We start from the raw sequence: 57,294 nt of genomic DNA on the forward strand, positions 1-57,294 counted from the left end.
GCTCGCCGCGGCCTGTTCATCTGGGCGGGTGTGATGGTGGGGATGGTCGGGGTGTACCTGGGGTTGTTCCCGTACGTCCAGGATCCCGTCATGGTGGAGGCCCTGAAGGCCGTTCCCGAGGCACTCTTGAGGGCCCTTAGCTTTACTCCCTCCGCCATCGCCGACGTCAACAGCTACCACGGCATCTCCACCATGGGCTACGTGGTGCTCCTGGCCACGATCTACGGCCTGATGCAAGCGGGTGGCAGCGTGGCCCGCGAGCCGGATTTGGGAGCGGTGGAGTTCCTTTACACGCGACCGGTGACCCGCAGGGCGATCATGGCGGCCAAGGTGGCGGCCTTCGCCGTACTGGCGGTCGTCCTGTGGCTCTTCATCTTTGCCGCGAGCATGGCGGTCGGCCTCGCCGTCGCCAAGGACGACTTCGACCTCTCCCGGCAGGCGACGACGCACCTGGCCGGGTTTGTTGCAACCCTGGCCGCGGGCGGCGTGGCCTTCGCCATCGCCCCCTTCTTCCAGCGCACCCAAACCGCCACGTCCGTCGCCGTTGGCATCGGCCTCGGGTCCTTCGTCGTGCACGCCCTCGCCCAGTTGTCGGACCGGTTGAACTTTCTCCGCTATTTCACCCTGCAGTACTACACCCGCCCTGGACCGGGCGGCGGCCGGGGACCCCTTCGTGCCGGGCATGCTGGTGCTCCTGGGCGTCTTCCTAGCCGGATCCGCCCTGGGTACCCTCCTCCTTCACCGGAAGGACTTCGCGTGACCGCGGGTGTCCGAAATGCCCGGTAGCGACCAGACCGCGACGAAAACCCGGCGCCAGCGCATCCTGGAAGCGGCACTGGAGGAATTCGCCGAGCAGGGTTATGTCGGGGCCTCCCTCAGTCGCATCGCAAAGCGCGCGGGTGTGGCCAAGGGCCTCGTCCTTTACCACTTCGGGAGCAAGGACGGGTTGTTCCGGGCGGTGGCCGACTACGCGATCCAGGCGGTGGAAGGTGCCCTTGATGAAGCTCGAAAGGACTGCCCCGCGACCTGTTCGACCGCATGTCGAGGCTAGCCCTGATCAAGCTCCAGGTGTACCGGGAACGGCCTCAACTCTACCGTTTCCTCGTCCGCTGCCTGAGCGACCCGGCGGTGTCGGCGGAGTGGCGCCGTCGGCAGCAGCAGGCGGCCGATCGGGCCATGGAGGTCTTCTTCAAGGACGTCGACACGAGCCGCCTGCGGCCGGGGGTCTCCCTGGAGCAGGCACTGGCGCTGATCACCCTGCTCAATGAAGGACTCTTCCCCCGGCTCAGACTGCCTAAAGTTTCGGTAGGTGATGGTGAGGCAAAAACGAAGGAGGAGGGCTCTGAAAAACTCCTTTGCTTTTTCGGCAAGGACGGGCAGGACGCAAAGCGAAAAACCCCTTATGGAGACGATACCGAAACCGGGGCCGGTGCACCATGTTGGGACGGTTGGATCAGCAGCGGAACTTCTTCGATGAGATCCTCTTCAACCACATGCTGCCGCGGACCATCCCCTCCTGGACATCGACCGGGCTGTCGATTTCTCGTTCGTGGAGGAAGAGACGGCCGATCTGTACAGCGCCGATCAAGGCCGGCCTTCGTATCCGCCGGAGCAGCTGGTGCGCATCCTCTTTCCTGGCGGTGTGGGCCAACCTGTCGGACGTGCAGGTCTGCCAGCAGCTGCGCTACAACGTCCTCTATCGCTACTTCTGCCGCCTTGGCTGGGAGGACGCGATTCCCGACGACACGACGCTGGTGCGGTTTCGGCAGCGGTTGGGGGAGGAGCGGTGGCAGCGGCTGCTGCAGCGGCTAGTGGAGCAGGCGCGGGCGAAGGGATGCCTGAAAGGCCGCTGGTTGGTGATGGACTCCAGCCCGGTGGTGGCCCATGCGGCCGCCCGCACGCGGGTGCAGCTTTTGCGGGAGGGGCGGCAGCGGCTGCTGCAAGCCGTCCGGCAGGCGGCGCCGCCGGTGGCGAAGGAACTGGAGGCGCTGGCCGAGCCGGTGCCGGACGCGACCTATGAAGATCAGGATCAGCTGCTGCAGGCGGAACAGGAACGGACGGAAGCCTTGCTGGCGGCGATCACGTCGCGGCAAGCCGCGAAGGCACCGGCGGTGCGACGCGTACGGAAGCAAGTGGAGCGGGTGCTGAAGGACGAACGGGTGGCGAGCTACGCGGACCCGGAGGCGCGTTGGGGACACCAGCGCCGGGAGAAGCCTTTTTTCGGCTACAAGATGCATCTGGCGACGGATGAGACCGGCTTTGTGCTGGCGGCGACGGTGACGGCGGGGAACGCGAGCGACCTCGAAGGGGCGCCGGCGCTGGTGGACAAGCGCGCGTCCAGGGGCTCCGGCCACGGCGGCTGGTGGCGGACAAGGCGTATGACGCCACGAGGTTGAGGGAGGATCTCGTTCGGCAAGGCATCCGTCCGTACATCCCCCAGCGGACGCAAAGGCAAAGGCTGCCCAAGCAAGGGTTCACGTACGACAAGCGCCGCCGGCAGTGGATCTGTCCCGAGGGCCACCGCTCCATCGGCCAGAGCCCGCACCAGCGCGGGGGGTGGCTGGTGTACTTTTCCGAGCGAGCCTGCCGCGGCTGCCCCCGGGCGGGGAGCTGTCTGAGCCGGAGCCAGACGCGGAAGGTGTTGTACTGGCATCCGGGCACGGAAGCGAACCGGCCGCGGGGGCTGAAACGGGCCTTGCGCGTCCGGAAGGTCGTCGAGCGCACCTTTGGGGAGGCCAAGCAGTGGCACGGCCTCGGGCGGAGCCGTTACCGGGGCCGGGAACGGACGGCGATTCAGGTGCTGCTGACCTGCCTGGTGCTCAACGCCAAGAAGATGGCCCGTCGATTCAAAGACGCGCCTGGACGCGGGAAGAGGACTCGGGCCGCGGAGCAGGCGGCCGCCTGAGAGGGCGGGTACCCGGAGGAAGCCGGGCAACCTTGCAGAGCCGCTCTCCCGTAGTGCCACGTATCCCATCCAATCGATGGCAACTCCCTTCGACCCCATGGGTTCAGCTTTCCGCCGCTTTTTCAGAGACCTCGCCCGCGCTCCGGTCTCGAGTCGCGATCGCAACTTTTCGGTCGCCATTAGGAGGACACGGGTACTCAATGGCGAACACTACCGAGCCTGTTTCACGAACCCAGGTATTTCCGCAGGACTGCAGCCCCGGGAGGTTAAGTGAAAGCATCGGTTGGAATTCGCCATTGCCTGAGTTTCCTATGGCCTACAACTTCCGCCCGGTGAACCGCGGCCAACTGTACCTGCTCCCACCGAGCCTTCGCGACGGGCTGCCTGAGGATCACCTGGCCTGGTTTTCTGATCGACGCCGTCGAGCAGATGGACCTGCGGCCTTTTACGAGAAGTACCGCGCCGACGGTTGGGGCGGAAGAGTTACGACCCCACCATGATGGTGACGCTCCTGCTGTACGCCTACTGCGTCGGCGAACGGTCGAGCCGGCGGATCGAGCGGTTGTGCCTCGAGGACGTGCCTTCCGGGTGATCACCGCCAACCAGAAGCCGGATCACGTGACCATCGCCCGCTTCCGCCAGCGCCATGCACGGGAGCTGGCCGCGCTGTTCACCCAGGTGCTGCGGCTGTGCCGTGAGGCGGGGCTGGGGAAGGTCGGCGTGGTGGCACTGACGGGACGAAAGTCAAGGCCAACGCCTCGCTGGCGCCAACCGAACCTACGATGCGATTCGCCAGGAAGTGGAGAAGATGCTCCGGGAGGCGGAGGCCACGGACCGGGAAGAAGATGAGCGGTACGGCCCCGGGCGTCGTGGGGACGAGTTGCCGGAGGAGCTGCGCCACCGTGCGAGCCGGCTGGAGCGGCTGAAGGCATGCAAGCGGCGGCTGGAGGACGAGGCGGCCCGGGAAGCCGCCCGGCAGCAGGCCCGCATCGAGGAGCGGAAGGCGCAGGAGCAGGCGACCGGCAAGAAGCGGCGGGGGCGCAAGCCGAAGGCGCCGGATCCCTCGGTGGATCCGGCGGCGAAGGCGAACGTCACGGACCCGGACAGCCGGATCATGAAGACCCGGCAGGGCTTTGTGCAAGGGTACAACGCCCAGGCGGTGGTGACCGAAGACCAGCTCATCGTGGCGGCGGCGGTGACGCAGGACGCCAACGACGTGGGCCAACTGCACCCGATGCTCCAACAAGCGCAAGCCAACCTCCAGGCAGCAGGTGTGGACAAACCCATCCGGGCCGTGGTGGCCGACGCGGGGTACTGGAGCGAGGCGAACGTGAAGCAGGCGCCGGCGGATGGGCCGGAACTGTTCCTGGCGACGAGCAAGGAGTGGAAGCAGCGCCAAGCCTGGAAGGATGCACCCCCTCCGCGAGGCCGGATCCCGAAGGGGCTGAGCCTGCGGGAGCGGATGGAACGCAAGCTGCGGACCCGGCGAGGGCAGGCGATCTACGCCAAGCGCAGCCAGACCGTGGAGCCCGTGTTCGGGCAGATCAAGACCGTGCGAGGGGCCGACCGGTTCCTCCGTCGGGGTCTGGCGGCGTGTGACAGCGAGTGGAAGCTGCTTTGCTTGACCCACAACTTGCTGAAGCTCTGGCGGAGGGTCAGGGAGCGATCCGCCACCTTGCCCTTTGAATGTACGGTGGCGGGCTTGGCGTAGAAGGGTCACGATCGGGCCGCCGGCCTACACAGTCCTGACCGTCAGCCCATGTGACATGAGCGAATCGACCCGGTACGTTCCCACTAGGTCCGATCTCTCAGGGTCGGTGCAACAGGCTCTTGGGTAACATTTTTAGCTGAATTGACGAGGTACCCTCAAAAGGTGTGTAAATGGCGAAGGCGGTGTACCCTCCTCTTGGTGAACAACGAGGGCTTGGAAGCCCGGAGGGAGGAGAGCCACCGCCATGCACCAGCGGACCACGTCGGGGAACCTGACGTCAAGCCCCACCTGGGAAGGACTGCACGAGTGGCTGCGGAACGCGATCCAGGCGCTGATCCAGGAGGCGCTGGAGGCCGAGGTGACCGAGCTTTTGGGCCGGGTCCGCTACCCGCGGCGTGCCGCCGTCGATGCACCGGCCGGGTACCGGAACGGGTACGGCAAGCCGCGGAAGCTGACCACCCCCATGGGCACCCTGACCCTGCGGCGTCCCCGGGTGCGGGGCCTCGAGGAGCGGTTCGAGAGCCGGATTCTGCCTCTTAAAGGTGCCCCGATCAGGATCTTGGGTTTCTTACGGGGACGGTATGCCATTGATTGACACACCTTGATGTACTACGGCACCCTGGTGTAGGTGGGGACCAAGGGGTTGGGACTGGCGAGGGCCCGTGTGTCCGGCCAGAGGAGGCGCTGTCGTTTTACATGAGGTGGCCCCTTGACACCAAGAGGCCGAGCTTCTCGAAGCGCCACGCCTTCCTAGGGTCAGTATGCACCGAGGGTCCCCCGCACCTCTGGGTGCATGCCGAACGAAAATCGGCCAGGAAGTATGCCAGGAAAGGCAGAGCGATCTTGAGTTATGGAAGCGGAAATTGCAAGGAAGCGAGAAATCTGCCCAACCTACCTACTCGCAGACGATCCGAGCGCCGAGGACGCTTTGGGCGGGGGTCACGAGTTAACAGCGCGGGCGTTGGTGGATCTCGTCCTGAACTCAAGTGGCGGAAAGGCGGTGGCCCTACTCGGGGGCTGGGGCAGCGGGAAGTCCACCGTGGTCAGGCTCTTCCAGCAGGCAGTAGAACGGAACTCGGATAAGCGGGTGCGGGTTTTTGTCTTCGACGCGTGGAGCCACGAGGGCGACCCGCTCCGGCGGTCGTTTCTCGAGCGGCTCGCAGCCTTCCTCGCGGAGACTGGCTGGCTTGAGGGAAAGGCCCTGGAGCAGATCAACAACCAAATGGACGAGCTGGCTTGCCGGAAGGAGAGCGTTTATTCTCAGACCTCTCCGGTCATGACCCGTGAGGGCTATTGGATCGGGCTCTTTCTCACCCTGGGGATCCCCCTGGGTACGGCCCTACTGAGCAGCCAGCCGATATACCAAGCCCCTCTCTGGTTTTCCGTCCTTGGCGTCGCGGCCCTTCTTTCACCGTTCTTCGTTGCCTTATACTTCATGATCCGTGGTCTCAGGGCTGAGGGGAGATTTGAGTTCCCAAGCCTGGTTGGTCAGAACCGTACCGAAACCAGGACTTCCACCCTTCGCACCCCCGAGCCTACCTCCGTGGAGTTCGAGGCAAGGTTCAAGGACATTCTGGACAGAGCCGTGACCGATGACCGACGCCTAGTCATCGTCGTGGATAACCTGGACCGCCTCCCCGCGGAACAGGCCCGTTCCGTCTGGGCCACGATGCGCACCTTCTTTGATGTTCGTGGGGCTGCCTGGAGCGAAAAGCTCTGGCTCATCGTGCCCTTCGACCCCTCGGCCATTTGCCACCTCTGGGGAAATGTGCAGAGCGACGGAGAAAATCTCACGGAGGTCTTTATATCCAAGTTCTTTCAGACCAGGCTTCATGTTCCCCCGCCGGTACTCTCGGACTGGAAATCCTTCCTCTTCAAGCTCCTCCGCGAGGCCTTTCCCCGACACCACCAGGAGGAGTTGTATGCGGTCTACAGGGTCTACAGGAACCTTGTCCTTAGGGGCGATGGCCAGCCGGCTCCCCGAGAGCTTAAGCAGTTCGTGAACCTGGTGGGAAGTCAGCACCGCATCTGGCAGGACGCGATTCCCCTGCCCATGCAGGCTCTGTATGTGGCTCTTAGGGAGGAGCTCGCCAAAAACCCACGCGTGGCCCTCTCCAAGAGGGAGGCGGAGGTTAAAAAGCTCTTCCCCGAAGAGGAGAAGTGGAAGGATTATCTGCTGGCCCAGCACTTTAACGTCGAGCTGGACAAGGCCCTCCAGGTTCTCTTCTTAGAGGAGATCCGGAAGGGCCTCGAAGCCCCGGGGAGCCCCGTCCTCAGGGAGACTGCCCGGCAGGTCCGGCCGGAGGCCTTGGGTACCTTGGTCCTCGAGGCCTTGGAGGAGGCGGGGGAGTGGGCAGAGAAGGCCCCCGAGCTTCTTGCTAAGGCGGCGCTTGCCATCAAGGAGGTAGGGGGCCTTCTGCCGGAGGAGGATCAGAGACAGGCCCTGGGCCTCCTCCGCTCAAGGGCCACCTCGGCCGGGGGGTGGAAGATGGGGGACGATGAGGTGGTCCAGGGTCTAATGGTGCTCGTTGCCTCGGCCCCGGGCGCGGAAGAGCGGTGCAGGCTTATCGGGGTCATCCTGCGAGGGGTGGAGGCTCCTTCCGGAAACGAGGTTATCAAGGATGCTGCCAAGGGCTTGGCGGATTTCCTAGACCGGGTCAAACGGGAACTCAACCTGGGTGTACCCGAAGATTTCCGGTTCCCGGTCCAGGAACCCGCCGACTGGATCCTCGCCCTCAGCGCCCTGGACTTCTGGAAGCTCGAGGACGAGGTTCAGAAGGCCTTTACACCCCGCAAGCCGCCGGAAGTGCTCGGCGAGCTCGTCGCGCGCGTTGGGCGAGGGGAGTTTAGGATGACCGAGGCGCTGGCTACCCGGGCCCTGTCCTACATCGATCAGGGGTGGAACTGGAAGGGTCTGGTCAACAGCCTCCGGGGCCGCCTGGCCACAGGCAACCGCTACACCGATGAGGAGGTCCGGGCTGCGATCTACGCCCTGCTCCAATTGGAGCCCATCAGCGAGGAGGCCAGGAATGCCCTGAACGACCTGGCCACCAGTTGGTTTCTTTTGCACCACCTGGCCCATGCGAATGACGGGAAGACCCTAGGGACTCTTCTCTTGCCCCTCCTGATCTATAATCCAACCGGCCAGCTGCAGTCCCTAGGAGGGGGAGCGAGCCAGGGAGCCCAGAGATACGCCGGCTTTCTCCGGAACCCCCAAGGGGTCGATCTCCGGGACATGGCCGAACTTTTGGCAGAGCTCTCGGGATGTAGGGAAACCAACTTCTCCGTTCAGAGCGTCATTGAGGCTATCAACAGGAATCCCCAAGCAAAAGAACTTGTGGCGACTCTCCTCGACCACCTCAAGGAGGCATACCCTGAGGCGTTCTCCCCGGAGATCCTTCTGGAATGTGGCAAGAGCCTTTTCGATCTCCTGGGGAAGGAGACCTTCGAAGCCATGTACCGGAGGCAGCAAGACGAAATAGTCAGAGCGGCCCAGTCAAGGGGGTTTGCCCTACATCTCCTCCCTGCTTACCGTAGGATCCTCTGGGCGGCCGGGGGCGGCCCGCCGGGAGCGTTTCTGCAATTCTTAGGCGAAGGCCTGAAGGGACTGCAAAAGAGTGACTGGTTACACCTGCTGAAAGAGGGTTGCGGCTCGGACGCGTTGGGCCTCCTCCGGGACCTTCGGGGGCAGGGTTTCCCGGTTGAACTGGACCACAGGCTCGCTGACGCCCTTGAGGAGGCTGCGACGGCCCTCCTCGACGATGAAGAGGCGTACGACCCGGCGACCATTCGGGCCTATCTAGATTTCCTAACCGGAGACGCGCGGAAAAACCTCTCAGCGCGGATGGCCCGGGGCCTCTCGAAGCTCCTCGGGGAGTACGGGGGCTGGGGCGCGGAGAAGTTCCTGGGAGCCGTGGGAGAGGTGGTCCTGGAGGGCGCTGAGGAAGTGGGTGTCGAGGACCTGAATGATCTGCTGCTGACCTGGCTTCCGAACGCCCTTACGCGGCTTTCCCAGACGGAGCTTGAGTGGTTCGCCGAGCTGCTCAAAAAGCGCCGAACCCTTGTTCCGGATCTGGATGAAGCGATCCGGGGAGAAGCCCTCAAGCGGGTGGAGGAGGTGCGAACGGCCGTCGAGGACGAGAGGATCCGGGGGGCGCTCGAGGGGATAGCCGGCTTTCTCCAGGGAGAAGAGGCGGGCCAGGAGGATTGATGCGAGCTCCTGGGTTGTCACTGACTTGGGTAAGCCGGTGACGAGGTTCCGGGAGTTCATCGGGTATCCGGAGAAGCCATCCGAGTGGAAGTACCCGTACAACCCGCGCGAGGAGTAGCCCGACCAGTACCCTCACGTCCCCGATGCGGTGCCGGTCTGAGTACCGACCGGTTGCTCCGGGCAGCACAACAACCTACCAGGGCAAGGGGGGAGATGATCGGCCCGAAGGAAAGGAGCCCGTAGCGCCAAATAAGTGTTTCACAAAATGAATATTTTGTTGAATGAAAGGCCCGGTCGAACCGTCCCCGAGCCCTTTGGCGGTGGAGGTCCTCGCGGGCCTGTCGCCGGGGCCCGGCGCGGCCCTTCCCCCCCCGCCAAGCTGCCGCCGTCACCCCCTCGGTGCAACGGAACGTCCAGCAATCCGGTCGGACGTCAGGCTTTGCGACACCGGCGGGACGGGTTGCGAAGGCCGCGCGAGGATGCGGGCAAGGCAGCTTTCGGCGTCTTGTCTCCTCCCACCTGGCGATGGAAGCACCGCAAGGCCCGGTGCCTGCCTACCAGCCTCAGTCGTAAATCCGATACAAGAACCACTGCCGGGCCGGGATCCGGTAGTCGATCTCGTATACCCCGCCGTCCTGGGTTTGCACACGGTAGACGAATCGCTCTTCGGGCGGATCCTGTTCCCACCACGGCCCGATCTCGCGCCACTCCTCCAGCACCTCCGCAACGACACGGCGGATGCCCCGCCACACGAACGCCACCGGGCGGTTCCGACGGTCAGCCTCAACGCGAATCGGGCGGTCGATCAGGCTCATGACCTTGCCCCACGGAACACCGATACAGGCGTCCCGACATCGCTGTTCAGCAAGACCTCGATGCGGAAGAGGCGGTCCAGCATGCTCTGGGCGCTGCTGCGTCATGCACGGTTGATGAAAAGATCCAGTACCACTGCAGTAGCCAAAGCGAGCAGATAGCCACCAAGGTTCGGCACGAGCCGCCCGTCGGCTGCAAGGAGCAAGCCAATCCCCACCATGAATCCCGTCGCGGCGAAACGCGGCATTCGGGCGCGGCGCCTGCGCCGCACCCGGCGAGCCGATCCCCGCTTCGGCGCGGTTCGGCCCCTGCGAGCCCGGGCCGGCGCGGTTGCAGCCAACGGCCCCCCCTCCCCCATCGGCATCCGGCGTCGATCGCTCACGTAGCGGCGACTCGTTCCTCACCCGGTCTGCGTCGGCTTCCCGGCCTGCGGCCGCCGAGGCCGGGGTCTGGCTGCCTGCCCTTTCGGCCGGCCGAAATCGCCCTTCGGTGCTTGCGAGGCGACGCAGGCCCGCCGGCTACGCCCGAAACGGAAAGGTATTCGGGATCCCACGAAAGTGTTTTCTGTTCGCCGTGCAGACGGGGAGCCCCGTCGCCTCGGCCAGGGCCCGCAGGCGTGCGTCCCCGAACGAGTCGCAGGTTGGATCGGCGGCCCAGTAGTACAGTGCCTTGAGGACGGCCGGCTTGTTCTCGACCTGGACCGTTTCCAGGCCGATGAAGGTGCTCAGGTAGTCCGCCACGGCCTTGCGGTCCTGGCGGAAGACGTGGCGGTACAAGGCGTACGTAAGCTCGTGAATCGTGATGAGATCGAGGAAACCCTCGGCCCTGCCCTGCTGAAGATCCGCGAGGAGCGCCTTGCACGTCTCCGCGAGCGGATCCCGAAAGAACGGATGGATGAAGAGGTTCGCGTCAAGCCACCCGAGCTGCCTGCGCTCAGCGTTCACCGGCCGCGGCCGCCTCCCGCTCGGACCGATCCAGCACCGCAAACGGCAGGGCGTCCCGGGCGACATCCTCGGCGACCGTCTCCCAGAGATCGGCGGGCACGGGCCCGTCGACGCGCCACCGGTCGAAGTATTCATCGAGCGAACGGGTCGTTCGCACGACACGGAACCGCCCTTCGTCCGGCCCCGTGGCCTCGAACAGGAGCACGTCACCAGGCCGGATCCGTAGGGCTCCGCGAACCTCCGCGGGAATCGTGACTTGGCCTCGGGCCTGCACACGTCCGAGCCCCATGGCCATCCCTCCCCTCTCCCCCACCATCCTAGCATACACCCCCCGGTGCTGCATGGCATAATGGAGTATGGCGTACTCTCGGACGTTTGTATGCAAGTCGCGGAACGAAGTTGCCACCCAGGGGGATGGAGCGTGCGCAGCGAGCTGCCCGTACGGGCCGAGCAGTACCTCGAAACGAAGCGGGTCGAGCGGGGCCTGCAAACCGCAAGCCTCGTCGAGTACCGCCGCGACCTGGCCGACTTTTGCCGCTGGCTGGCCGGCCGGCTGCGGAAGGACCCCGAGGATCTGACCGACGCAGACCTGGCCGGCTTCGACCGGGACGGGGCCCGGCGGTGGCTCGCCCACCTGGCCGACCGGGAACTCGCGCCGTCGACCCGCGACCGGCGCTGGAGCACCATAAGCGGCTGGTTCCGGTGGATGGTGGCCGAAGGCGTCCTTGCCCGCGATCCCTTCGCCGGCCTGGAGCGGCCCGTGCGGGGCGAACGGCACAAGCGCCTGCCAGTCTACCTTTCCGAGGCGGAGGCCGAGCGGCTTTTGCGGGTCGTTCTCTCGGACGAGGGCCTCACGCCCCGGCAGAAGGCCCACCATGCTCGCTTGAAAGAGCGCGACCACGCCCTGGTGACGACGTTGCTGTATCAGGGCCTGCGGATCAGCGAGGCGGTGGGGCTTCGGTACGGCGACGTGGACTTTGAAGAGGAGACCCTGCGGGTCATCGGCAAGGGGGACAAAGAGCGCCTCCTCCCCCTTCACCGCCGGACGAAGGAGGCCCTGCTGCGCTACCTTGCGACCTGGCCGGGCCCGAAGAAGCCGAAGGCGCCGCAGGATCCGCTCTGGTGGACGCTGGCCGGCCGGCCTCTGACCAAGAATGCGGCCCAGGTGGCGGTGAAGCGCCACCTCACCCGGGCCGGGCTCTGGCGGGCGAGCGCCCACAAGCTGCGGCACACCTTCGGGACACGGCTCGCAGAGGCGGGGGTGGACCTGTTGGTCATCAAGGACCTGCTGGGCCACGCGACGGTGGCGACGACCCAGATCTACGCGCATGTGGCCCAGCGGCGGCTAAGGGAGGCCGTGGAAAAGATCCGGTGATATGGGTACCGTGCGGCGTCTTGCGTTTCGTAGGAAGAAGGGGCGATTATGCGGTGCTCAATGGGTCCTCGATATGAAGTGCGGCTACCTCCGCAACTGCGCGATAGTCCTTCACGTTGTGCGTAACGAGGACGGCTCCTTCGGTCAAGGCGGTCGCCGCGATAAGGGCATCAGGCAAGCGCAGTTTGCGTCCCCGTTGTGCGACGCGTCGGCGAAGTTCACCAGCCTTTTCCGCGATGACCTCGTCCACGTCAACGATGATGCCGTTAGCGAGAAAGTTGTTGATCCGGGTTCGGTCGTCTTCGGTAAGCCGGGGGTGGGACAGGAGTTCTGCCTTGGTTACGACAGAAAAAAGCAATGTGCTCTTCGCACACCGCTCCCAGAATGCGACCGCGTCGGGTAAACCCTGCATGATGTAAATGCTGATATCCGTGTCAAGCACATAGCTTACCATGCCGGCAGCTCCCGGTCTTCATCGTTCCGCGACGCAAGGATCGCCTGGGCGATTTCCGGCCGGTCCTTGAGGAGGCCCGCAATCGTCGCAAGAGCCCCCACGGGCCGCCGGCCCGGCCGCGGGACATGCGTCGCCTCCAGCAGGGCGGTGAGCGGAATCGCCCATCCGCCGCCGGGGCGTTTATAGGCTCCAGGCAACTTTCCGTCCGCACACCAGCGCCGCACCATTTGGGCGGAAACACCATAAATCCGGGCGACTTCCGCGGGGGTCAGCACGGGCCACTCTCCGCCGCGCTCGGGATGGGCCAGAATCCGAACGCCCGCCCCCTGCTGGGCCGCTTGCCTCAAGGTATCCACCAGCTCTTGAAGCATCGCCGCCTGTTCCCGGTTGGCGGCAACGAGTTCCGCGAGCCGCTCGACTTGGTCCCGGCTAAGGGTGACCATCCGAATCACCACCCCCACCTCCCCACGGTAGTCTAATTCCGAAACTTCCGCAATATGCGAAATTCTTGTTGGATGGCCCCGGAACCTCAGGACCAGACGGGATCCGGTAACCTGAAGGCATTGGAGGATTCGCTCTGACGGACGCTCACCGGCCAGGCCCCGACGAAGCACACCGTGTGAACGCAGCACGATGCGTTCGGAATGAACGCACACCAAATGGGGCACGCCGCCGCATGGGATGCGCCACATGCGCCGGCCATACAGGAATTGCCGCGGCCGCGTCGTATCCTAAAAAGAGGGAAACCGGCGGCGTGAACCTTGTTGGCACCGCCGTGTTGGCCCCGGCGGCGGGCCTGCCCGATAGAAGCCGTAGTCGCTGGGCGCCGCGAACGTTCCTGGCGCCCAGTGCGGAGCCGCCGCCGTGGAGGCGCGTTTCCTGCTGGAAGGAAGCCGGGCCCCTGCCCAGGCCCCGACAGCGGTCGGCGAAGCCCCGGCCCCACCGGCCCCGAGCTCCGGGAGTGCCGCAGGACCCGGACGTGAAGGAGGGCACCCATGCTGGGACTGTTCCTCGTCGCCATCGGCCTCGTCGCCGGGATCCGGCCAGGATGGTTAGCCAGCCTGACGAACCGGCCCGTACGAGAGGTGCGGCTGGTGGGCTTCGGCCTCGCCCTGCTGGGCCTGGTCAAGATGGGCTCGGGGGCCGGGTATCTGCTTTTCGGGGCGGGATTCGTGGCGGCGGCGCTGGGCCTGGTTGGCCTGGTCCGGCCCCTGCACCGCCTCCGGATCCCCTCGCGCAAGGTGGCCGCGGCGGTGCTCGGCGCGGCCCTCGCCCTGATGGTCACGGGGGCGGGCATCGCCGGACCCGGCACCCCACCCGAACCAGCACCCTCGGAGCAGACGACCGCTGAAGCCCCTTCGCCAGCCGATCCCTCACCCCAACCCGCGAAGGATCCGGCGGCGTCGGGCGCAGCCGTAGCGACGCCGACGGTCGACGCATCCGCGTCCGCACCGGCCACGCCGCCTGCCCCGCCACCGTCGGGCTCGGCCAAGGATGCGGGCCCGTCGTCCTCCGCGCCCTCCACCAAGCCTGCCGCTTCGAGCCAACTTTCGAAGGCGACCGAGCCGGGCCGGGCCGCGTTGCCAGCCGGCGTGACCGTTGCGGTCGTCACCCGCGTCGTCGACGGGGACACGATCGACGTCAAGTACCTTGAGGGCGCGAAGCTTCCGGCCACCCGCGTGCGGATGATCGGGGTCGATACGCCGGAGGTCTACGGCAAAAAGGAGCCCTACGGACCCGAGGCCTCGGCGTTCACGAAAAAGCAGCTCGCCGGCAAGAAGGTCTGGCTCGAGAAGGACGTGTCGGAGACGGACCGCTACGGCCGGGCGCTTCGGTACGTCTGGGTGAAACAGCCGCCCGCCGATCCATCGGAAAAGCAGGTTCGCGAGGGCATGTTCAATGCGATGCTGGTCCTGCAAGGCTATGCCCAGGTGAGCACCTACCCGCCCGACGTCAAGTATGCGGATCTCTTCGTGAAGTTCCAGCGCGAGGCCCGGGCCGGAAACCGGGGCCTGTGGGGTTTGAGCGCATCGTCCGGATCGGCGTCGGGCGGGACGAAGAGCGGTTCGGGGAGCTCGAAGCGCGCAAAGACGTCAAACGAGTCGGGCGGGGCGAGCCGTTCCGGCAAATGCGACCCCGCGTACCGTTACCTGAAACATCGTCATCTGTTTCAGGCAGCCGATCCTCACGGATCGACGGTGCCGGTCTTACCCGGCAATGAGCCGGTGCCGGCTTCCCGCTTCTTCCGGGACTGCCTGCTGGACAGCAGGTCTTACATCCCGTCCACGGGCGTTTAACGTCTCCGGGCCACTCCCGGCGACGCCGGCCACCAAGGCCGCGAGATTCCGGGCCGCGTTTTCGTCCCGGTCCAGCACGAGCCCACATTCCTCACAGCGGAAAACACGCTGCGAAAGCGGCAGCGACGGCTTGATCGCGCCGCACCGGGAACAACGTTTGCTGCTGGGATAGAATGGCGGCGCTTCGACCAGGACCGCCCCGTGCCAGGCACACTTATACCTGAGCTGGCGGCGGATCTCCGCCAGGGCCGCATCGGCCAGCGCCCGGGCGAGCCGGCGGTTCTTCCTCATGCCCACCACGTGCAGCTGTTCGACGACCACCACGCCATAGGTGGTCGCCAGATGGTGCGTCAGCTTGTGAAGGGCATCCTGGCGGATGTTCCGGGCCCGCGCATGAAGCCGGGCCAGCCGGCGGCGGGCCTTTTGCCACCCCCGGCTGCCCTTCTGGCGGCGAGCCAGGGCGCGGCTGGACCGGGCGATCTTTCGGAGCGCTTTTTCCAGGGGCCGCGGGTTCGGCCACACCTCGCCCGTCGAAAGGACTGCCAGGTGCCGCACCCCCGCGTCCACGCCCACCACCCGCCAGGGGAACCGGGGCCGGCCCGGCTGCCGCTCCACCTCGCAGGTGAAGCTGACGAACCACCGGCCGCCTTCCCGCGACACCGTGGCTGAGAGGATGCGAGCCGCCCCCGCTTCGATGCGCCGGAGCAGGGCCGTGGTCGGCTCGTGGGTCTTCACCCGCCCGATCCGGGGCAGGACAACGTGGCTTTGGTCGTCCACCCGGATCGCGCCGGTGGTGAACCGCACGGACTCACGACCCCGCCCCTTCTTCCGAAAGCGGGGAAAGCCAACCCGGCGGCCCTTGCGTTCACCCTTGCGGCTCTTCGACCAGTTCTGCAGCGCCCGGGCCAGCCCGTCAAGGCCCGAGGAATAGGCTTCCTTGGAGTTCTCCCGCCACCAGGGGGCGACGAGGTGCTTTTGCCGGTTCCACTCCCGCCGCAAGGCGGGCAGGGTCCAGGGCACCTCCACATCCTCGCCCCGGGCACGGGCTTCCAGGCGCTCTTTCACCAGGGCCAGGCCCCAGTTGAAGGCGAAGCGGCGGGCGCCCACATGGGAGGCCAGCACCCGTTCCTGGCGGGGTGTGGGGTCCAGGGCGAAGCGGTACGCTTGAAGAACCTTCATTCGGCATCGCCCCTACGGGCTGCCGCCAAGGCTCGCAGGGCCCGATTGCGCGCCCCCCTCCGGCCGTACAATCGAGCGCAGAAGGAGGTCAACACTTCAATCATGTCGCGCACAAGGTCATCCGTTGATTCGCTTGGATCCACGACCACGATCCGCCGTCCCTGTGCTGCGAGAGCGGCTTCCAGGTACTCCACCCCAAAGCGGGCCAACCGATCACGGTGTTCCACCACAATGGTGGCAACCGATGCGTCGGCCAGAAGTCGGCGAAACTTCGCCCGTTTCCCATTCAGCCCGGACCCGATTTCCGTGACTACCTGGTCCACATGAAATCCATGCTCCGTCGCCCATGCCGTGACCCGGGCCACTTGACGGTCGAGATCGCTCTTCTGGTCGTGAGAGGAAACGCGGGCGTACACCACCGTCTTCCCTTTCGCCGGAGCAGGCAGGTCCACGAGGATGGTCCCGGATGGGGTCTGCCGGGCAGGGACGGGCAGCCGACCCGCCTTCCACCAACGCCAGGCGGTGATGTAACTGATTCCTTCACGCTTGGCCCACTCGGAGAGCTTCATACCTGAAATATAGCACATATGTTTGCCTATGTCTGACTATGTTTCGGCAAGCTGTTCAGGTGACGTCCTAAACTGTCTGTAAACGCGAAGCGGTCTGGGCTACCATCGGTGGCGTCGGAAAACTCGCCCCAGCTGGGGCACACCGAGGAGGACCCAGACCTATGTCCAGGATACCACCCAGCCAGCAGTTGGCGGAGCTGGCCCGGCAGCTGGCCGCGCAGGCCCGGGAGGGTACTGAGGTCGAGGACCTGACCCATGCCCTCGTCCGCCTGGGCGCCCGCAAGCTCATCCAGGAGCTGCTGGAGGCAGAGGTCACGGAGCTTTTGGGGCGCGGACGCTACGAGCGGCGCGAGCCTGGCCAGGAAGGCGCCCGCAACGGCTACAAGCCGCGGACGCTGCGTTGCGCCGAGGGGCGGCTCGAGATCGACGTCCCCCAGGTGCGGGGCATGGAGGGACTGTGCCAGCCCACGCTGTGGAGGGCCCTCAAGCGGCGGACGGACGTGCTGGAGCGCCTGGTGGTGGAGATGTACGCCCGGGGCCTCTCTACCCGGGACATCGAGGATGCGCTGGCGGAGCTGGCGGGCAGCGAAGCGCCGCTTTTGAGCCGGTCCACCGTGAGCCGGATCACCGAGGCGCTCCACGAGGAGTTCGAGGCCTTTGCCCAGCGGGACCTGTCAGGCCTCGACGTGGTGTACCTGTTCGCCGACGCCATCGACGAGTCGCTGCGCCGGCAGGCGGGCTGCCGTGAGGGCATCCTGGTCACCTGGGCCATCTTGAGCGACGGCAGCAAGGTGCTGGTGCACCTGAGCCTGGGCAACAAGGAGCGCTACGAGGACTGGCTGGAGCACTTCCGGGATCTGGTGCGCCGGGGGCTGAAGACGCCGCTGACGGTGACGACGGACGGGGCGCCGGGGCTGATCCAGGCGGTGGAAGCCATGTGGCCGGAGGCGGAGCGCATCCGCTGCTGGGTGCACAAGATGCGGAACGTGCTGGACAAGGTGCCGGAGGAGGCGCGGCCCGTGCTCAAGCCCTACCTGGAGGCGATCCGGGACGCACCGGATATCGAGCAGGGCCGGCGGCTGGTGGCCGAGGTGGTGGAGCGGTTCGGGCGGGAGTATCCCTCGGCCATGCGGAGCCTGCAGGAGGACCTGGAAGCGAGCCTGGCGCACCTGCGGCTACCCGCCGCCCACCGCAAGCATGTCCGGACCACCAACCTGGTGGAGCGCAGCTTCGAGGAGGAGCGGCGGCGCGCCAAGGTGATCCCGCGGTTTCGGAGCGAGCGGGAGTGCCTGAAGCTAGTCTTCGCCGTGCTGTGGCGGGCGAGTGAGCGCTGGCGGCGGGTGCAGTTCAGCGAGCACGAACGAAAGCAGCTGGAGCGCTACATCGAGGAGCGGCAACGGCAAAGAGCGGCGCAGAAAGAGGTTTCACCCGCTGCCACCGTGGCATGACCCAGACCGCTTTTACAGACAGTTCGGGACTTGACCAGCTGTTCACGACCCCGACGTGTGCATCCCGCCTCCGCCGCCTGATCTGGACTGCAAAGACATCAAGTACCGAAACTTTCGCGTCCTGCCGCCCGATCCGCACCGGCTCGATGGCCGGGACGGTGACGGAATCGGCTGTGAGTCCTAAGCCAGAACGACCCGCGAAAGGGTGTGTCGATGGCGGGGGCGGTATGCCGACCGCGTGGTGAGCAAATCGGGCTTTCGAACCCGGAAAAAGGCACTCCCCTACCCCCGCGGTCCGCAAAGGAACCTGGCGTCAACGCCCTCCTCGAGAGGCACCGCGTTCAAGCTTCCGGGACCGGCAAGGTGCTGCAACGCCCGGACTTCCTGGCTGCATACGGGCCGGAGGATCCTTGCTGGCACGCGGTCGGCCGGTCGCTCGGGCAGTGATCGTCGTTGCGGAGGCAGCACGCTCGACGCGGTGCTGACCGTCCGAGGTTTGTTCGGTGGTCCGCTGCTCCTGGACGCAATCGCCTTCGCCATAGCCTTGGAGCCCGTACCGCGACCGTAGCGGGTGCCAATCTCAGGTGGCACGCCTCCTTTCCCTTGCCAGCGTCGCCAGCAGGCGCTCGTTCTCTTCCTCGCGTCGGGTCGCAAGCCGGATGTACTGGGGAAGTCCGAAGGACGCGCAGTCCCGTACGACGAGACCGTACCGGAGCAAGCGACGCCGCCAGGCAGCCCCATCACCGACATCGAGCAGGAAGAAGTGCGTCGCTGAGGGAAGGGGAGCGAGGCCCAGCGTTTCGAGCCCCCGGCGGAACTTATCACAGGCGTCCCACACCCTGGCGAGAGACCGCCCCACGTGCGCCTCATCCGTCAAGGCGGCCACGCCTGCCGCCTGGGCGACGGCGTTCACATGCCAGGGCGGCGCCACGCGATGCAAAACGGCTACCACCTGCGGGGGCGCGACGGCATAACCCAACCGTAGCCCCGCCAAGCCGTAGAGCTTCGTCAGGGACCGGATGACGAGGATATTGTCGAGATCCAACTCGATGGCGGAGCGGAGGCCGGCGAGACGGTAGGCGGCGAATTCGAAATACGACTCGTCCACCACGAAAAGGCAAGCTGGGTGCGCCCGGGCCCAGCGAGCGATCACGTCGGTCGGAACCAGCGTTCCCGTCGGGTTGTTGGGGGTGCATAGGAACACGACGGCGGGGCGGACCGTGTCGAGCACGGCCGCGACCCCGTCCGGGTCCACAGCGAACCCCGTTTCCGCCCGCGCCCGCCAGAACTGCACCCGGGCCCCCATCAGCCGGGCCACCCGTTCGTACTCGCCAAAGGTGGGCCCCACGATCATCACGGTGTCTCTGGAGCGGATGTACCCCAGAGCAACCAGCCAGAGCAGCTCGCTGGCCCCGTTGCCGGCGACGATGCGCTCGGGTCCCACCCCGAGGCGGGCAGACAGGGCGCGCCGCAGAGCCCGCGCCTCTCGGTCCGGGTAGCGATGCGCCGGCACCGAGGCCAGCGCCCGTGTCACAGCAGGCGACGGGCCATAAGGGTTGTCGTTGACACTAAAGTCGACGACCTCCTCTGGGTCGAGGCCCCAGGCTTCCAACTCGGCCGGATCGGCTGCGCCGTGCGTGACAAAAGGGACGTTGGCAATCGCCGACTTCGGTTGCGGCAGCACCGTCGTCCCTCCTATTCCCACCGTCCCACCGTGGGTCTCCGCCATGAATGGAAAGGGAAAGCGCCGCACCGGGCCTGCGGGGGAAGCATCACGCCCGCAACGCGATGACGGCGCACGCCAGGACGATGGCCATCGCCACGGTGCCGTAGAAGAGCCGGACGGCCCGCTCGATGTCGCTCGGTCCGGGCAGGGCCAGCCCCGCGCCCAACTTGTAGTGCCCGGCCTTCTCCAGTTCCACCCCCAGCGCACCGGCCATGGCGCTCATGGGATGACCGGCGTTGGGACTTGCCGTCTTGCCGGCGTCTTGCCGCCAGATGCTGAGAGCTCCCCGTGCATCCTCGCGGAGGCAGGCGGCCGCGAGTACCAGCAGGGCCGCGGTCAGCCGTGCGGGGATCAGGTTGGCCGCGTCGTCGGCTCGGGCCGCCGCCTTGCCCAGCCACTCGCGGGACGGATCACGGTAGCCCAGCATGGCGTCCGCGGTGTTGAGGAACCGGTACGCCAGCGCCCCGGGTAGGCCCGCGAGGACGTAGTAGAAGAGCGGCGCGACCACGCTGTCCGACGCGTTCTCGGCTACGGACTCGATCGTCGCTGCCGCCAGCCGGGGAGCATCCAGGCCGCGGGTGTCGCGGCTCACGAGGTGGTACCCCACCAGGCACCGGGCCTGGCACACATCGCCCGCGGCCAGGACCGCGTGCACCTGGCGGGCAATTTCCGCGAGCCGGCGTGCGGAGAACGTTGTCTTCAGCACCACTGCCGCGGCGACCCAGGCCAAGGCCCGAGGCATCGTGGCCAGGAGGCGCTCAGCCACCAGCCCGGCACCGGCTGCCGCCACGGCGCCCGCCACCACCACGGCGGCCCCGTACGCCAGCCGTCCGGGTGCCGAGGAAGGTGCGCGGCAGGATGCAGCCCCGATCCCCGTCCCCATCCAGGCGACGGGATGCCACCGGTTGGGGGGCTCCCCCCACAGCGCGTCGAGGAGCAGAGCCAGCAGGAGGGGGACCACCCGGTCGGTAGCCGTCATCGGCTTCACGCGCTCCCGGTTTCCAGCACGGATCGCAACGAGGCCATCTCCGTCATCACCCGCACCGCCGCCTCCACGAGGTGGAACGCGAGCACCGCGCCCGTCCCCTCGCCGAGACGGAGGCCGAGGTCGAGGCAGGGGCGGAGGCCCAGCCGTTCCAGGGCGACGCGGTGGGCCGGTTCGGCCGACAGGTGTCCGGCAATCAGATAGTGCCGGGTACCGGGTGCCAGGGCCTCGGCGACCAGGGCCGCGGCCCCCGCCACCACGCCGTCCAGGACCACCGGCAGCCGCAACGCGGCCGCACCCACGATCAGGCCGGCCAGGGCCGCGATTTCAAACCCGCCCACCTTGGCCAGTACGTCCAGGGCATCGGACGGGTCGGGGCCGTTCGTTTCCAAGGCCCGCCGCACGGCGTCCCGCTTCCGGGCCATTCCGGCCGCGTCGAGCCCCGTCCCCGGTCCGACGACCCGTTCCGGCGGGAGGCCGATCAAGGTGCTGACGACGGCGGCGCTCGCCGTGGTGTTGCCGATGCCGATCTCGCCCGTGGCCAGCAGCCCGAACCCCTCTGCGGCCAGATCCGCGGCGAGGCGGGCTCCGGCGGCCAGCGCCTGCCGGGCATCCTGGCGCGTCATGGCCGGTCCTCGCGTCATATTGGACGTTCCCGGGCGCACCCGGGCCCGTACGAAGCGGACCCCCGCGGGTAGGAAATCAAACCGGCCAGGCTCGCCATCGGCCCCGCCACCTGCCCTACCGGCGGCAGAAGCGCCGTCGACGCCCGGGATCGGGCCCCGCACCCCCACGTCGACGCACACCACCGTCGCGCCGGCCTGGCGAGCCAGGACGTTGATGGCGGCCCTGCCCTCCAGGATTGTGCGGACCATCAAGGCGGTGACCTTCTGCGGATAGGCGCTGACCCCATCCTCGACGACGCCGTGATCAGCCGCCATCACGACCACCGCCTTGCGACCCAGGGTTGGCGGGACCCGCCCCGTCACCGCGGCAAGGCGAGCTCCCAGGTTTTCCAGCTCAGCCAGGCTGCCCGGCGGCTTGGCCAGCTCATCGAGCCGTGCCCGCGCCCGGGCTCCGGCCTCCTCGTCCGGCGGTGGGACGGTTACCGGCCGGCCGTCGCGCAACAACCCGGCCACGGTGTGCCCGGTCTCGGTCTCCCCGGTTAGGGGCTCGTAGCTGCGAACCTTTCGCATAACGGTTCCCCCACTTCCGACCCGCCCCCGACTGTCTAAAGTTTCGGTAGGTGCTGGTGGGGGAAAAGCGAAGGAGAGACCTCACCAGGTTGTCCCAAACGGGACAGCCGATCCTTCTGGCCAAGGATGGAGGTGAGGCCTCTCCATGAAGGACGTGATTCGCCGCATCGGGGAGATCACCCTGCAGCTTGCTCGGGTTGTGGAAAAGGCCCTGTGGGAGGCTCCGGACTTTCGAGCGCTGGAGGTGGCCGTGGTCCGAGGGGCGCAGGAGGCCGCGCGGCAACTGTTGGTCACGGCTTTGGAGGCGCTGGACCGGCAGCTGATGGAGCAGCGGGACCGGCGGCAACTGAAGTGCGTCAATCAGCAACCGCGGAGCCTGATCACGTGGGTGGGTGAGATCCAGTGGGAACGACGGTATTACCAGGAGCGGCCGAGCGGCGCACGGCGGTTCTTGCTGGATGAAGTGCTCGGGCTGGCGCCGCGGCAGCGATACTCGCCGCTGGTGCAGGAGTTCGGGATTCAGCTGTGCACCCAAGTGCCGTTTGCGGCGGCAGCGGACTGGCTGGAGCGGGTGAGCTGCGGGGCCGTGCGGCTGAGCGCCATGGCCTTGTGGGCGGATGTGCAGGCGGCCGGGGCCCGAGCGGACGAAGCGGCGAAGGCGCAGCGGGAGGCGGTGTTTGAGCGGGGCGAGATCCCGCCCGGGAGCCGGCCGGCGGCCGCCGTCGACTTGGAGTTTGACGAGCTGTTGGTGCGGGGCCGGCGGCGCGGGCCGGATGGGCAGAAAGAGCGGATTGCGCTGATGCATGCGCTGGCGTATGAGGGCAAGGCGACGGACGCGCGGGGGCGGACGGTGCTGAAGAACCGGCGGGTGCACGTGGCCGTGGGCGAAGGGACGGCGTCCATCGAGGAGGCGCTGGCGGCCTTTGCGGCGGAGTGGGACTGGGCCCGGGTGGAACAGTGCACGGTGGGTGGGGACGGGGCGCCGTGGATCCGCAAGGCCCTTGAGTACCTCCCACAGGCTTCGTATCGCCTCGATCCGTTCCACCTGAAACGGGCCATGCGGCGGGGACTGCAGCACGACGCGGAAGCCCACCGGCAGCTGGCGGCGGCCCTGGCCGAGGGGAAGCCGTGGCGCGAGGTGGAGACGATCCTGGATGCGGCTCGCCGGCGGGCGCGGGGTGAAGCGCGCGACCGCGTCCAAGAACTGAAGCAGTACTTGAAGAACCACTGGGACGGCATCGTGGCCGACGCGAACGCGCGGCGGCTCGGTGCGATCGAGGCGGAGAACTACCACGTGCTGGCCCGGCGAATGAAGCGGCGCGGGGCCGCGTGGAGCGAGCGAGGGGCTCGGCACCTGGCCCGGCTGTTGGCGGCTCGAGCGAACGGGGAGCTCGATCGCTACGCGCGTCCGGTCTGGCAGCGCCGCCAGGCGCCACCGGTGGCCCCGACCCCGCAAGGCCGGCTGTTCGGGCAGCGCCTGAGCCGGAGCGACGTGGAGGATGTCGCCCAGTGGCTGCGGGTGCGGATCCCGGCGCTCTACGGACCCCATGCGGACCGCGAGTGGGTGAAGGCGCTGCGGCATCTGGCCGGCCTTTCTGTGGCGTGACCGGAACATGGGTCGGGGGGATCCACCTACCGAAGCTTGATGCAGTCCCCGCCCCCTCTTCGGCTTGCGGACGGAACATACGTTTGGTATCCTGGGAAAAGGAGGATGATCGGGCCGATGCAGGCGACCTTCCAGACGAAGATTCAAGACCGGTCGGTTTACCCGGCCCTGGACGCCCTCGCCGCCCTGTACGGTCGCCTGCTGCGCCGGTTGTTCGTCGATCTCTACGTGCGGAAGCGTCCCCTTGTCGAGTGCAAGCGGGAATCCATTGCTCGCTACGGCATCACAGCCCGCTACTTCAACGCGCTGGCCACCGAACTCAAGGCCAAGGTGAAGGCGGCGGAGGAAGCCCATCGGCACCATCTGGCGCACCTGCGCGGGCAGATCCAATCCACCGAACGAGCCATCGCCAAGCTCCACAAGCAGGAGAAAGCCTTGGCCTCGGGCAAGGGGCGCTGGGCGACCCTTTCGCCCGAAGAGCGGGCGGCGCGTCGGCGTCGGGTCCGGTTTCGGCTGCACCAGAAGAAGCGGCGGCTGGCGATGCTGCGCGCCCGCCTGGAAGCGGCGGAAGCGCGGACGGGATCGCCGCCGATTTGCTTTGGCTCGCGGCGCTTGTTCCATCGGCAGTTCCACCTGGAGGCGAATGGGTTCGCTTCCCACGACGCATGGCGCAAGGCATGGCGCGATGCCCGCAGCCAAAGCTTCTTCTGCCTCGGCTCCAAAGACGAGAGGAGCGGCAACCAGACGTGTTCGCTCTTGGGCGACCGCTTGCGCCTTCGGGTGCCCAACGCCCTGGCCGGCCGCTTTGGCCGGCATGTTTGGCTGCACGGCGTCCGTTTCCCCTATGGACAGGATGTCATCCTGGCGGCCCTCGCGTCCGGGCAAGCGATTTCCTACCGCTTTGTCCGGAAGAACAGCGCCTGGTATGTCTTCGCCACCACCGAACGGCCCGCGGCCCCGATCACGACATCGCGAAGGGCGGGCGCCCTTGGTGCCGATCTGAACCCCGACCGGCTGGCCGTGGCGGAGGTCGACCGCTTCGGCAACCCGGTGGCGGCGCGCGACATCCGACTTCCGCTCCAAGGCAAGCGCCGGGAGCAAGTGAAGGCCATCCTGGGCGATGCGGTGGCGGACCTGGTGGCATGGGCCAAGGGCGCCGGCAAGCCCATCGTGGTGGAGCACCTGGACTTCCGGGAGAAGAAGACCCGTCTTCGAGAAGACGACAAGCGATACGCCCGCAAGTTGTCCGCTTTTGCTTACGGCAAATTTTACGCCCTGCTCATGGCCCGGGCCGCCCGGGAAGGCGTGGAGGTGCTCCGCGTCAACCCGGCCTTCACCAGCGTGATCGGCAAAGTCAAGTTCATGGCCCGGTACGGGCTGTCGCCCCACGCGGCCGCGGCGGTGGCGATTGCCCGCCGGGGCCTGGGCTTTGGCGAGCGCTTGCGCTCCGGAACCGCCCGCCCTCTACCCGCGAGGAATCGAGGGCGGCACGTCTGGAGCGATTGGCGGCGCATCGCCCCGTCGGTGCGCGGCAAGCGGGCGCACCGGCTCTATGAGCGGTCCTCCGAGGACGCCCCAGGTCGGGGGGAACCCCGATCCACCCGGGCACCGGCGGCCTCAAGGCCGCACGGCCCCGGGTGCGATGGTCTGGCTTGGGGTCCGGGGTGCGATCCCCCGGCGCGAATCGTCGGGAGCACTGTTCGCCCGGCGTCATAGGTGGATGCAATAAACGCCTATGTTTTGAGGAACGGTGTTTCACCGGTTCCATCCGTGTGACCCGGTCGGCCCGCTCGATTACCTTGGACGGCCGTGGAGTTCACCACCCGCGTCACCCCCATGTGGATCTCGTACCCTTCCAACTCCGCACCGGCGCATTGGTCCCAGAAGCCGGACCCGCCGGGGGCCACATGCACTGACCGGCGGCGCGTGGTCTTGACGGGTTGCAGCTCCGCCCCTACCGGTAGGTAAGCGAGCCCCCTCACCTCGCCAATGCTTGCCTCGGCCCCGCGGGGATCGCGGACGCGCAGACCCAGCATCTGGTACCCGGCGCACATGCCCATCAGCGACGCCTCCCCACCACCGCCCGGGCGATGGCCCGGTCCAAGCCGTTGCGAAACAGCCATACCAGGTCTTCCACGGTGCTTTTGGTTTCCGGCAGGATCACGGCATTGGACTGCCCGAGCTCGTCCGGCGACGCGACGTAGCGGACACGCACCCCCGGCTGGGGCGGGGCAGGCGCACCACGGCAAGGTCCAGGACCGCCGGTTCCCCCACCTCCCCGCGCCCGCCCCCGCTTCCCAGATTGCCTGCCCTCGCGCTGTCTTGCCGGGCATCCTCCAGGGCGAGGGAATCCTCCTCGTCCATCGCCAGCTCCCGATACGGTATAACGTCGACGACGGGCCGGCCCGTCCCCCTCCCCAGCCACTCAATTCCCGGAGCAACGCCGGGTCGCCGCGAAAGTTTTGATGTTGAACCCGGTCACCCGCCGCCGTTGGGAGGGGGTAGCAGGTGACGTCCTAAACTGTCTGTAAACGCGAAGCGGTCTGGGCTACCATCGGTGGCGTCGGAAAACTCGCCCCAGCTGGGGCACACCGAGGAGGACCCAGACCTATGTCCAGGATACCACCCAGCCAGCAGTTGGCGGAGCTGGCCCGGCAGCTGGCCGCGCAGGCCCGGGAGGGTACTGAGGTCGAGGACCTGACCCATGCCCTCGTCCGCCTGGGCGCCCGCAAGCTCATCCAGGAGCTGCTGGAGGCAGAGGTCACGGAGCTTTTGGGGCGCGGACGCTACGAGCGGCGCGAGCCTGGCCAGGAAGGCGCCCGCAACGGCTACAAGCCGCGGACGCTGCGTTGCGCCGAGGGGCGGCTCGAGATCGACGTCCCCCAGGTGCGGGGCATGGAGGGACTGTGCCAGCCCACGCTGTGGAGGGCCCTCAAGCGGCGGACGGACGTGCTGGAGCGCCTGGTGGTGGAGATGTACGCCCGGGGCCTCTCTACCCGGGACATCGAGGATGCGCTGGCGGAGCTGGCGGGCAGCGAAGCGCCGCTTTTGAGCCGGTCCACCGTGAGCCGGATCACCGAGGCGCTCCACGAGGAGTTCGAGGCCTTTGCCCAGCGGGACCTGTCAGGCCTCGACGTGGTGTACCTGTTCGCCGACGCCATCTACGAGTCGCTGCGCCGGCAGGCGGGCTGCCGTGAGGGCATCCTGGTCACCTGGGCCATCTTGAGCGACGGCAGCAAGGTGCTGGTGCACCTGAGCCTGGGCAACAAGGAGCGCTACGAGGACTGGCTGGAGCACTTCCGGGATCTGGTGCGCCGGGGGCTGAAGACGCCGCTGACGGTGACGACGGACGGGGCGCCGGGGCTGATCCAGGCGGTGGAAGCCATGTGGCCGGAGGCGGAGCGCATCCGCTGCTGGGTGCACAAGATGCGGAACGTGCTGGACAAGGTGCCGGAGGAGGCGCGGCCCGTGCTCAAGCCCTACCTGGAGGCGATCCGGGACGCACCGGATATCGAGCAGGGCCGGCGGCTGGTGGCCGAGGTGGTGGAGCGGTTCGGGCGGGAGTATCCCTCGGCCATGCGGAGCCTGCAGGAGGACCTGGAAGCGAGCCTGGCGCACCTGCGGCTACCCGCCGCCCACCGCAAGCATGTCCGGACCACCAACCTGGTGGAGCGCAGCTTCGAGGAGGAGCGGCGGCGCGCCAAGGTGATCCCGCGGTTTCGGAGCGAGCGGGAGTGCCTGAAGCTAGTCTTCGCCGTGCTGTGGCGGGCGAGTGAGCGCTGGCGGCGGGTGCAGTTCAGCGAGCACGAACGAAAGCAGCTGGAGCGCTACATCGAGGAGCGGCAACGGCAAAGAGCGGCGCAGAAAGAGGTTTCACCCGCTGCCACCGTGGCATGACCCAGACCGCTTTTACAGACAGTTCGGGACTTGACCGGGGTAGCAGGGCCAGGGTGCCGACCAGGGCGGCGAAGACCCCGCTCCGGTCGATATCGCCCACCAGCAGGCCGGGGGCAGCGGCCCAGGGCCACGCCCAGGCTAGCCAGGTGCCGGTCCCGCAGGTTCGCCTCCACCAGGCTCCCCGCTCCCTCGAGCACGATTAGGTCGTACCGGGCGGCTAGGCGGTCATAGGCCTCTCGGGCGGCGCGCCAGGCGCGAGCGAAAAGCTCCGCCCGGTAGGCCCGGGCGTCCCAGGCGCCGATGGCTTGGCCCAACAAGACCTCCTCGCGGCGGTCGCCCGCTGGCTTGAGCAAGTTGGGGTTCATCTCGACCTCGGGCTCGATCCCGGCCGCGACGGCCTGCAGGGGGACGGAGCGGGCGATCTCCCGGCCGTCGGGCATGACGTAGACGTTGGGCGCCGTATTCTGAGCCTTGAAGGGTGCCACGCGCAGGCCCCGCTTGGCGAAGGCGTGGCACAGGCCAGCCCCAAGCCAGGTCTTGCCCACATGTGAAGGCGTACCCAGTACCATCAGCCGACGAGCACGCCGCAACGGTTACGCCCGCCTTTCAGCCTGGGCCTGTTTCATACCGCCGCTTCGGATCACTTCGGAGAACGTTACCGCTCCCGCCGAGACGTCGAAGCGGCGTGGACCGTTACCTTTCGCCGATCGGCGCCCGACGAGTGCGCGATGTTCCAGGCCAGGTTTGTAGCGTCGACCAGCACCCTTCCTTGCTGATTCCGGTCTGCGTGGACGCTGCCACCGCCAATCCATTGCCAGAAGCGAGAGCGGCCGAGGGGCGTTCACGGCGCTTCCACGGGCATGTGCGTGCGACCTGCTTCTAGCCCTGCCTCGGCGCCTTGGAGAACGGCCCGGGGGAAGCGGTGCAAGACGGGCTGGGCCCCGAGCACATCGTGGAGCCACACAGGAGCATCGCCGACCGCGGAGTATCGCCGACCTCGTGCGCTGGTACCAGCGGTGGGACGGCGTGTCGCCGCATGCGTTTCATCAGGCGACAGTGAAGCATCAGTCCGGGAGAAAGTGGAATGGCGGTGGGCGAGTCCGCTGACGGAACCGGGGCCAGGCCCGTACCGGTAGACTTCTGAGCTACCGAGTCGGACAACCCATCGGACCCGGGCGGAATAGTCGGCGGAAGACGCTCGCACGATCCGCGCGGACCTTCTTCCTTGCTCCGGCCTCGGGCCTGTCCCGCACCGAGGCCAGCTCGATCATGCTTCGTGGGGCGAGCCAGAGCCCAGTTAGAGAAGCGTATCAAGCACGGGATCCTCCGGATCCCGGACTGCCAGAAGGCCAACGGTGCCCGCGACCGTCCAGAACAGGCCACAGCCGTGCCTGTGCGCCATCGCGCGGCTCGCAATGTGAAGAGTTCACGGTGAGGAGGGTCGACCGGCTCGGCCGCCGGCTTTCTGCGCGGTGTGTTGGTTAGCAGGGTGGAACCGGTGCCTGTGGAGTTCCGATGCAGGGAAACGTTGTAGTCGGCCGGCCGGGGGGGCCGCGCGACTCCATCAGGCGGAGCCGGGGTTCTGGGGTCTTCTGCTGTCGGTGTGTTGGGATACGCCTCGTCGGCCTTGTTGCGGGCGAAACGTGTTCGGCCTGGGACAGGCTGGGTTCTCGTGACAGCAGCACATGCTGACCGGAAGGTTGCCGGTTGGCCTGGGCGTTGCGATCCGGGCACGAGTCGCATCCGAGGGGTGACGGGGCAGGGAATCGTTCCAGCGGAATGGCGGGAAACGCTGCCGCCACCTGCCAGCAACAAAAGACGCAAAGCCAGACTCCCAAATCGATAAAAATTCTTCAGACAGGACCCACACGTTTCCCGACGAAATCCAGGACGCGGGGGATCCTGCCGTGCACCTCAAGGGAATGCTGGAACAACTCGAGGCCTACTGGCTCTTTCAGCGGCACCTGCGGCCCTCGACGGTCCGGGCATATCGGAGGGAAGTGGTCGCGTATCTGCGCTGGCTTGAGGAACAACCTTGGGGCACCGACTGGATCGAGAAACTCCGAGCGGTCGATGAAAAGATGGCCGCCAACTACATCAGAACCGCGCTAAGTCGTCGTCCGGCGGCCCATAGGGCAAACCAGGTGCCCTCCTTCCTCCGTCGAAAGATCTACGCACTGCGCTCCCTTTATGAAGGCCTTAACTGGATGGGCGTCCGGGTCGCGAACCCGTTTGCCCGCCTGCACCCGCCGGCGGACGACCGCTTGCCGGGTTATCTCCTCCCGGCAGAGGTCCGGCGCTTGCTTGCTGCCATCCGAGAGGGGCGGGGGCTGACGGAGCGGGAGCGGGCGTCCTTTGAATGGACGGGCCCGCGGGATATGGCGATTGTCGTGCTGGCGCTTTACCAGGGCCTTGCGCTGCGGGAGATTTGCAGCTTGGACATCGACGACGTCGATCTTACGGCAGAGCAGCTGCGCGTCAAGGGGCGGCGTCACCTGCTCCCCCTACACCCTGTGAGCACCGAGGCCCTTGCGGCTTATCTCAAGGTTCGCCCGCCAGCGGCCACCGTCGCCTTGTTTTTAACCCGACGAGGCGAACGTGCGTCGGCCCGGACCGTCGAGCGCATCGTCGCGACGTGGGCCGAACGGGCAGGCGTCCGGGCAAACCCTAAGCTCCTGCGTAGCACGTTTGCGGCTCACCTCACCGCTCAGACCTCCCTGGAGACCGAGACGTTAGCAGAACTCCTCGGGTACCGAAACCCTCAGCATGTGGAGCGGTACCGGCAAGCAGCCCTCGAGATCAAACGTCAGGCCCTGCGGAAGCTAAGTTACGATTGGTAGATGCGGAACCGCCGTGGCGTCCCCCGTGCGGCCGCAGACGAGAAGATCGTCGCTGTCGGGATTCCGTGGACCGCTGCTTAGCCGCTCCCGCGCCGGGCGCCCGGGCGGTCGACGATGCGGAACAGCGGCTCGGCCGAACAGGCTAGCCCAGGAAGACCGCGCCTGCCGTACGCTTCCCTGTGCCCCATCCGGAACAGCGACGCCTGCCATTGCGGCCCGACGGATGCCGAACGTCTGCGGCTGAGGCCTCCCCGCGAGTGACGTCGGTTGATCCGGGGCCACCAGATCATTGTCGTCCTCTAGGGCGGCCCGGCGGGATGCGTCGCTTCGGTCGGCTTACATCAACCACGGCCCAGACGGGGTGTGAAGCTGCGTAGTCCTAAGCGTGTGTGCCTGGAATGGTCCAAATCCGCCCGCCCCGGGGGCGCCGTGGCGGACGGGTGCGAAAATCTCCGCTCGTTGCGAGGATTCTTGTCTTTCCATCGTGTCAGTTTCCACGTTCAAGGGCGGCAGGTTCAGAGCCGCAGGTTGCGATCTCCTTTGGCCACGAGACCGTGTGAGTCGGCACCGGCGGTGCCCGCCCATCGCTTCCACGTGTGCCGTGAAAGCGCTTCGTGCATAGAAACCGTTGGTGCATGCCCTACCGTTCATTCCGGATCACCGGGGCGGCTGAAAGCTCCACGAGGACGAGCAAGGACTTCACGCATGCGAGCGAGGGCCTCGCCCAAGACCGAACCGGACAGCGGGCCTGGATCACCGTGGCGGGGCCGGCGACGATGCCAGCTGCTTCAGCGTTGCAGAGAGTACATGGACCGCGATGTTACAGGACTCGGACGGTGACCGCCGACTTGCTTTGCTGATCCGGTCGACGGCTTCCCACAAGCCGGGGTAGATCCGAATAAACAATCGGGTTCCTTCCTGATCGAGCCGCGGCCGCGCCTGCACGCCAAAAAGATACAGCACTCGGCTCGCGCGATCGTCCCGCGGCGGCAACTCCGGCAGGGACGCCGTGGACGCGGCTTCGTGGAGCAAGAGCTCCAGGGCCATCCCGAGGAGCTTGTACGCTTCCATGCGCGTCTCGGAGCGAAGCTGCTCAATGGTGGACCGGTATTCGGGAAGGAGGTAGACGCCAACGAACTGCGTGGCCCCAGCGTCCGTTGCACTGCGCCGCTCCATCCACCACCGGGCGCGTTCTCTAAGAAATTCCCCGGCACGCCGGCTCGGTCCCGTCCATTCGCGATGCGGCACCCACACAACCGCCCCCGGGTCCGGGATTTCCAGTGCCATCGCCCGCCCGGGGAATGCGATTCGAATCCTACCGTCGGCCTCCTGTGGAGGCGATGACGCCCGTTTGCCGGCCCGCTCGTCACCGTCACCGTGCGACACCCCAGGCCTCCCTACTCTGACACCGGTCGGCGACCTTGCAGCGGCGTCGGACACCGTGTCTGATGGCGTTTCTGATACGGTTGTGCGTGATCCGGTGTGACCGTCATGAGGCGTGTCCATTGGCGCGTCCGACGATTCGTCCAACACTGGGTCGGCATCCGTTTGCTCAACCGTAGGTGCCACTGTGTTGTCTACCGTGTTCTCCGCGGAATTTGTCGCGGTGGTCGACGCTCTGTCACCAGCGGCGGTTAATGCCGTGGTTCCATCGGTGTCCAAAGATGTGTCGTATGCGGTGGTGTTCACGGTGTCCGATACCGTGTCATTCGGCGTGCCATCTGGCGCGTCAGATCCGGCTTCTAAATGCTGTACGGATTCACCCTGTAGGCGTCTTTCCCTAGCCGACACCGTTTCGCCAACTGTGGTCCCGGCCGTATCATCCGTCGTATCGGCCACCGCATCGAATGCCGTGTCGACTACAGTGTCTACACGGCTCTGCGAACCCGCATCAACATCTGTATCTCCATCCCTGGTTGCCGTGTGGGGAAGTGCCTCTCCCGACCCCGACGCGTGGCCCTTTGGCACCACTGGTTCTGACGTATCCACCGCCGTGTCTTCCACGGTGGCCGACACAGTGTCTCGCTCGCGCAAAGAAGAATCGCTACTGGCCAGTCGCGCTACAAGCGCTTCCGCCTCACGTTGGAAATGCCGTACCATCAGGATGATTGCATGGCCGCGATTCGCTGGCTCGTAACCGTGTTCGCGGAGGAACGTCTCAAGCACCTCGTACGGAAGGGAAGCCAGCCGATCCTGCAAGTTTTCCCGAGCTACCTGTTGTCCCCGCCAGCTTCCCACGAGGCTCTTGATGCCGCTGCGCCGTCGCCGCGAACTCATCCGACGACCTCCTTCTTCTGCGCTCCGCTACGCCCAATTCGTTCCACGCGCTCCAGGAACTCTTCGGCCAGCGCCAGGAAATCCTCGCTGGCCCGACTCTTCGGCGCATAGTCCAAGACGGACATCCCCTGATCTGTCGCCTCTGAAATCGCCACGTCCGACCGCAGCATCGTCGTGAAGACCAGCGAGCCCTTCTTTTCCCGCACGGCCGCCGCAACCTCATCCCGCAGCCCGGCACGATGGAGGCGGTAGTTCAGCACGTACCCAATGCACGGCGCATCATGCCGCGGGATGCGCAGCAGATCTTCGACAAGCTGCTCAAATGTATCGAGCCCCTGCAGCGCGAACGGCTCCGGTTCCAGCGGGATGATGTACGCGTCGGCCGCCAAGAGACCGATCGTCGTCAGCGTTCCGGCGGAGGGCGGCGTGTCCAAAAGGACATAGTCAAAGGGTTCTTCTACAGTCAGAAGCTCGTTCAACCGCTCCCGCAGGGTCCCGTAGAACTGCCCCAGCACTTCTTCCATCGCTGACGCACCGGCCCGGATCTCGCCCGCCGCGATCTTGAGCAGCAGGACGTTGGCCGCGTGGTCAATCTCGTCGCCCGAGTCGTCCATCGGCGCGAGCCACAGACGCTCGTCCTCTGTGGCCGGCAGGATGATCTCCTTCAGCGGCCGGCCCGGTGCATCCGGTGCGAGCTGCCACAGATCCGCCACCGTCAGCTCATACCGGTTGAGCCCCGGCTCCTCTGCCGAAAACCCCAAGTGCCGGGTCGCATTGCCCTGCGTATCCAGATCGATCACCAGCACGCGGTCCCCCGTCGCCTTGGTGATGGCTCGTGCCAGGTTTACCGTGACCGTCGTCTTCCCGACCCCACCCTTCCGATTGGCGACTGCGATGACCTTGCCCCGCTCGACGTTCCCGGTCTGCAAGAGCAACTGCCGCAGGGGCACCATTCCGGGCCCTTTGTGGCGCTCGATGGCTGCGAGCACCTCGTCCTCGTAGAACCGAGGCTCCCCTTTCGGGGTGCGAAACATCGAGATCCCGTACGCGGCCAGGTCGCCGGACTCGATCCATCGGTAAATCGTCTGCCGGCTGACACCGAACAGCCGCGCTACGTCCGAAACCTTGATGGGCTTCCGTTTCCGATGATCCATCTGGACCCTCCCCCCACGGGTGGAGCATTTCGCCGCCCAGGTCGTATTTCCTCCGAATGTTGCAAATGTGACAAACCGCGGCAGGATTCGGGCTCCCCGGTGGCGAATGGACAGCCAGCAGTTGGTTCTACTCCCTTCGGTTTGGCACGCGGTGGCGCGACCGCCCGTCGTGCCACCGCCCCTGCTTCGTCCGTGCCCGGATCGCACCCACCATGCGATCCCGTCGACCATGGGGGGAGGAGGGGACGGACGCAAGCGACCGACAGCAAAACGGCCGGTTGCACCGCAACCGGCCGTACGCAAGGGGTGACCCGACAGACCACCGAACGACGAATCGACAACGTGCCGCCCGCCTGGTGGGGGGACCAGGCGGTGCGGCCCGCATACCCGATCACCGCCGGGGACCGCCAGCGTGGAATCGGGCATCGATCCGCAACCGCCGCTTAAAACCGCAACTGCGGCGGTCTAGGGGTTCTTTCACTTGATTCGCGGTCGAGGTCCAGATTCCTGCAGGCGGCCCGCGCAGGAGGGAGGGACCCTTGTGCCGCCTGCCGGTCCGACCGAACTGCGTGACGGGCGTCGACGCCACTGGTTTTGGGCTCACAACGCCATCTGGGACGTGCCCGACCTCTCCGCACACGCCATCCTGGTCTACCTCTACCTCTGCCGCTGCGCCGACGCGGGCGGCACCTGCTGGCCGTCACGAAGCACCATTGCCCGGGCGTGCCGAATCTCCAAGGACAGCGTCGACCGCGCCATCAAGCAGCTCTGCGAGCGGGGCCTCCTCATCAAAGAATCCCGCCAGGGCCCCGACGGCGCCTATGCCTCCAACCTATATACGATTCTCGATCCGCCGGCTCCGAACGAGGCGCCGGAGCCTCCCCCTAGCCGCACACAGCGGCCACCCCTAGCCGCTCTCAGCGGCTACCCCCGGCCGCAGGGTGCGGCCACCCTAGCCGCAGGCAACGGCTACCCTAGCCGCAACGAGCGGCCCGAAGGACAACCCATTGAAGGACAACCGAAGGAACAACATCATCCGGTCTCCGTACCAAGGGCCGCACGCCGCGATGATGATGTCACCTTGGCACTCTCTGTTCTGACTGCGGCCAGAACACAAGTCGCTGCGAGCGCTGAATCTGCGACATCGGATGCAGCCGCCGCTCACCTCGCTGCAGCGTACCGCCGGACCACGGGCGGCACGCTGACCGAAGGCGAAGCACGCCAAATTGTGGAACGCTATGGCTTAGCCTATGCGCTGGAAAAGCTCGAGCTCGTAGCGTGGCAACAAAGCCAGGGCGGTTTTGAGCGGGGCCCGAAGGCGTACTATCTCGCTGCCCTCAAGGGCGACTGGCGCGTCGAGCCGCACGTCCCAGCACGGATTCAAAAACGGCAGGAAGCGGAGCGTCGGCAGGAGGAAGAGGCCCGGAAGAGGGAAGAGGAACGCCAGCGCATCGAAGCCGAAAAGCGTCTGGCGGCCGCCCTTGACGCCTTGATCGACACGCTCCCCGTGGAGGAGCGTGTCCGCCTGGAGGCGGAAGCGGAGGCGCGGGTACGGCAGCGCACCAGCGACAAGGTGCGCTCGATGATTCCGGTGCATCGGCTGCTGGTACAAGTGGAGATGCGGGCACTCGCCCGGAAGCGGTACGGCAACCGCTTGCAGGATCCTGGTCTGGAGGCAGGCTCATGAGCCGCAAACGCGGAGGTCTCGGCCGAGGTCTCGAAGGGCTGTTGCGCGGCATGGACTCGGAAGGCCACGGGATGGTCCAGGAAGTGCCTGTGGCGGCCATCCGTCCGAATCCCTACCAGCCCCGGAAGCATTTTGACGAGGCGGCGCTCGACGAGCTCGCTGCCTCGATCCGTCGCCGCGGGGTCCTTCAACCGGTGCAGGTCGTGCGCGAAGGTGACGGCTACATCCTCATCGCCGGCGAGCGCCGGTGGCGGGCCGCGCGCAAGGCCGGCCTTGCAACCATCCCGGCCGTCGTACGCGACCTGGAACCCGCGGCCTGGACCGAGGTGGCGCTCATTGAAAACCTCCAACGCGAAGACCTCAACCCGATTGAGGAGGCCGAAGCTTACCGCCTGCTGCACGAAGAATACGGGCTCACTCAGGAAGCGATCGCCGAGCGGGTCGGCAAGAGCCGGCCGCACATCGCCAACATGATGCGTCTTCTCCAGTTGATGCCCGCGGTTCAGGATGCCGTCCGGACCGGCCAACTCAGCATCGGCCATGCAAAGATCCTCGCCGGTCTTCCGCCCGAGCTCCAGCTCGAGCTTGCCGCAGCCGCGATCGAAAAGGGATGGACGGTTCGCCATCTCGAACGGCAGCTGGCCGCACGATCCGCCTTTGGACCGCGCCGTGAGACTGCATCCGCCGCCGCGCGTGAATCGGGCCTCGAGCCGTTGATCCGGAAGCTCAAGGAGGCCCTGGGCGCCGAGGTGACCTGTCGGCCGCGCGGTGCAGGCTGGCGACTTGTCATCGATATCCCGGACCGTGCGATGCTTGAACGCCTGCTGGAAGTCTTGCAGGACCACAGCCCCGAGGATCGAGCGACGGGCCCCGGATGAGGCCGTGGGATCGTTCTATCCAACGACGATCCAGGCAGTTCGCGACGAGGGCTCGCGGGGAGGATAAGACCGTTCGGCAATGGCGAGGATGGGTACGGTGCAAAGTCTGGTTCCCTCTTTGCAATCTGCTGCCCCTGGCGGCATCGTTACGGGCTCCGACACCAATGCCCAGCTTTTTCTTCTTCAATGCCAGGTAACAAGGTGTTCTCGGCTGTGGTGTTGCCTCGCCGACGGCGGCGGAGAGGTGTTGGACCGGTCACCGGGTTGATGTTCTCCAGGTGGTCACGCGGAGCTACGTAAGTGTCCGACGTGGTGGTGCGAAGCGCCGCGCGGTAGGGCCCGAAGCCGGTGGCCCGTGACAAGAAAGGTGACCGGCGGCTCCCCTTTGGGTTGGCCGTAAAACAGCTCAAAGGGAGGGCTGCTCACCGGTGACCGCTGCTTTCAAGCTGGCACTTCTCGCTCGATCTTTTGCGCAAACACCAGCGAGCGCCCGAAGAAGTCGACGCTGGGCGGGAAGGATTGCGCTGAATGGCTCCGCAGCTCAAAGGGCTCGAGGTCAGTGAGCTGATCGGAAGGAGTAGGGCCTGTGAGGTGGGGCTCCGGGATCGCCGGTGGGTGGCCTGATGCGGCTATTCGCCATAGCGCCGGAGGGCCAGCGCCCGCATCTCGAACCGCAGGAGCGGCTCCGGAACGCTGGAGGTACCGAGCCGTTCCGCCAGGGCCTCAAAGGCCTGCCGGGCATGGGCCTCCCACTCGCTTGGCGGAAGGACGGCCAGCATCGCCTCGCTCTTTTGCAGGCGCTGCCGCAGGTGCGCTTCGCGCGCTGCCTGCTCCTCGGCCCGGCGTTGCGCTTACAGGACCGCAAGCTCGTCGCGGAGCCTGGCCATTCGCCCGGCCGGCCGTCGCTTCGGTGGCGGCGCGTAGCCGCCGTCGAGGGCGGCAAGGTAGTACGCAAGCGGCGGGTGCAAGCCGCCCCGCCGCAGGCGCCAGGCCAACGTTCGCAGCTGGCGCATGCACGCCACGAAGCCGTACTTGGCCAGCAGCTGTCGCGCCTGGGTCATCGGGATGGCGTCGGAGTGCGCCACCCGGTGCTTTTGGATGACCGCCCGGTAGGCGCGCTGGAGAACACGTGCAAAACGATCGGCATCATCGTCGTCGTCAGTTCGTTCGTGATCGGCCGGGGCGGCGGGCTCGGGGGCCGCAGCGGCTTCACGGTGCGCGGCAGCTGGAAAGACGACGACGATGTTTTTTTGTTTTTCCAGTCTCGTTTTTTCTTTTTGCGTTCCTGCGCAGGAACAGCGACACCGCTGTTCCTGTCCAGGAACAGCGACGCCGGTTCCCTGTTCCGGATCGGGAACAGCGACGGCGGGGCCGGAGGGGATGCCGAGCCGCTGGGCGACGTCCTCCGACCACCAGCTCGGCAGCAGCTCGGCAGGGACCGGTCGCGGCAGCGCCCCGCGGCGAACCGCGGCGTGGAATTCCTCCTCGGGCAACGGGTCGTTGACCCAGTACGTGTACTTCACCGCGGTGACGCGGTTGCCGCTTCGCCCCTCCACGGTGATGCGCTCGACCTGGATGTCGATGAGGCCCCAGGCCACGAGCTGGAGTTCGATCTGCTTGAGGCGGTCGGCACCGATCCCGCCGGCCTTTTTCAGGAACCGCTTGGTGGAGAAGGCGCGTTCCGCGAAGGTGTGGCGGGCATCCCGGTTGACAAAGCGGAGGAGCTGGGCGTAATAGCCTACACCTTGGAAACCGCCGATGTGCGGCATGTAGAGGTCGAGCAGCTCGTGGTAGAGGACCGAAAAACCGGCCCGGCGCTGCGGGCCCGGGCGGTAGACGACCTGGGCGAATTCGGCCTGGACGGCCATCGCGACCCCTCCTTGGGACAAAAAATTCCTTGACCCATCGGAGGGGCTCGTTTTAAAATAGCGCACGGGTGTGTGAGCCCGACTCCGATGGAGCGCTCCCCGATCTGCGGCCACAGATCGGGGTCTTTTTTTGGGCTTATCCGGTAACGAAAAAACCGACCTCGCGGCGGTCGGCTTCGGGGTTCGTAACTGCTGACCAAACTATCGTCAAATCTTATCAGACGTAGGCGAAACATTTCACCTCCGCCTCCTGTTCCTCTTTCGTGTATGGAACAGGCGTTTGGTATGATGAGAGAGGGAGGACACGCGGGCCATGCAGGCGACCTTTCAGACGAAGATTCAAGACCGGTCGGTTTACCCGGCGCTGGACGCCATCGCCGCACTGTACGGTCGCCTGCTGCGCCGGTTATTTGTCGATGTCTATGTTCACAATCGTCCCCTTGTTGAGTGCAAGCGGGAATACATTGCCCACTACGGAATCACAGCTCGCCACTTCAATGCGCTGGCCATCGAACTCAAGGCCAAGGTAAAGGCGGCGGAGGAAGCCCATCGGCACCATCTGGTGAATCTGCGCGGGCAGATTCAATCCACCGAACGAGCGATTGCCAAGCTCCAAAAGCAGGAGAAAGCCTTGGCATCGGGCAAGGGCCGCTGGGCCGCCCTGCCGCCCGAAGAGCGGGCGGAGCGTCGCCGTCGGGTCCGCTTTCGGCTGCACCAGAAGCAACGGCGACTGGCGATGCTTCGCGCCCGCCTTGAAACGGCGGAAGCCCGGACGGGATTGCCGCCGGTTTGCTTTGGTTCTCGGCGTTTGTTTCACCGGCAGTTCCACCTTGAAGAGAATGGGTTTGCTTCTCACGACGAATGGCGCAAGGCATGGCGCGATGCCCGCAGCCAAAGCTTCTTCTGCATCGGATCAAAGGGCGAAATGAGCGGGAATTTGAATTGCTCGCTCATTGCCGGGTCCTTGCGCCTTCGCGTGCCAAACGCCTTGGCCGCTCGTTTTGGTCGCTGCATTTGGATTCACGGTGTCCGCTTCCCCTACGGGGATGATGTGATTTCGCGTGCCATCGCAACCGGGCAAGCGATTTCCTACCGCTTTGTCCGTAAGCGCGGTGTGTGGTATGTGTTCGCCACCACTGAACGGCCAGCGGCCCCGATCACGACATCGCGGATGGCTGGCGCCCTTGGCGCGGATCTGAACCCCGACCGGCTGGCCGTGGCGGAGGTGGACCGCTTCGGCAACCCGGTGGCGGCGCGCGACATCCGGTTTCAGCTTCAAGGCAAGCGCCGCGAGCAGGTGAAGGCCATCCTGGGCGATGCGGTGGCGGACCTGGTGGCATGGGCCAAGGGCGCCGGCAAGCCCATCGTGGTGGAGCACCTGGACTTCCGGGAGAAGAAGGCCCGTCTTCGAGAAGACGACAAGCGCTACGCCCGGAAGTTGTCCGCGTTTGCTTACGGCAAATTTTCCGCCCTGCTCATGGCCCGGGCCGCCCGGGAAGGCGTGGAAGTGATCCGCGTCAACCCGGCCTTCACCAGCGTGATTGGCAAGGTCAAGTTTATGGCCCGGTACGGGCTGTCGCCCCACGCGGCGGCGGCGGTGGCGATTGCCCGCCGGGGCCTTCGTTTGGGCGAGCGCTTGCGCTCTGGAACCGCCCGCCCTCTACCCGCGAGGAATCGAGGGCGGCACGTCTGGAGCGATTGGCGGCGCGTCGCCCCGTCGGTGCGCGGCAAGCTGGCGCACCGGCTTTATGAGCGGTCCTCCGAGGACGCCCCAGGTCGGGGAGAACCCCGATCCACCCTGGCACCGGCGGCCCCAAGGCCGCACGGCCCGGGGTGCGATGGTCTGGCTTGGGGTCCGGGGTGCGATCCCCCGGCGCGAATCGTCGGGAGCGCTGTTCGCCCGGCGTCATAGGCAGATGTAATAAATGCCTATGTTTTTAGGAACGGCGGCAGGAAGAAGAACCTCTCTGGCGTATACCATAGCCTGAGAGGCGGTCGCCCCCACCGACCGCCATCACCCACCGGGGCCGTGCTAGCACCACGGCCCTTTTTCTCTTCCCCTTTTCGGTGGGCGGAAGTTCCAATTTCAGCCGTTGCGTCTTTTCGCCGCCAATTTCGTGGGTGGGGGCCGACTGCGCATCCCCACGGGACGGGACCTCGCCGAGCGCAGGCAGCCGGATTCTACTGTCCGAGCGCCGCAACGGCTGCGCGGGTCCCAAAGTGGGCCCAAAGTGGGACCACTTTGGGCCCACTTTGGGCCCATTTGAAGCCGAAGCTTGCCCGTTCGCACGCTTTCTCCCGGCGGCACCGGGCCCAGTCTGGGCCCACGTTGGGCCCAGACTGGGGCCACTTTGGGCCCACTATGGGCCCAAACTGCGACATCGCGCGCGTTGCCGGACCGTTCCCCATGGGCATCCTGGGCCCATTCTGGGCCCAGATTGGCCCCACAATGGGCCCACTTTGGGCCCAGTCAGCTTCACCCCTGCGGCCCGTGACGCGAAGGGTCCCTTCGGCAACCCGGCTGTGAACCCACGGTGGACAAACCGCGGCGTTCATGTTGATTTTTTTCGGCATTTGTGATCCTGGCCCGGAAGCGAATCCAGCCCGTTGTGGCGCGGCCTCGCTTGCCCTAAAATTCTGCCGAATCCACGCATTGAATCCATGTTCCTCGGTGGAGCCGTACAACCCCTATGAAAAAATTGCGCAATGCAAATCCCGCTTCGTGCTATGCGTTACAAGGGTTCGACGAAATAAAATTCAGCGCGAACAGCGTAATCTTTGCATGAGTCAACTTTCAAATCAGCAATTGTTTCATTTTTTTGGGGAAAGGGTGCATCGAGCGAAGGGCCGTACGACAAGGGAATACGCCGATCGCTCGGACGTCTTTGTTCCGGCTTTCCGGCTTGTGGATAAGTGGCGTGCTTTATACATCTGGAGCCCGGAATTTTCGGGTTCGGCCCGGCGTTGGCCCCCGGCCCACGCCGGCCGCAAAGGCGAGAGGGAGGCTTGGGCGATGGCGTGGCAAAGCCTGTTGCGGATTCCCGAACCGATCCCGCCGTCCGTGACGTCTCGAACCGCTGCCGCCGCGCTCGTTGTACTGGACCGCCTCGCCGGAGCGAGCCGGGATCAAATTGCGGCCTTGACCGGTTCGGGAAGCGCTGGCGCATACCGGGCCCTGTCCAGCCTGGCCCGGGACGGCCTGGTCCTGGCCCCGCCGCGCGGCCGGGGCGAGGCGTTGTGGCGGCTTACGAGGGCGGGGCGAACCTGGGTGAGTCGGCTGCTGCCTGACGGTTACGTGTGGCCGGACCCGCCTGGACGGGGGAGGGGCGAGAACCTCCAGCACCGCCGGATGGTGGGCGACGTGCTGGTCGAATTGGCCCGGCGATATCCGGCATGGCCCTGGGTCTTCGCGTTCCGCTCGCACGGGCGCGGTGCGTTGAGCACGTATGGCGTGGTCTATGATCCGGACGCACGGGTGGATCTGCCGCGGGGGCAGCTGCTGATCGAAGTCGACCGGGGGACGATGCGCCGGCGGGGGCTTGAGGCGAAGTTTTACCGCCTGCGCGAGGTCCTCGATTACGGCGGTTACGGCTTGCAGGCGCCGCGGCGGCTTCTGTTCGTTCTGCACACGCCCAGTGCGGGCCGGATCCGGCTCATTCAGGAGCTGGCCACGACGTACCTGGAGCCGTATCTCATCGCCCCGCCGGCAGGGCAGCAGGACGTGCTGGCGCTGGACGTGTGGGTCGGGACCTTGGGGGAGGTCATCGACCGGTTTTCGCAAGAGGCGGCGTACTGGCTGGACCAGCCCGGCCCGGACGGGCGCGTGTCGCCCACAGCGCGTGTGCCCCACATGGGAGTGGCCGAGCTCGTGCTGGATGCGTTGACCGCTGCGGGAGTTCGGGGTTTGCACCTGGCCATGGGACGGGCGCCGGTGTTCGCGTGGCGCCAGCCGGGGATTCTCCGGGACGACAAGCAGGTTTTGCTGGTGCTTGACGGGCGGCGGTCAGCTGCCGTGGGCGCATGGGCCCGGTATCTTGAGCGCGCGTGCGCGGAGTGGGAGGAGCGGACGAACCGCCCGGCGCGGGGCCTGATCCTGCTGAGTCGCCCGGAAGACGGCTGGCAGGTGACGACGCCCCGGGTGTTCTGGACGACGCCCGATGCGTTGCATCCGCAGGGCGGCGTACGGTCGGCCGACGGGCGGCTGCAGCCGTTGACGGCCGTGTTCCCGTAACGACCGCCCGGCCCGGTCCGGGGCGAGATGGGTTCCCGCCCTTGACGCGACGGAGGGCGTGGCTCCATAGGCACGGTGCGGGGGACGGGGGCTGCGGGTGGCCGCCCGGTCCTGCCCGGCCCGGGGAGGGACGGGCGGTGGTGCTGGACGGTTCGCCATGCCTGGTGGGCGTTGCGATGGCGGGGGCTGACCATCCGAGTGCACGGTCTGCGGGCCGCACGGCTGGGGGCCGGGGGACGACTGTAGGGCCCGGCCCGTGGCAGCCCGGGATTGGAGGGACTGTCGGGCGCCGGCGGTGCGGCGCGGTCTTGGGCCGGGATGGGGCCTAGCCTGGGCGGGGTGTGAAGCGGGGTCTGGGGCGCTGCCGAGCGGCCGGACTTGCCCGGCCCGGCGAGCCGGCCCGGCTTGGTGTGCACGGAACCGGCGCGAGGCGGCAGACCCGGGCCGGGCGGTTCGAACCGGACAGATCCGTGGCGGCGACCCTGTTGCGGACCGGAGGGCTTTGGCTGCGGTTTGGGGCGGTTTTGGGGAGCCGACGTGACCTTCACGGGCGGCTTCGCCGTGCGCTGCGTGTGCAGGCGCATATGGCGACGCGGGATGGACCGTCGTTCCGGACCACGTGGTGACCCCTCCCCAGCCCCTGCGGGCGGATTTCCCTGGTGGTTTTCCATGGATTGCAGCTGCCGGGGTGGGAAGCGTCGTTCCCACCCTGGCGAGGCGGGTTGTCCTTGCGACAGGCAGACGCCATCGGAAACAATGCCGTCCATGCTTCAGCCCCGAAAGGGAGGATCGGCCGCGGGTGATCCACTCCACTCCACTAGGGTAGAGCCCGCCCGGTTCGGTGCAGTGGCGTCCTTTAACCGATGAAGCGGCACGTTTGGCATCCGTTCGGGGGCGGCAGCCCCAAGTCCTACACTCTAGACGACCGCAGGAGGCGCAGCCACGACATGACGATCCGGGCGTTGCGAGCACGGGCGATGCGCCGACCCTGAAAGGGCTGCGCCAGCGCTCGGACCCACCGATGACGAGCGTGGGCGTGGTGGGCAGGCCGGTGCGGACCGCGGTCTCCCCGGTGACCAGCCGACCGACGAACATCCGTCTTCCGCCGATTCTTCGCAGATTTCCTCCCGAGCTTGTAGGGTCGCCGGGCGTCGCCACGGCCCGATGCATCCCAGTGGTCATGGCGTTAAAGCGAGAGAAGGGCAGGCCACCGAGGATCGCCTGCGGGTGGGCCTCCTGCCAGCCATCCCGCAAGGTCCACGCCGCGGCCTGGAGGACCCTGGCCACCCAACTGCATGCCCAATCCCTGGACCCCCGGTGGTGCCGCTGGGGGGCTTGAGGAGAGCCAGGCCCTCGGGCCCCACGGTGGCGGCGGGCGGATCCGGCGGAGCATCGCCAAGGGGTCGCAGCCGCCAGAGGACGGGCTGTGACGGCCCGATCTCCGGCCCGTTCTTCTCCCACCGAGGTTTGAGGGGGTTCAGCACCTGCAAAACGATCGACGTGAACGCATTGACGCGCGGCAACAACGCGGTCCGATCCCGGGCCATTGCGTGCGGTGGAGCTGGGATTCGAGCTCCCGGGGTTGGAGAGGGTGTTGCAGCGCATCACCACGAGTTCAGCCTTTTGAGAGCCCCGGAATCCGCGACAGCGAACTAGGTAGCGAACCAGGTTGGGTGTCGTTCGATAGCATCAGGGCGAGGTCAAGTCCCGAACTGTCTGTAAAAGCGGTCTGGGTCATGCCACGGTGGCAGCGGGTGAAACCTCTTTCTGCGCCGCTCTTTGCCGTTGCCGCTCCTCGATGTAGCGCTCCAGCTGCTTTCGTTCGTGCTCGCTGAACTGCACCCGCCGCCAGCGCTCACTCGCCCGCCACAGCACGGCGAAGACTAGCTTCAGGCACTCCCGCTCGCTCCGAAACCGCGGGATCACCTTGGCGCGCCGCCGCTCCTCCTCGAAGCTGCGCTCCACCAGGTTGGTGGTCCGGACATGCTTGCGGTGGGCGGCGGGTAGCCGCAGGTGCGCCAGGCTCGCTTCCAGGTCCTCCTGCAGGCTCCGCATGGCCGAGGGATACTCCCGCCCGAACCGCTCCACCACCTCGGCCACCAGCCGCCGGCCCTGCTCGATATCCGGTGCGTCCCGGATCGCCTCCAGGTAGGGCTTGAGCACGGGCCGCGCCTCCTCCGGCACCTTGTCCAGCACGTTCCGCATCTTGTGCACCCAGCAGCGGATGCGCTCCGCCTCCGGCCACATGGCTTCCACCGCCTGGATCAGCCCCGGCGCCCCGTCCGTCGTCACCGTCAGCGGCGTCTTCAGCCCCCGGCGCACCAGATCCCGGAAGTGCTCCAGCCAGTCCTCGTAGCGCTCCTTGTTGCCCAGGCTCAGGTGCACCAGCACCTTGCTGCCGTCGCTCAAGATGGCCCAGGTGACCAGGATGCCCTCACGGCAGCCCGCCTGCCGGCGCAGCGACTCGTAGATGGCGTCGGCGAACAGGTACACCACGTCGAGGCCTGACAGGTCCCGCTGGGCAAAGGCCTCGAACTCCTCGTGGAGCGCCTCGGTGATCCGGCTCACGGTGGACCGGCTCAAAAGCGGCGCTTCGCTGCCCGCCAGCTCCGCCAGCGCATCCTCGATGTCCCGGCTAGAGAGGCCCCGGGCGTACATCTCCACCACCAGGCGCTCCAGCACGTCCGTCCGCCGCTTGAGGGCCCTCCACAGCGTGGGCTGGCACAGTCCCTCCATGCCCCGCACCTGGGGGACGTCGATCTCGAGCCGCCCCTCGGCGCAACGCAGCGTCCGCGGCTTGTAGCCGTTGCGGGCGCCTTCCTGGCCAGGCTCGCGCCGCTCGTAGCGTCCGCGCCCCAAAAGCTCCGTGACCTCTGCCTCCAGCAGCTCCTGGATGAGCTTGCGGGCGCCCAGGCGGACGAGGGCATGGGTCAGGTCCTCGACCTCAGTACCCTCCCGGGCCTGCGCGGCCAGCTGCCGGGCCAGCTCCGCCAACTGCTGGCTGGGTGGTATCCTGGACATAGGTCTGGGTCCTCCTCGGTGTGCCCCAGCTGGGGCGAGTTTTCCGACGCCACCGATGGTAGCCCAGACCGCTTCGCGTTTACAGACAGTTTAGGACGTCACCTCAGGGCGAGCTCGGTCTTCAAGACGAACCCCCAGGGTGGGTTCGCTCTCGGGCATACCCGATGGCCGACTCGTTCAGTCGGCTAGCCCCTGAGGAGCGAGTTCGGGCGGCGAAGTGGATGGCGGCACCAGGACGCGCGTTGAGGCCGCTCCTGCCAGCGGGCTGTGCAGGGGAATGGCGGGATCCCGGCCACGTTGGAGGGCCGCCCCCGCGCGTGGCGCCGCAACGCCTCCTCGTCGACCCGGTCGGCCGTGCGGATGGGGGTGCCGGCCTTTCATATCTTCGGGGCCGGTCGCGCCGGAAGGCGACCGCGGACACCGCGCCGACGGCGCCTCGGGAGCGGGGCCGGGCCCGAGCCGTCGGGTGGGCTCCCGTCAGGCTCGCCTTTCGCACGCCGCACCCTGTTGGGACGTCACGCCCTTCGGAAACGGTGCCGGCGTTGCCCCGATCCTCGGGGCCTTGAACGGCGATGCGTTCACGGTGTCGCGGAGCGCCATTCGGACCGGCGGGGGTCCTGATGAGAGCCGAGGGGTGGGAGGCGGATCCCGTGAGGGCGCGAGGAAGCAAGTCGTACGATCTGGTGCTGGTGCACGGACTTCTGAACATCCACCGCTGGAGCCGGCGGTTTCTCGAACGGTGCGTCGAGCAATGGGGATCGGGGCGGGTGTACGTCGTCTACCTGAACCCCCCTCTGCAGATCTGGAGGAAACAGCTTGGCCACGGCACGGTCACCTTCATCGGCCGCAACGACTTGACGGCCGGTACCCGGACGGTGGACGTCCAGGCGCAGGACCTGGCGGCGAAGGTTCGCGCCTTACGAAGCCGGTGCGGCCTGAGCCGGCCCTTCTCGGTCATCGCCCACAGCATGGGCGGTATCGTGGCGCGCCGGTACATGGCCGACCACCCGGAAGAGGTGGCGGCCGTGGTCACCCTGGGCACGCCCCACCATGGTTCCCCCCTGGCGGAGCACTACCGGTGGCTCGGCAGCCTGCTGGGAGCGAAGGGGGCCTTCGCCAACCTGACCCCGTCCTGGCTGGCCCGCTTCAACCAGGAACATCCCCCCGACCGGTACGGCCCCGTGTATACGGTGCGCGGGTACGGGCGCCCGGGCCGGGACTGGGGGGTGCTGGGGGAGTTGCTGGTCGGGGGGGCACACCTGCACTGGCTGTGTGGCACGAGGTCGGATGGGCTCGTCCCCGAGGGGTCGGCCGTCATCGAAGGAGCCGTCCACATCGCCGATCTGCCGGGCTATCATCACCTCGACCTCGTGCGGCGGCCGGAAGTGGCCGATCTCTGTGCCCGCTACCTGCCGTAACGGGCCGGCCGCTGCCACGTGCCCCATGTGGCAACAAAGTCGTCAAGATAGCCATTGCATGCCCTCGCCGCCTCGGCCGGCCCGTTGCATGGGAACACATGTTCTGTTCTGATGGCCCTGGAGGGTAGCTGGCGATCCCATGTGCACGTTGCAGGGGTACTGCTTCGTCCTTGACCCCACACTCCACCAGCAGCTGGCGCTGGCCTCCCACGTGGGTGCGCGCCGCTTTGCCTTCAACTGGGGCCTGACTCTGGTGAAGGAGCGCCGGGAAGCCCATGCCGGGGGCGAGGACGTGGAGGTGCCGTGGACGCTTCCGGCCTTGCGGCGGGAATGGCACCGGCAAAAACACACGGTTGCTCCCTGGTGGCGGGCGAACTCGAAGGAGGCCTACGCCTCAGGCCCCGTTAGCGTCCCAGGTAGTGGTGGAAATAGCCGAGCCATAGGGCTCGGCCCTGGTGGCCCTTGACAAGAAAGGTCACCGGCGGCTCCCCTTCGGGTTGGACGAGTAATAGCTCGAAGGGAGGTCCGCTCACCGGTGACCGCTGATTTCAGGATGGCACTTCTCGAGCTTTTGCGCAAATACCAGGGGGAGCCGGAAGTCGATGCCCTGCGGGAAGGACTACGCTGGCTGGCCCAACAGCTCATGGAGCTCGAGGTGAGCGAACTCGTTGGCGCTCAGCGGTACGAGCGCACGGAAACGCGGAAGACGTACCGGAACGGCTATCGCTCCCGGCCCTGGGATACCCGCGTGGGCACCATCGAGCTGCGGATCCCCAAACTCCGCCAGGGCAGCTACTTCCCCAGCCTGCTGGAGCCCCGCCGGCGGGCAGAGCGGGCCCTGGTCGCCGTGGTGCAGGAGGCTTATGTGCAGGGTGTCAGCACCCGGAAGGTCGACGACCTGGTCCGGGCGTTGGGCCTGGACGGCATCAGCAAGAGTGAAGTCTCCCGGCTTTGTGCGGAACTGGACGAACAGATGGAGCGTTTCCGGAACCGCCCCCTGGAGAGCGAGTACCCCTACCTGTGGCTGGATGCCAAGCCGATCAAGGTACGGCAGGACCATCGCGTGGTGAACATGGCCGCGGTCATCGCCGTGGGGGTGACGCGAACCGGGCAGCGCGAGGTGCTGGGCTTTGACGTGGGCGCGGCCGAGACGTACGAGTTCTGGCTCGCGTTTCTCCGCAGCCTGGTGGCCCGAGGGCTCAAGGGCGTTCGCCTGGTCATCTCGGATGCCCACGAGGGACTCAAGCGCGTCATCAGCGAGGTGCTGGCGGGCGCCAGCTGGCAACGGTGCCGCGTGCACTTCATGCGGAACCTGCTGGCCCGGGTGCCCAAGCACGCCCAGCCGATGGTGGCGGCCCTGGTGCGAACGATCTTTGCTCAACCCGACCTGGCGTCTGCCCGGGAGCAGCTCGAACACGTGGCCGCCAACCTGGACCGACGATTCCCCCAGGCGGCCGCTCTGCTCCGGGATGCAATGGAGGACGTGCTGGCCTACATGGCGTTCCCGGCCGAGCACTGGCGCCGGATCCACTCGACGAACGTCCTGGAGCGGCTGAACCGGGAGTTGGCCCGGCGCTGTGACGTAGTGGGGATTTTCCCGAACGTCGCCGCGGCCCTGCGGCTACTGGGGGCTCTTCTGGAGGAGCAGCAGGATGAGTGGTTGGTGTCCCGGCGGTACTTCAGCCTGGAGTCCATGGCCAAGATCGATGCGAACCCACCCCGTGAGGACTCTCAGCTACACGAGAGTTCGGCAGCACTGAAGGTGCTGGCTGTCTGATCAACCCAACCCGGAGGGGACACGACTTTTCCACCACTTGACGGGACGTGACCCAGGCCCCGACGGGCTGGCCCCGGCGCTGCAGAACGGGTCGAAGAGCCGCAAGGGTGAACGCAGGGGTCGCCGCGTTGGTTTCCCGCGGTTTCGGAGAAGGGAGGCGGGAAACGGTGCGGTTCATCACCGGCGCCATCCGGGTGGACGATCAAAGCCACGCCGTCCTGCCCCGGATCGGGCGGGTGAAGATCCACGAACCCACCACGGCGCTGCTCCGGCGCCTAGAAGGAACGGCCCGCATCCTGTCGGCCACTGCATCGAAGGCGCAATGCAACCGGCGGTGGTGACCGCCATCAAGAGCCGGGGAGCCGTCGCCTACCTCCGTTCCGATGGCGTTGTAACGGAGGTGAGCGCCCGGCGGATTCGTAAGCGCCGGCCGCGGCCGGGGATATTGGTGTGAGGGGAAGGGGGCGGTACCCGATATAGAGGCAGATGAACCGCTCTTGGACACGCCGGCCACCAGGCGCCGGCGGCTCAAGAGGGGGTGCGTAACATGCGTGACAGAGCCTACGGGTATGGATCCCGCCGGCGCCGTGTTGCGTTCGGGATGGCCGTAGTGCTGGCCCTGCTCGGAATCGCAGGGTTTGGAGCCTACAAGGCGGGGTTTCGCGATCGGGTTGTCTCGTGGGCTCGCGGGAGTCACACGGATGCTGCGGTGGCCCGGGTGGGGGAGGGGGAGGGTCGCGAGGAGGGCGGGGTGACGTCCTAAACTGTCTGTAAACGCGAAGCGGTCTGGGCTACCATCGGTGGCGTCGGAAAACTCGCCCCAGCTGGGGCACACCGAGGAGGACCCAGACCTATGTCCAGGATACCACCCAGCCAGCAGTTGGCGGAGCTGGCCCGGCAGCTGGCCGCGCAGGCCCGGGAGGGTACTGAGGTCGAGGACCTGACCCATGCCCTCGTCCGCCTGGGCGCCCGCAAGCTCATCCAGGAGCTGCTGGAGGCAGAGGTCACGGAGCTTTTGGGGCGCGGACGCTACGAGCGGCGCGAGCCTGGCCAGGAAGGCGCCCGCAACGGCTACAAGCCGCGGACGCTGCGTTGCGCCGAGGGGCGGCTCGAGATCGACGTCCCCCAGGTGCGGGGCATGGAGGGACTGTGCCAGCCCACGCTGTGGAGGGCCCTCAAGCGGCGGACGGACGTGCTGGAGCGCCTGGTGGTGGAGATGTACGCCCGGGGCCTCTCTAGCCGGGACATCGAGGATGCGCTGGCGGAGCTGGCGGGCAGCGAAGCGCCGCTTTTGAGCCGGTCCACCGTGAGCCGGATCACCGAGGCGCTCCACGAGGAGTTCGAGGCCTTTGCCCAGCGGGACCTGTCAGGCCTCGACGTGGTGTACCTGTTCGCCGACGCCATCTACGAGTCGCTGCGCCGGCAGGCGGGCTGCCGTGAGGGCATCCTGGTCACCTGGGCCATCTTGAGCGACGGCAGCAAGGTGCTGGTGCACCTGAGCCTGGGCAACAAGGAGCGCTACGAGGACTGGCTGGAGCACTTCCGGGATCTGGTGCGCCGGGGGCTGAAGACGCCGCTGACGGTGACGACGGACGGGGCGCCGGGGCTGATCCAGGCGGTGGAAGCCATGTGGCCGGAGGCGGAGCGCATCCGCTGCTGGGTGCACAAGATGCGGAACGTGCTGGACAAGGTGCCGGAGGAGGCGCGGCCCGTGCTCAAGCCCTACCTGGAGGCGATCCGGGACGCACCGGATATCGAGCAGGGCCGGCGGCTGGTGGCCGAGGTGGTGGAGCGGTTCGGGCGGGAGTATCCCTCGGCCATGCGGAGCCTGCAGGAGGACCTGGAAGCGAGCCTGGCGCACCTGCGGCTACCCGCCGCCCACCGCAAGCATGTCCGGACCACCAACCTGGTGGAGCGCAGCTTCGAGGAGGAGCGGCGGCGCGCCAAGGTGATCCCGCGGTTTCGGAGCGAGCGGGAGTGCCTGAAGCTAGTCTTCGCCGTGCTGTGGCGGGCGAGTGAGCGCTGGCGGCGGGTGCAGTTCAGCGAGCACGAACGAAAGCAGCTGGAGCGCTACATCGAGGAGCGGCAACGGCAAAGAGCGGCGCAGAAAGAGGTTTCACCCGCTGCCACCGTGGCATGACCCAGACCGCTTTTACAGACAGTTCGGGACTTGACCTCGGTCAGTTCTGTGCTAGCCTCATAGTGGTACGGCACTGACCGATCGGTCAAACCCTGCGGATTCCGGGGGTCGTTCTCATGCCGCCCGCCATCGAGACTCGCGCGCTGACCAAGTACTACGGCCGGGTACGGGGTGTGGAGGATCTCAACTTGGAGGTGGAAGAAGGCGAGATCTTCGGGTTCATCGGGCCCAACGGCGCGGGGAAGACGACCACCATTCGCACGTTGCTGGGCCTCCTGCGCCCCACATCGGGCCAGGTGGCCCTCTTCGGCCGTCCCGTTCCGCCGGGCGGCGGCAGCCTCCTGGCCGAAGTGGGTTACCTGCCCGGTGAGGTGGCCTACTACCCCGATATGACGGGCCGGGAACTGCTCCAGTACGCAGCCGGCTTTTACCCGAAGGTCGACCGGCGGTGGGTCGAGCAACTCATCGAGCGCCTTCAGTTTGACCCGTCCCGTCCCATCCGCAGCTATTCCTTCGGCAACCGCAAGAAACTGGGGATCATCCAGGCCCTCCTGCACCGGCCCCGCCTCGTGATCCTGGACGAGCCCAGCAGCGGCCTGGACCCGCTGGTCCGCGCCGAGCTCTTCGCGTTGCTCCGTGAACTCAACCGCGAGGGGATGACCATCTTCTTCTCGACCCACGTCCTCGAGGAAGTGGACCGCCTGTGCCACCGCGTGGCCATGATCCGTGACGGCCGCCTCATCCACGTGTCGCCCGTCGAGGACCTGCCGGGGCGCCATCTGCGCGTCGTGACCGTCCGCCTGGCGGGAGGCGGGCCTCCCCCCGACGCCGTCCTCGCCCGCTGGGGCCATCCCAGGCCCGAGGAAGTCCCGGGTAAGCCGGGTACCTACCGGATGGTCGTGCGGGCGCCCGTCAATGAGGTGACGAGGGTGCTGGCCCAACTGGACCTGGAGGAGTTGACCATCACGGATCCCAGCATCGAAGACGTCTTCCTGGCCATGTACCGCTCGGGTCAGGGAGGAGGGGCATCGTGAGGGGGTGCTTCCACGTATTCCGGACGGAACTGCGCCTTGCTCGCCGCGGCCTGTTCATCTGGGCGGGTGTGATGGTGGGGATGGTCGGGGTGTACCTGGGGTTGTTCCCGTACGTCCAGGATCCCGTCATGGTGGAGGCCCTGAAGGCCGTTCCCGAGGCACTCTTGAGGGCCCTTAGCTTTACTCCCTCCGCCATCGCCGACGTCAACAGCTACCACGGCATCTCCACCATGGGCTACGTGGTGCTCCTGGCCACGATCTACGGCCTGATGCAAGCGGGTGGCAGCGTGGCCCGCGAGCCGGATTTGGGAGCGGTGGAGTTCCTTTACACGCGACCGGTGACCCGCAGGGCGATCATGGCGGCCAAGGTGGCGGCCTTCGCCGTACTGGCGGTCGTCCTGTGGCTCTTCATCTTTGCCGCGAGCATGGCGGTCGGCCTCGCCGTCGCCAAGGACGACTTCGACCTCTCCCGGCAGGCGACGACGCACCTGGCCGGGTTTGTTGCAACCCTGGCCGCGGGCGGCGTGGCCTTCGCCATCGCCCCCTTCTTCCAGCGCACCCAAACCGCCACGTCCGTCGCCGTTGGCATCGGCCTCGGGTCCTTCGTCGTGCACGCCCTCGCCCAGTTGTCGGACCGGTTGAACTTTCTCCGCTATTTCACCCTGCAGTACTACACCGCCCTGGACCGGGCGGCGGCCGGGGACCCCTTCGTGCCGGGCATGCTGGTGCTCCTGGGCGTCTTCCTAGCCGGATCCGCCCTGGGTACCCTCCTCCTTCACCGGAAGGACTTCGCGTGACCGCGGGTGTCCGAAATGCCCGGTAGCGACCAGACCGCGACGAAAACCCGGCGCCAGCGCATCCTGGAAGCGGCACTGGAGGAATTCGCCGAGCAGGGTTATGTCGGGGCCTCCCTCAGTCGCATCGCAAAGCGCGCGGGTGTGGCCAAGGGCCTCGTCCTTTACCACTTCGGGAGCAAGGACGGGTTGTTCCGGGCGGTGGCCGACTACGCGATCCAGGCGGTGGAAGGTGCCCTTGATGAAGCTCGAAAGGACCTGCCCCGCGACCTGTTCGACCGCATGTCGAGGCTAGCCCTGATCAAGCTCCAGGTGTACCGGGAACGGCCTCAACTCTACCGTTTCCTCGTCCGCTGCCTGAGCGACCCGGCGGTGTCGGCGGAGTGGCGCCGTCGGCAGCAGCAGGCGGCCGATCGGGCCATGGAGGTCTTCTTCAAGGACGTCGACACGAGCCGCCTGCGGCCGGGGGTCTCCCTGGAGCAGGCACTGGCGCTGATCACCCTGCTCAATGAAGGACTCTTCCCCCGGCTCAGACTGCCTAAAGTTTCGGTAGGTGATGGTGAGGCAAAAACGAAGGAGGAGGGCTCTGAAAAACTCCTTTGCTTTTTCGGCAAGGACGGGCAGGACGCAAAGCGAAAAACCCCTTATGGAGACGATACCGAAACCGGGGCCGGTGCACCATGTTGGGACGGTTGGATCAGCAGCGGAACTTCTTCGATGAGATCCTCTTCAACCACATGCTGCCGGCGGACCATCCCCTCCTGGACATCGACCGGGCTGTCGATTTCTCGTTCGTGGAGGAAGAGACGGCCGATCTGTACAGCGCCGATCAAGGCCGGCCTTCGTATCCGCCGGAGCAGCTGGTGCGCATCCTCTTCCTGGCGGTGTGGGCCAACCTGTCGGACGTGCAGGTCTGCCAGCAGCTGCGCTACAACGTCCTCTATCGCTACTTCTGCCGCCTTGGCTGGGAGGACGCGATTCCCGACGACACGACGCTGGTGCGGTTTCGGCAGCGGTTGGGGGAGGAGCGGTGGCAGCGGCTGCTGCAGCGGCTAGTGGAGCAGGCGCGGGCGAAGGGATGCCTGAAAGGCCGCTGGTTGGTGATGGACTCCAGCCCGGTGGTGGCCCATGCGGCCGCCCGCACGCGGGTGCAGCTTTTGCGGGAGGGGCGGCAGCGGCTGCTGCAAGCCGTCCGGCAGGCGGCGCCGCCGGTGGCGAAGGAACTGGAGGCGCTGGCCGAGCCGGTGCCGGACGCGACCTATGAAGATCAGGATCAGCTGCTGCAGGCGGAACAGGAACGGACGGAAGCCTTGCTGGCGGCGATCACGTCGCGGCAAGCCGCGAAGGCACCGGCGGTGCGACGCGTACGGAAGCAAGTGGAGCGGGTGCTGAAGGACGAACGGGTGGCGAGCTACGCGGACCCGGAGGCGCGTTGGGGACACCAGCGCCGGGAGAAGCCTTTTTTCGGCTACAAGATGCATCTGGCGACGGATGAGACCGGCTTTGTGCTGGCGGCGACGGTGACGGCGGGGAACGCGAGCGACCTCGAAGGGGCGCCGGCGCTGGTGGAACAAGCGCGCGTCCAGGGGCTCCGGCCACGGCGGCTGGTGGCGGACAAGGCGTATGACGCCACGAGGTTGAGGGAGGATCTCGTTCGGCAAGGCATCCGTCCGTACATCCCCCAGCGGACGCAAAGGCAAAGGCTGCCCAAGCAAGGGTTCACGTACGACAAGCGCCGCCGGCAGTGGATCTGTCCCGAGGGCCACCGCTCCATCGGCCAGAGCCCGCACCAGCGCGGGGGGTGGCTGGTGTACTTTTCCGAGCGAGCCTGCCGCGGCTGCCCCCGGGCGGGGAGCTGTCTGAGCCGGAGCCAGACGCGGAAGGTGTTGTACTGGCATCCGGGCACGGAAGCGAACCGGCCGCGGGGGCTGAAACGGGCCTTGCGCGTCCGGAAGGTCGTCGAGCGCACCTTTGGGGAGGCCAAGCAGTGGCACGGCCTCGGGCGGAGCCGTTACCGGGGCCGGGAACGGACGGCGATTCAGGTGCTGCTGACCTGCCTGGTGCTCAACGCCAAGAAGATGGCCCGTCGATTCAAAGACGCGCCTGGACGCGGGAAGAGGACTCGGGCCGCGGAGCAGGCGGCCGCCTGAGAGGGCGGGTACCCGGAGGAAGCCGGGCAACCTTGCAGAGCCGCTCTCCCGTAGTGCCACGTATCCCATCCAATCGATGGCAACTCCCTTCGACCCCATGGGTTCAGCTTTCCGCCGCTTTTTCAGAGACCTCGCCCGCGCTCCGGTCTCGAGTCGCGATCGCAACTTTTCGGTCGCCATTAGGAGGACACGGGTACTCAATGGCGAACACTACCGAGCCTGTTTCACGAACCCAGGTATTTCCGCAGGACTGCAGCCCCGGGAGGTTAAGTGAAAGCATCGGTTGGAATTCGCCATTGCCTGAGGTGTTCCTATGGCCTACAACTTCCGCCCGGTGAACCGCGGCCAACTGTACCTGCTCCCACCGAGCCTTCGCGACGGGCTGCCTGAGGATCACCTGGCCTGGTTTCTGATCGACGCCGTCGAGCAGATGGACCTGCGGGCCTTTTACGAGAAGTACCGCGCCGACGGTTGGGGCGGAGAGAGTTACGACCCCACCATGATGGTGACGCTCCTGCTGTACGCCTACTGCGTCGGCGAACGGTCGAGCCGGCGGATCGAGCGGTTGTGCCTCGAGGACGTGGCCTTCCGGGTGATCACCGCCAACCAGAAGCCGGATCACGTGACCATCGCCCGCTTCCGCCAGCGCCATGCACGGGAGCTGGCCGCGCTGTTCACCCAGGTGCTGCGGCTGTGCCGTGAGGCGGGGCTGGGGAAGGTCGGCGTGGTGGCACTGGACGGGACGAAAGTCAAGGCCAACGCCTCGCTGGCGGCCAACCGAACCTACGATGCGATTCGCCAGGAAGTGGAGAAGATGCTCCGGGAGGCGGAGGCCACGGACCGGGAAGAAGATGAGCGGTACGGCCCCGGGCGTCGTGGGGACGAGTTGCCGGAGGAGCTGCGCCACCGTGCGAGCCGGCTGGAGCGGCTGAAGGCATGCAAGCGGCGGCTGGAGGACGAGGCGGCCCGGGAAGCCGCCCGGCAGCAGGCCCGCATCGAGGAGCGGAAGGCGCAGGAGCAGGCGACCGGCAAGAAGCGGCGGGGGCGCAAGCCGAAGGCGCCGGATCCCTCGGTGGATCCGGCGGCGAAGGCGAACGTCACGGACCCGGACAGCCGGATCATGAAGACCCGGCAGGGCTTTGTGCAAGGGTACAACGCCCAGGCGGTGGTGACCGAAGACCAGCTCATCGTGGCGGCGGCGGTGACGCAGGACGCCAACGACGTGGGCCAACTGCACCCGATGCTCCAACAAGCGCAAGCCAACCTCCAGGCAGCAGGTGTGGACAAACCCATCCGGGCCGTGGTGGCCGACGCGGGGTACTGGAGCGAGGCGAACGTGAAGCAGGCGCCGGCGGATGGGCCGGAACTGTTCCTGGCGACGAGCAAGGAGTGGAAGCAGCGCCAAGCCTGGAAGGATGCACCCCCTCCGCGAGGCCGGATCCCGAAGGGGCTGAGCCTGCGGGAGCGGATGGAACGCAAGCTGCGGACCCGGCGAGGGCAGGCGATCTACGCCAAGCGCAGCCAGACCGTGGAGCCCGTGTTCGGGCAGATCAAGACCGTGCGAGGGGCCGACCGGTTCCTCCGTCGGGGTCTGGCGGCGTGTGACAGCGAGTGGAAGCTGCTTTGCTTGACCCACAACTTGCTGAAGCTCTGGCGGAGGGTCAGGGAGCGATCCGCCACCTTGCCCTTTGAATGTACGGTGGCGGGCTTGGCGTAGAAGGGTCACGATCGGGCCGCCGGCCTACACAGTCCTGACCGTCAGCCCATGTGACATGAGCGAATCGACCCGGTACGTTCCCACTAGGTCCGATCTCTCAGGGTCGGTGCAACAGGCTCTTGGGTAACATTTTTAGCTGAATTGACGAGGTACCCTCAAAAGGTGTGTAAATGGCGAAGGCGGTGTACCCTCCTCTTGGTGAACAACGAGGGCTTGGAAGCCCGGAGGGAGGAGAGCCACCGCCATGCACCAGCGGACCACGTCGGGGAACCTGACGTCAAGCCCCACCTGGGAAGGACTGCACGAGTGGCTGCGGAACGCGATCCAGGCGCTGATCCAGGAGGCGCTGGAGGCCGAGGTGACCGAGCTTTTGGGCCGGGTCCGCTACCCGCGGCGTGCCGCCGTCGATGCACCGGCCGGGTACCGGAACGGGTACGGCAAGCCGCGGAAGCTGACCACCCCCATGGGCACCCTGACCCTGCGGCGTCCCCGGGTGCGGGGCCTCGAGGAGCGGTTCGAGAGCCGGATTCTGCCTCTTAAAGGTGCCCCGATCAGGATCTTGGGTTTCTTACGGGGACGGTATGCCATTGATTGACACACCTTGATGTACTACGGCACCCTGGTGTAGGTGGGGACCAAGGGGTTGGGACTGGCGAGGGCCCGTGTGTCCGGCCAGAGGAGGCGCTGTCGTTTTACATGAGGTGGCCCCTTGACACCAAGAGGCCGAGCTTCTCGAAGCGCCACGCCTTCCTAGGGTCAGTATGCACCGAGGGTCCCCCGCACCTCTGGGTGCATGCCGAACGAAAATCGGCCAGGAAGTATGCCAGGAAAGGCAGAGCGATCTTGAGTTATGGAAGCGGAAATTGCAAGGAAGCGAGAAATCTGCCCAACCTACCTACTCGCAGACGATCCGAGCGCCGAGGACGCTTTGGGCGGGGGTCACGAGTTAACAGCGCGGGCGTTGGTGGATCTCGTCCTGAACTCAAGTGGCGG

At 66.8% G+C, this 57,294-nt stretch carries 49 protein-coding genes and 1 pseudogene (1 of these 50 only partly in view); 32 read left to right on the top strand and 18 right to left on the bottom strand.

The window, feature by feature from the left end; all coding sequences use genetic code 11:
* Positions 1-51 precede the first annotated feature (51 nt).
* The 9 genes from E1B22_RS12210 (at position 52) to E1B22_RS12240 (ending at position 8,826) form a co-directional block, all read left to right on the top strand.
* Positions 52-786: an ABC transporter permease subunit gene (locus tag E1B22_RS12210; protein ID WP_243123902.1), complete on the top strand. Its 735-nt coding sequence runs from the start codon at positions 52-54 to the stop codon at positions 784-786.
* Entirely contained in the window at positions 776-1,051 is a 276-nt protein-coding gene (locus E1B22_RS12215) for a TetR/AcrR family transcriptional regulator (protein ID WP_243123903.1), read from the top strand. The genes E1B22_RS12210 and E1B22_RS12215 overlap by 11 nt, the downstream gene beginning before the upstream one ends.
* 385 nt (positions 1,052-1,436) lie before the next feature.
* Positions 1,437-2,396, top strand: a complete 960-nt coding sequence (locus E1B22_RS13760; RefSeq protein ID WP_135226154.1) for a transposase — start codon at positions 1,437-1,439, stop codon at positions 2,394-2,396.
* A complete protein-coding gene (locus tag E1B22_RS13765; protein WP_256369316.1) occupies positions 2,393-2,905 on the top strand; it encodes a transposase in 513 nt (170 codons plus the stop codon). Before E1B22_RS13760 ends, E1B22_RS13765 begins: the two co-directional genes overlap by 4 nt.
* A gap of 496 nt (positions 2,906-3,401) precedes the next feature.
* Complete coding sequence (locus tag E1B22_RS13630; protein WP_243123904.1) at positions 3,402-3,497, top strand: hypothetical protein; 96 nt, start codon at positions 3,402-3,404, stop codon at positions 3,495-3,497.
* Entirely contained in the window at positions 3,494-3,754 is a 261-nt protein-coding gene (locus E1B22_RS13635) for a hypothetical protein (protein ID WP_243123905.1), read from the top strand. Before E1B22_RS13630 ends, E1B22_RS13635 begins: the two co-directional genes overlap by 4 nt.
* Positions 3,714-4,616 carry a transposase gene (locus E1B22_RS13640; protein ID WP_243123906.1) on the top strand — a complete coding sequence of 301 codons (903 nt, stop codon included), beginning with the start codon at positions 3,714-3,716 and terminating at the stop codon, positions 4,614-4,616. The genes E1B22_RS13635 and E1B22_RS13640 overlap by 41 nt, the downstream gene beginning before the upstream one ends.
* A gap of 244 nt (positions 4,617-4,860) precedes the next feature.
* The gene (locus tag E1B22_RS12235; protein WP_243123900.1) at positions 4,861-5,211 is read left to right on the top strand and encodes a transposase; all 351 of its coding nucleotides are present in this window, start codon (positions 4,861-4,863) and stop codon (positions 5,209-5,211) included.
* Between the two features lie 369 nt (positions 5,212-5,580).
* The gene (locus E1B22_RS12240) at positions 5,581-8,826 is read left to right on the top strand and encodes a P-loop NTPase fold protein (RefSeq protein ID WP_167758984.1); all 3,246 of its coding nucleotides are present in this window, start codon (positions 5,581-5,583) and stop codon (positions 8,824-8,826) included.
* Between the two features lie 563 nt (positions 8,827-9,389).
* On the opposite strand, the gene E1B22_RS12245 is transcribed toward E1B22_RS12240, so the two are convergent.
* The 3 genes from E1B22_RS12245 to E1B22_RS12255 form a co-directional block, all read right to left on the bottom strand.
* The gene (locus E1B22_RS12245) at positions 9,390-9,641 is read right to left on the bottom strand and encodes a DUF6504 family protein (protein WP_135226157.1); all 252 of its coding nucleotides are present in this window, start codon (positions 9,639-9,641) and stop codon (positions 9,390-9,392) included.
* Between the two features lie 516 nt (positions 9,642-10,157).
* Positions 10,158-10,583, bottom strand: coding sequence for a PIN domain-containing protein (locus E1B22_RS12250; RefSeq protein WP_167758985.1), 426 nt, complete (start codon positions 10,581-10,583; stop codon positions 10,158-10,160).
* Positions 10,573-10,872 carry an AbrB/MazE/SpoVT family DNA-binding domain-containing protein gene (locus tag E1B22_RS12255; protein ID WP_167758986.1) on the bottom strand — a complete coding sequence of 100 codons (300 nt, stop codon included), beginning with the start codon at positions 10,870-10,872 and terminating at the stop codon, positions 10,573-10,575. Before E1B22_RS12255 ends, E1B22_RS12250 begins: the two co-directional genes overlap by 11 nt.
* A gap of 132 nt (positions 10,873-11,004) precedes the next feature.
* Here E1B22_RS12255 and E1B22_RS12260 point away from each other — a divergent pair, with 132 nt between their 5' ends.
* A complete protein-coding gene (locus E1B22_RS12260; RefSeq protein WP_167758987.1) occupies positions 11,005-11,958 on the top strand; it encodes a tyrosine-type recombinase/integrase in 954 nt (317 codons plus the stop codon).
* A 46-nt stretch (positions 11,959-12,004) separates the two neighbouring features.
* Here E1B22_RS12260 and E1B22_RS12265 read toward each other — a convergent pair whose 3' ends face one another.
* Together E1B22_RS12265 and E1B22_RS12270 are read right to left on the bottom strand one after the other, a co-directional pair.
* Positions 12,005-12,412 carry a type II toxin-antitoxin system VapC family toxin gene (locus E1B22_RS12265; RefSeq protein ID WP_135226161.1) on the bottom strand — a complete coding sequence of 136 codons (408 nt, stop codon included), beginning with the start codon at positions 12,410-12,412 and terminating at the stop codon, positions 12,005-12,007.
* Positions 12,406-12,855 carry a helix-turn-helix domain-containing protein gene (locus E1B22_RS12270; RefSeq protein ID WP_243123908.1) on the bottom strand — a complete coding sequence of 150 codons (450 nt, stop codon included), beginning with the start codon at positions 12,853-12,855 and terminating at the stop codon, positions 12,406-12,408. The genes E1B22_RS12265 and E1B22_RS12270 overlap by 7 nt, the downstream gene beginning before the upstream one ends.
* A 552-nt stretch (positions 12,856-13,407) precedes the next feature.
* Here E1B22_RS12270 and E1B22_RS12275 point away from each other — a divergent pair.
* Positions 13,408-14,709, top strand: coding sequence for a thermonuclease family protein (locus E1B22_RS12275; RefSeq protein ID WP_135226163.1), 1,302 nt, complete (start codon positions 13,408-13,410; stop codon positions 14,707-14,709).
* Here the strand turns inward: E1B22_RS12275 and tnpB are convergent.
* Both tnpB and E1B22_RS12285 read right to left on the bottom strand, forming a co-directional pair.
* On the bottom strand, positions 14,620-15,888 hold the full coding sequence (gene tnpB / locus E1B22_RS12280) for an IS607 family element RNA-guided endonuclease TnpB (protein WP_135226164.1): 1,269 nt from the start codon (positions 15,886-15,888) through the stop codon (positions 14,620-14,622). The two genes, E1B22_RS12275 and tnpB, sit on opposite strands and share 90 nt — an antisense overlap.
* Positions 15,885-16,457: an IS607 family transposase gene (locus tag E1B22_RS12285; RefSeq protein WP_135226165.1), complete on the bottom strand. Its 573-nt coding sequence runs from the start codon at positions 16,455-16,457 to the stop codon at positions 15,885-15,887. The genes tnpB and E1B22_RS12285 overlap by 4 nt, the downstream gene beginning before the upstream one ends.
* Positions 16,458-16,618: 161 nt before the next feature.
* On the opposite strand from E1B22_RS12285, the gene E1B22_RS12290 reads away from it, so the two are divergent.
* Complete coding sequence (locus tag E1B22_RS12290; RefSeq protein ID WP_135226166.1) at positions 16,619-17,905, top strand: IS256 family transposase; 1,287 nt, start codon at positions 16,619-16,621, stop codon at positions 17,903-17,905.
* A 580-nt stretch (positions 17,906-18,485) separates the two neighbouring features.
* On the opposite strand, the gene E1B22_RS12300 is transcribed toward E1B22_RS12290, so the two are convergent.
* From E1B22_RS12300 to E1B22_RS12310, 3 genes are all read right to left on the bottom strand, one after another.
* A complete protein-coding gene (locus tag E1B22_RS12300) occupies positions 18,486-19,589 on the bottom strand; it encodes a histidinol-phosphate transaminase (RefSeq protein ID WP_167758989.1) in 1,104 nt (367 codons plus the stop codon).
* Between the two features lie 88 nt (positions 19,590-19,677).
* Positions 19,678-20,610: an adenosylcobinamide-phosphate synthase CbiB gene (gene cbiB / locus E1B22_RS12305; protein ID WP_135226168.1), complete on the bottom strand. Its 933-nt coding sequence runs from the start codon at positions 20,608-20,610 to the stop codon at positions 19,678-19,680.
* Positions 20,611-20,615: 5 nt separating this feature from the next.
* A complete protein-coding gene (locus E1B22_RS12310; RefSeq protein ID WP_135226169.1) occupies positions 20,616-21,812 on the bottom strand; it encodes a nicotinate-nucleotide--dimethylbenzimidazole phosphoribosyltransferase in 1,197 nt (398 codons plus the stop codon).
* 145 nt (positions 21,813-21,957) lie between these two features.
* On the opposite strand from E1B22_RS12310, the gene E1B22_RS12315 reads away from it, so the two are divergent.
* Entirely contained in the window at positions 21,958-23,418 is a 1,461-nt protein-coding gene (locus tag E1B22_RS12315) for an ISLre2 family transposase (RefSeq protein WP_135224670.1), read from the top strand.
* A 105-nt stretch (positions 23,419-23,523) separates the two neighbouring features.
* Positions 23,524-25,134, top strand: coding sequence for an IS200/IS605 family accessory protein TnpB-related protein (locus E1B22_RS12320; protein WP_243123907.1), 1,611 nt, complete (start codon positions 23,524-23,526; stop codon positions 25,132-25,134).
* 17 nt (positions 25,135-25,151) lie between these two features.
* On the opposite strand, the gene E1B22_RS14150 is transcribed toward E1B22_RS12320, so the two are convergent.
* Positions 25,152-25,541, bottom strand: a complete 390-nt coding sequence (locus E1B22_RS14150) for a hypothetical protein (RefSeq protein ID WP_371413505.1) — start codon at positions 25,539-25,541, stop codon at positions 25,152-25,154.
* Positions 25,478-25,633 (bottom strand): hypothetical protein, encoded by a 156-nt coding sequence (locus tag E1B22_RS12770; protein WP_167758991.1) that lies wholly within the window; start codon positions 25,631-25,633, stop codon positions 25,478-25,480. The genes E1B22_RS14150 and E1B22_RS12770 overlap by 64 nt, the downstream gene beginning before the upstream one ends.
* 395 nt (positions 25,634-26,028) lie before the next feature.
* Here E1B22_RS12770 and E1B22_RS12330 point away from each other — a divergent pair, with 395 nt between their 5' ends.
* Positions 26,029-27,315 (top strand): IS256 family transposase, encoded by a 1,287-nt coding sequence (locus E1B22_RS12330; protein ID WP_135224104.1) that lies wholly within the window; start codon positions 26,029-26,031, stop codon positions 27,313-27,315.
* On the opposite strand, the gene E1B22_RS12335 is transcribed toward E1B22_RS12330, so the two are convergent.
* On the bottom strand, positions 27,246-27,905 hold the full coding sequence (locus E1B22_RS12335; protein WP_135226171.1) for an AAA family ATPase: 660 nt from the start codon (positions 27,903-27,905) through the stop codon (positions 27,246-27,248). The two genes, E1B22_RS12330 and E1B22_RS12335, sit on opposite strands and share 70 nt — an antisense overlap.
* A 1,317-nt stretch (positions 27,906-29,222) precedes the next feature.
* On the opposite strand from E1B22_RS12335, the gene E1B22_RS12340 reads away from it, so the two are divergent.
* The gene (locus tag E1B22_RS12340) at positions 29,223-30,155 is read left to right on the top strand and encodes a tyrosine-type recombinase/integrase (protein WP_135226172.1); all 933 of its coding nucleotides are present in this window, start codon (positions 29,223-29,225) and stop codon (positions 30,153-30,155) included.
* Between the two features lie 753 nt (positions 30,156-30,908).
* On the opposite strand, the gene E1B22_RS12345 is transcribed toward E1B22_RS12340, so the two are convergent.
* Both E1B22_RS12345 and E1B22_RS12350 read right to left on the bottom strand, forming a co-directional pair.
* On the bottom strand, positions 30,909-31,331 hold the full coding sequence (locus E1B22_RS12345) for a hypothetical protein (protein WP_135226173.1): 423 nt from the start codon (positions 31,329-31,331) through the stop codon (positions 30,909-30,911).
* A 1,097-nt stretch (positions 31,332-32,428) separates the two neighbouring features.
* Positions 32,429-33,586, bottom strand: a complete 1,158-nt coding sequence (locus E1B22_RS12350) for an AAA family ATPase (RefSeq protein WP_167758992.1) — start codon at positions 33,584-33,586, stop codon at positions 32,429-32,431.
* 541 nt (positions 33,587-34,127) lie between these two features.
* On the opposite strand from E1B22_RS12350, the gene E1B22_RS12355 reads away from it, so the two are divergent.
* Together E1B22_RS12355 and E1B22_RS12360 are read left to right on the top strand one after the other, a co-directional pair.
* Entirely contained in the window at positions 34,128-35,273 is a 1,146-nt protein-coding gene (locus E1B22_RS12355) for a helix-turn-helix domain-containing protein (RefSeq protein ID WP_167758993.1), read from the top strand.
* Positions 35,270-36,151: a ParB/RepB/Spo0J family partition protein gene (locus E1B22_RS12360; protein WP_135226176.1), complete on the top strand. Its 882-nt coding sequence runs from the start codon at positions 35,270-35,272 to the stop codon at positions 36,149-36,151. Before E1B22_RS12355 ends, E1B22_RS12360 begins: the two co-directional genes overlap by 4 nt.
* A gap of 629 nt (positions 36,152-36,780) precedes the next feature.
* Here the strand turns inward: E1B22_RS12360 and E1B22_RS12775 are convergent.
* Entirely contained in the window at positions 36,781-36,930 is a 150-nt protein-coding gene (locus tag E1B22_RS12775; protein WP_167758994.1) for a hypothetical protein, read from the bottom strand.
* Positions 36,931-37,002: 72 nt separating this feature from the next.
* Entirely contained in the window at positions 37,003-38,019 is a 1,017-nt protein-coding gene (locus E1B22_RS12365) for a hypothetical protein (RefSeq protein ID WP_135226177.1), read from the bottom strand.
* A 313-nt stretch (positions 38,020-38,332) separates the two neighbouring features.
* On the opposite strand from E1B22_RS12365, the gene E1B22_RS12370 reads away from it, so the two are divergent.
* Both E1B22_RS12370 and E1B22_RS12375 read left to right on the top strand, forming a co-directional pair.
* Positions 38,333-39,931 carry an IS200/IS605 family accessory protein TnpB-related protein gene (locus E1B22_RS12370; protein ID WP_135226178.1) on the top strand — a complete coding sequence of 533 codons (1,599 nt, stop codon included), beginning with the start codon at positions 38,333-38,335 and terminating at the stop codon, positions 39,929-39,931.
* 1,101 nt (positions 39,932-41,032) lie between these two features.
* Positions 41,033-42,250 carry a replication-relaxation family protein gene (locus tag E1B22_RS12375; protein WP_167758995.1) on the top strand — a complete coding sequence of 406 codons (1,218 nt, stop codon included), beginning with the start codon at positions 41,033-41,035 and terminating at the stop codon, positions 42,248-42,250.
* Positions 42,251-43,984: 1,734 nt separating this feature from the next.
* Here the strand turns inward: E1B22_RS12375 and E1B22_RS12380 are convergent.
* Positions 43,985-45,271, bottom strand: coding sequence for an IS256 family transposase (locus tag E1B22_RS12380; protein ID WP_135224086.1), 1,287 nt, complete (start codon positions 45,269-45,271; stop codon positions 43,985-43,987).
* Between the two features lie 650 nt (positions 45,272-45,921).
* Between E1B22_RS12380 and E1B22_RS12385 the strand changes: the two genes are divergently transcribed.
* From E1B22_RS12385 to E1B22_RS12440, 12 genes and pseudogenes are all read left to right on the top strand, one after another.
* Positions 45,922-46,689: a triacylglycerol lipase gene (locus tag E1B22_RS12385; protein ID WP_167758996.1), complete on the top strand. Its 768-nt coding sequence runs from the start codon at positions 45,922-45,924 to the stop codon at positions 46,687-46,689.
* Positions 46,690-46,828: 139 nt separating this feature from the next.
* On the top strand, positions 46,829-47,155 hold the full coding sequence (locus E1B22_RS12390; protein WP_243123898.1) for a helix-turn-helix domain-containing protein: 327 nt from the start codon (positions 46,829-46,831) through the stop codon (positions 47,153-47,155).
* 69 nt (positions 47,156-47,224) lie between these two features.
* Positions 47,225-48,466: an IS256 family transposase gene (locus tag E1B22_RS12395; protein ID WP_135224197.1), complete on the top strand. Its 1,242-nt coding sequence runs from the start codon at positions 47,225-47,227 to the stop codon at positions 48,464-48,466.
* A 167-nt stretch (positions 48,467-48,633) separates the two neighbouring features.
* Positions 48,634-48,807 (top strand): hypothetical protein, encoded by a 174-nt coding sequence (locus tag E1B22_RS14155; RefSeq protein WP_371413502.1) that lies wholly within the window; start codon positions 48,634-48,636, stop codon positions 48,805-48,807.
* A 512-nt stretch (positions 48,808-49,319) separates the two neighbouring features.
* Positions 49,320-50,606, top strand: coding sequence for an IS256 family transposase (locus E1B22_RS12405; RefSeq protein ID WP_135224086.1), 1,287 nt, complete (start codon positions 49,320-49,322; stop codon positions 50,604-50,606).
* A gap of 116 nt (positions 50,607-50,722) precedes the next feature.
* A complete protein-coding gene (locus E1B22_RS12410; protein WP_135226181.1) occupies positions 50,723-51,640 on the top strand; it encodes an ABC transporter ATP-binding protein in 918 nt (305 codons plus the stop codon).
* Positions 51,637-52,437: an ABC transporter permease subunit gene (locus E1B22_RS12415; protein WP_243123899.1), complete on the top strand. Its 801-nt coding sequence runs from the start codon at positions 51,637-51,639 to the stop codon at positions 52,435-52,437. Before E1B22_RS12410 ends, E1B22_RS12415 begins: the two co-directional genes overlap by 4 nt.
* Positions 52,438-52,452: 15 nt before the next feature.
* Positions 52,453-52,626: pseudogene (locus tag E1B22_RS14160) on the top strand (TetR/AcrR family transcriptional regulator); the annotation flags it as partial.
* A gap of 488 nt (positions 52,627-53,114) precedes the next feature.
* Positions 53,115-54,584: an IS1182 family transposase gene (locus E1B22_RS12425; protein WP_135226184.1), complete on the top strand. Its 1,470-nt coding sequence runs from the start codon at positions 53,115-53,117 to the stop codon at positions 54,582-54,584.
* Positions 54,585-54,897: 313 nt separating this feature from the next.
* On the top strand, positions 54,898-56,301 hold the full coding sequence (locus tag E1B22_RS12430; RefSeq protein WP_135226185.1) for a transposase: 1,404 nt from the start codon (positions 54,898-54,900) through the stop codon (positions 56,299-56,301).
* 244 nt (positions 56,302-56,545) lie between these two features.
* On the top strand, positions 56,546-56,896 hold the full coding sequence (locus E1B22_RS12435; protein ID WP_243123900.1) for a transposase: 351 nt from the start codon (positions 56,546-56,548) through the stop codon (positions 56,894-56,896).
* A 369-nt stretch (positions 56,897-57,265) separates the two neighbouring features.
* On the top strand, positions 57,266-57,294 hold the beginning of the coding sequence (locus E1B22_RS12440) for a P-loop NTPase fold protein (protein WP_167758984.1). 3,217 nt of this gene lie beyond the right edge of the window; only the first 29 of its 3,246 coding nucleotides appear in the window; its start codon is at positions 57,266-57,268; its stop codon lies off the right edge, out of view.

The sequence above is a fragment of the Thermaerobacter sp. FW80 genome, assembly GCF_004634385.1.
Taxonomy (GTDB): Bacteria; Bacillota; Sulfobacillia; order Thermaerobacterales; family Thermaerobacteraceae; genus Thermaerobacter; species Thermaerobacter composti.

Excerpts from the sequence above, each read along its gene's own strand:
- E1B22_RS12320 (WP_243123907.1), top strand. The coding sequence starts at position 23,524 with ATGATCGGGCCGATGCAGGCGACCTTCCAGACGAAGATTCAAGACCGG.
- E1B22_RS12255 (WP_167758986.1), bottom strand. The coding sequence starts at position 10,872 with ATGGGGCTCGGACGTGTGCAGGCCCGAGGCCAAGTCACGATTCCCGCG.
- E1B22_RS13760 (WP_135226154.1), top strand. The coding sequence starts at position 1,437 with ATGTTGGGACGGTTGGATCAGCAGCGGAACTTCTTCGATGAGATCCTC.
- E1B22_RS12375 (WP_167758995.1), top strand. The coding sequence starts at position 41,033 with ATGGCGTGGCAAAGCCTGTTGCGGATTCCCGAACCGATCCCGCCGTCC.
- E1B22_RS12405 (WP_135224086.1), top strand. The coding sequence starts at position 49,320 with ATGTCCAGGATACCACCCAGCCAGCAGTTGGCGGAGCTGGCCCGGCAG.
- E1B22_RS12310 (WP_135226169.1), bottom strand. The coding sequence starts at position 21,812 with ATGCGAAAGGTTCGCAGCTACGAGCCCCTAACCGGGGAGACCGAGACC.
- E1B22_RS12245 (WP_135226157.1), bottom strand. The coding sequence starts at position 9,641 with ATGAGCCTGATCGACCGCCCGATTCGCGTTGAGGCTGACCGTCGGAAC.
- tnpB (WP_135226164.1), bottom strand. The coding sequence starts at position 15,888 with ATGAAGGTTCTTCAAGCGTACCGCTTCGCCCTGGACCCCACACCCCGC.
- E1B22_RS12285 (WP_135226165.1), bottom strand. The coding sequence starts at position 16,457 with ATGAAGCTCTCCGAGTGGGCCAAGCGTGAAGGAATCAGTTACATCACC.
- E1B22_RS12270 (WP_243123908.1), bottom strand. The coding sequence starts at position 12,855 with ATGGTCACCCTTAGCCGGGACCAAGTCGAGCGGCTCGCGGAACTCGTT.
- E1B22_RS12430 (WP_135226185.1), top strand. The coding sequence starts at position 54,898 with ATGGCCTACAACTTCCGCCCGGTGAACCGCGGCCAACTGTACCTGCTC.
- E1B22_RS14150 (WP_371413505.1), bottom strand. The coding sequence starts at position 25,541 with ATGGCTGTTTCGCAACGGCTTGGACCGGGCCATCGCCCGGGCGGTGGT.
- E1B22_RS12365 (WP_135226177.1), bottom strand. The coding sequence starts at position 38,019 with ATGGCCGTCCAGGCCGAATTCGCCCAGGTCGTCTACCGCCCGGGCCCG.
- E1B22_RS12215 (WP_243123903.1), top strand. The coding sequence starts at position 776 with ATGCCCGGTAGCGACCAGACCGCGACGAAAACCCGGCGCCAGCGCATC.
- cbiB (WP_135226168.1), bottom strand. The coding sequence starts at position 20,610 with ATGACGGCTACCGACCGGGTGGTCCCCCTCCTGCTGGCTCTGCTCCTC.
- E1B22_RS13640 (WP_243123906.1), top strand. The coding sequence starts at position 3,714 with ATGCTCCGGGAGGCGGAGGCCACGGACCGGGAAGAAGATGAGCGGTAC.
- E1B22_RS12330 (WP_135224104.1), top strand. The coding sequence starts at position 26,029 with ATGTCCAGGATACCACCCAGCCAGCAGTTGGCGGAGCTGGCCCGGCAG.
- E1B22_RS12275 (WP_135226163.1), top strand. The coding sequence starts at position 13,408 with ATGCTGGGACTGTTCCTCGTCGCCATCGGCCTCGTCGCCGGGATCCGG.
- E1B22_RS12390 (WP_243123898.1), top strand. The coding sequence starts at position 46,829 with ATGTGCACGTTGCAGGGGTACTGCTTCGTCCTTGACCCCACACTCCAC.
- E1B22_RS12290 (WP_135226166.1), top strand. The coding sequence starts at position 16,619 with ATGTCCAGGATACCACCCAGCCAGCAGTTGGCGGAGCTGGCCCGGCAG.
- E1B22_RS12360 (WP_135226176.1), top strand. The coding sequence starts at position 35,270 with ATGAGCCGCAAACGCGGAGGTCTCGGCCGAGGTCTCGAAGGGCTGTTG.
- E1B22_RS12775 (WP_167758994.1), bottom strand. The coding sequence starts at position 36,930 with ATGCTGGCCGTCCTTCCGCCAAGCGAGTGGGAGGCCCATGCCCGGCAG.
- E1B22_RS12380 (WP_135224086.1), bottom strand. The coding sequence starts at position 45,271 with ATGTCCAGGATACCACCCAGCCAGCAGTTGGCGGAGCTGGCCCGGCAG.
- E1B22_RS12345 (WP_135226173.1), bottom strand. The coding sequence starts at position 31,331 with ATGGAGCGGCGCAGTGCAACGGACGCTGGGGCCACGCAGTTCGTTGGC.
- E1B22_RS12315 (WP_135224670.1), top strand. The coding sequence starts at position 21,958 with ATGAAGGACGTGATTCGCCGCATCGGGGAGATCACCCTGCAGCTTGCT.
- E1B22_RS12435 (WP_243123900.1), top strand. The coding sequence starts at position 56,546 with ATGCACCAGCGGACCACGTCGGGGAACCTGACGTCAAGCCCCACCTGG.
- E1B22_RS12410 (WP_135226181.1), top strand. The coding sequence starts at position 50,723 with ATGCCGCCCGCCATCGAGACTCGCGCGCTGACCAAGTACTACGGCCGG.
- E1B22_RS12235 (WP_243123900.1), top strand. The coding sequence starts at position 4,861 with ATGCACCAGCGGACCACGTCGGGGAACCTGACGTCAAGCCCCACCTGG.
- E1B22_RS12425 (WP_135226184.1), top strand. The coding sequence starts at position 53,115 with ATGTTGGGACGGTTGGATCAGCAGCGGAACTTCTTCGATGAGATCCTC.
- E1B22_RS12265 (WP_135226161.1), bottom strand. The coding sequence starts at position 12,412 with ATGGTAAGCTATGTGCTTGACACGGATATCAGCATTTACATCATGCAG.
- E1B22_RS13630 (WP_243123904.1), top strand. The coding sequence starts at position 3,402 with ATGATGGTGACGCTCCTGCTGTACGCCTACTGCGTCGGCGAACGGTCG.
- E1B22_RS12350 (WP_167758992.1), bottom strand. The coding sequence starts at position 33,586 with ATGGATCATCGGAAACGGAAGCCCATCAAGGTTTCGGACGTAGCGCGG.
- E1B22_RS12370 (WP_135226178.1), top strand. The coding sequence starts at position 38,333 with ATGCAGGCGACCTTTCAGACGAAGATTCAAGACCGGTCGGTTTACCCG.